The 55,737-nt window shown below is 65.6% G+C and carries 61 protein-coding genes and 3 pseudogenes (1 of these 64 only partly in view); 27 read left to right on the top strand and 37 right to left on the bottom strand.

What is annotated here, in order from left to right:
• The 7 genes from VGG53_RS14510 to VGG53_RS14480 form a co-directional block, all read left to right on the top strand.
• Positions 1-651: the 3' portion of an FAD-dependent oxidoreductase gene (locus tag VGG53_RS14510; RefSeq protein WP_331518754.1), read on the top strand. Its footprint begins 1,026 nt before the window's first position; only the last 651 of its 1,677 coding nucleotides appear in the window; the start codon falls outside the window, past its left edge; it ends in the stop codon at positions 649-651.
• 4 nt (positions 652-655) lie between these two features.
• Positions 656-2,167 carry an ATP-binding protein gene (locus tag VGG53_RS14505; RefSeq protein ID WP_331518753.1) on the top strand — a complete coding sequence of 504 codons (1,512 nt, stop codon included), beginning with the start codon at positions 656-658 and terminating at the stop codon, positions 2,165-2,167.
• A gap of 64 nt (positions 2,168-2,231) precedes the next feature.
• On the top strand, positions 2,232-3,083 hold the full coding sequence (locus VGG53_RS14500) for an LLM class F420-dependent oxidoreductase (protein WP_331518752.1): 852 nt from the start codon (positions 2,232-2,234) through the stop codon (positions 3,081-3,083).
• Positions 3,084-3,103: 20 nt separating this feature from the next.
• The gene (locus VGG53_RS14495; protein ID WP_331518751.1) at positions 3,104-3,967 is read left to right on the top strand and encodes an LLM class F420-dependent oxidoreductase; all 864 of its coding nucleotides are present in this window, start codon (positions 3,104-3,106) and stop codon (positions 3,965-3,967) included.
• Positions 3,968-3,988: 21 nt separating this feature from the next.
• Positions 3,989-4,984 carry a dTDP-glucose 4,6-dehydratase gene (gene rfbB / locus VGG53_RS14490; RefSeq protein ID WP_331518750.1) on the top strand — a complete coding sequence of 332 codons (996 nt, stop codon included), beginning with the start codon at positions 3,989-3,991 and terminating at the stop codon, positions 4,982-4,984.
• Position 4,985: 1 nt separating this feature from the next.
• Positions 4,986-5,588 carry a dTDP-4-dehydrorhamnose 3,5-epimerase gene (gene rfbC / locus VGG53_RS14485; protein ID WP_331518749.1) on the top strand — a complete coding sequence of 201 codons (603 nt, stop codon included), beginning with the start codon at positions 4,986-4,988 and terminating at the stop codon, positions 5,586-5,588.
• Between the two features lie 69 nt (positions 5,589-5,657).
• The gene (locus VGG53_RS14480) at positions 5,658-5,885 is read left to right on the top strand and encodes a deoxyribodipyrimidine photolyase (protein ID WP_331518748.1); all 228 of its coding nucleotides are present in this window, start codon (positions 5,658-5,660) and stop codon (positions 5,883-5,885) included.
• Positions 5,886-6,073: 188 nt separating this feature from the next.
• On the opposite strand, the gene VGG53_RS14470 is transcribed toward VGG53_RS14480, so the two are convergent.
• Both VGG53_RS14470 and VGG53_RS14465 read right to left on the bottom strand, forming a co-directional pair.
• A complete protein-coding gene (locus tag VGG53_RS14470; protein WP_331518747.1) occupies positions 6,074-6,610 on the bottom strand; it encodes a nitroreductase/quinone reductase family protein in 537 nt (178 codons plus the stop codon).
• A gap of 57 nt (positions 6,611-6,667) precedes the next feature.
• Positions 6,668-6,823: pseudogene (locus VGG53_RS14465) on the bottom strand (HNH endonuclease signature motif containing protein); the annotation flags it as partial.
• Positions 6,824-7,040: 217 nt separating this feature from the next.
• On the opposite strand from VGG53_RS14465, the gene VGG53_RS14460 reads away from it, so the two are divergent.
• Positions 7,041-7,826: an oxidoreductase gene (locus VGG53_RS14460; RefSeq protein WP_331518746.1), complete on the top strand. Its 786-nt coding sequence runs from the start codon at positions 7,041-7,043 to the stop codon at positions 7,824-7,826.
• On the opposite strand, the gene VGG53_RS14455 is transcribed toward VGG53_RS14460, so the two are convergent.
• The 5 genes and pseudogenes from VGG53_RS14455 to VGG53_RS14435 all read right to left on the bottom strand — a co-directional run bounded on the left by VGG53_RS14455 (position 7,790) and on the right by VGG53_RS14435 (position 11,062).
• Entirely contained in the window at positions 7,790-8,197 is a 408-nt protein-coding gene (locus VGG53_RS14455) for a hypothetical protein (protein WP_414688968.1), read from the bottom strand. The two genes, VGG53_RS14460 and VGG53_RS14455, sit on opposite strands and share 37 nt — an antisense overlap.
• A 17-nt stretch (positions 8,198-8,214) precedes the next feature.
• Complete coding sequence (locus VGG53_RS14450) at positions 8,215-9,144, bottom strand: metallophosphoesterase family protein (protein WP_331518798.1); 930 nt, start codon at positions 9,142-9,144, stop codon at positions 8,215-8,217.
• Positions 9,133-9,375: pseudogene (locus VGG53_RS14445) on the bottom strand (RNA polymerase sigma factor); the annotation flags it as partial. The gene VGG53_RS14450 and the pseudogene VGG53_RS14445, both read right to left, overlap by 12 nt.
• Positions 9,376-9,462: 87 nt before the next feature.
• Positions 9,463-10,707: a tetratricopeptide repeat protein gene (locus VGG53_RS14440; RefSeq protein WP_331518744.1), complete on the bottom strand. Its 1,245-nt coding sequence runs from the start codon at positions 10,705-10,707 to the stop codon at positions 9,463-9,465.
• Positions 10,708-10,762: 55 nt separating this feature from the next.
• Complete coding sequence (locus VGG53_RS14435; RefSeq protein WP_331518743.1) at positions 10,763-11,062, bottom strand: PE family protein; 300 nt, start codon at positions 11,060-11,062, stop codon at positions 10,763-10,765.
• A gap of 563 nt (positions 11,063-11,625) precedes the next feature.
• Here VGG53_RS14435 and VGG53_RS14430 point away from each other — a divergent pair.
• Genes VGG53_RS14430 through VGG53_RS14420 form a run of 3 tightly spaced genes read left to right on the top strand, consistent with a single transcriptional unit; the run spans position 11,626 to position 14,749 of the window.
• Positions 11,626-12,915, top strand: coding sequence for a PPE family protein (locus tag VGG53_RS14430; protein WP_414688969.1), 1,290 nt, complete (start codon positions 11,626-11,628; stop codon positions 12,913-12,915).
• Between the two features lie 12 nt (positions 12,916-12,927).
• On the top strand, positions 12,928-14,340 hold the full coding sequence (locus tag VGG53_RS14425) for a PPE family protein (RefSeq protein WP_331518741.1): 1,413 nt from the start codon (positions 12,928-12,930) through the stop codon (positions 14,338-14,340).
• A gap of 43 nt (positions 14,341-14,383) precedes the next feature.
• Entirely contained in the window at positions 14,384-14,749 is a 366-nt protein-coding gene (locus tag VGG53_RS14420) for a DUF732 domain-containing protein (protein WP_331518740.1), read from the top strand.
• Here VGG53_RS14420 and VGG53_RS14415 read toward each other — a convergent pair.
• Positions 14,746-15,570 (bottom strand): SAM-dependent methyltransferase, encoded by an 825-nt coding sequence (locus VGG53_RS14415; RefSeq protein ID WP_331518739.1) that lies wholly within the window; start codon positions 15,568-15,570, stop codon positions 14,746-14,748. The two genes, VGG53_RS14420 and VGG53_RS14415, sit on opposite strands and share 4 nt — an antisense overlap.
• A 213-nt stretch (positions 15,571-15,783) precedes the next feature.
• On the opposite strand from VGG53_RS14415, the gene VGG53_RS14410 reads away from it, so the two are divergent.
• From VGG53_RS14410 to mmsB, 3 genes are read left to right on the top strand one after another with little or no spacing between them, the layout of a single operon-like run.
• On the top strand, positions 15,784-17,304 hold the full coding sequence (locus VGG53_RS14410) for a CoA-acylating methylmalonate-semialdehyde dehydrogenase (protein ID WP_331518738.1): 1,521 nt from the start codon (positions 15,784-15,786) through the stop codon (positions 17,302-17,304).
• Positions 17,305-17,311: 7 nt separating this feature from the next.
• Entirely contained in the window at positions 17,312-18,487 is a 1,176-nt protein-coding gene (locus VGG53_RS14405) for an acyl-CoA dehydrogenase family protein (RefSeq protein WP_331518737.1), read from the top strand.
• A gap of 12 nt (positions 18,488-18,499) precedes the next feature.
• Positions 18,500-19,375, top strand: coding sequence for a 3-hydroxyisobutyrate dehydrogenase (mmsB, locus tag VGG53_RS14400; RefSeq protein ID WP_331518736.1), 876 nt, complete (start codon positions 18,500-18,502; stop codon positions 19,373-19,375).
• Here mmsB and VGG53_RS14395 read toward each other — a convergent pair.
• Positions 19,372-19,905, bottom strand: a complete 534-nt coding sequence (locus VGG53_RS14395) for a haloacid dehalogenase (RefSeq protein WP_331518735.1) — start codon at positions 19,903-19,905, stop codon at positions 19,372-19,374. The genes mmsB and VGG53_RS14395 overlap by 4 nt on opposite strands.
• Positions 19,906-20,025: 120 nt before the next feature.
• On the opposite strand from VGG53_RS14395, the gene VGG53_RS14390 reads away from it, so the two are divergent.
• Positions 20,026-20,676, top strand: coding sequence for a response regulator transcription factor (locus VGG53_RS14390; RefSeq protein WP_331518734.1), 651 nt, complete (start codon positions 20,026-20,028; stop codon positions 20,674-20,676).
• Entirely contained in the window at positions 20,673-21,908 is a 1,236-nt protein-coding gene (locus VGG53_RS14385) for a GAF domain-containing sensor histidine kinase (protein WP_331518733.1), read from the top strand. Before VGG53_RS14390 ends, VGG53_RS14385 begins: the two co-directional genes overlap by 4 nt.
• Positions 21,909-21,974: 66 nt before the next feature.
• On the opposite strand, the gene VGG53_RS14380 is transcribed toward VGG53_RS14385, so the two are convergent.
• The 5 genes from VGG53_RS14380 to VGG53_RS14360 are packed head-to-tail and all read right to left on the bottom strand — an operon-like array spanning position 21,975 to position 27,001.
• The gene (locus VGG53_RS14380; RefSeq protein WP_331518732.1) at positions 21,975-22,493 is read right to left on the bottom strand and encodes a MarR family transcriptional regulator; all 519 of its coding nucleotides are present in this window, start codon (positions 22,491-22,493) and stop codon (positions 21,975-21,977) included.
• Between the two features lie 46 nt (positions 22,494-22,539).
• Complete coding sequence (locus VGG53_RS14375; protein WP_331518731.1) at positions 22,540-23,583, bottom strand: aminotransferase class I/II-fold pyridoxal phosphate-dependent enzyme; 1,044 nt, start codon at positions 23,581-23,583, stop codon at positions 22,540-22,542.
• Entirely contained in the window at positions 23,583-24,614 is a 1,032-nt protein-coding gene (locus VGG53_RS14370; protein ID WP_331518730.1) for a 3-oxoacyl-ACP synthase III family protein, read from the bottom strand. Before VGG53_RS14370 ends, VGG53_RS14375 begins: the two co-directional genes overlap by 1 nt.
• Before the next feature lie 7 nt (positions 24,615-24,621).
• A complete protein-coding gene (locus VGG53_RS14365) occupies positions 24,622-25,287 on the bottom strand; it encodes an SRPBCC family protein (protein WP_331518729.1) in 666 nt (221 codons plus the stop codon).
• Complete coding sequence (locus VGG53_RS14360; RefSeq protein WP_331518728.1) at positions 25,268-27,001, bottom strand: thiamine pyrophosphate-binding protein; 1,734 nt, start codon at positions 26,999-27,001, stop codon at positions 25,268-25,270. The genes VGG53_RS14365 and VGG53_RS14360 overlap by 20 nt, the downstream gene beginning before the upstream one ends.
• Before the next feature lie 141 nt (positions 27,002-27,142).
• Between VGG53_RS14360 and VGG53_RS14355 the strand changes: the two genes are divergently transcribed.
• Positions 27,143-28,315 (top strand): NAD(P)/FAD-dependent oxidoreductase, encoded by a 1,173-nt coding sequence (locus tag VGG53_RS14355; RefSeq protein WP_331518727.1) that lies wholly within the window; start codon positions 27,143-27,145, stop codon positions 28,313-28,315.
• Positions 28,273-29,613, top strand: coding sequence for an FAD-binding oxidoreductase (locus VGG53_RS14350; RefSeq protein ID WP_331518726.1), 1,341 nt, complete (start codon positions 28,273-28,275; stop codon positions 29,611-29,613). Before VGG53_RS14355 ends, VGG53_RS14350 begins: the two co-directional genes overlap by 43 nt.
• A 26-nt stretch (positions 29,614-29,639) precedes the next feature.
• On the opposite strand, the gene VGG53_RS14345 is transcribed toward VGG53_RS14350, so the two are convergent.
• From VGG53_RS14345 to secY, 7 genes are all read right to left on the bottom strand, one after another.
• Positions 29,640-30,380: a zf-HC2 domain-containing protein gene (locus VGG53_RS14345; protein WP_331518725.1), complete on the bottom strand. Its 741-nt coding sequence runs from the start codon at positions 30,378-30,380 to the stop codon at positions 29,640-29,642.
• Between the two features lie 70 nt (positions 30,381-30,450).
• On the bottom strand, positions 30,451-30,984 hold the full coding sequence (locus VGG53_RS14340) for a sigma-70 family RNA polymerase sigma factor (protein ID WP_331518724.1): 534 nt from the start codon (positions 30,982-30,984) through the stop codon (positions 30,451-30,453).
• A gap of 76 nt (positions 30,985-31,060) precedes the next feature.
• Entirely contained in the window at positions 31,061-32,710 is a 1,650-nt protein-coding gene (locus VGG53_RS14335; RefSeq protein WP_331518723.1) for a carotenoid oxygenase family protein, read from the bottom strand.
• Positions 32,707-33,243: a sigma-70 family RNA polymerase sigma factor gene (locus tag VGG53_RS14330; protein ID WP_331518797.1), complete on the bottom strand. Its 537-nt coding sequence runs from the start codon at positions 33,241-33,243 to the stop codon at positions 32,707-32,709. Before VGG53_RS14330 ends, VGG53_RS14335 begins: the two co-directional genes overlap by 4 nt.
• 63 nt (positions 33,244-33,306) lie before the next feature.
• Entirely contained in the window at positions 33,307-34,107 is an 801-nt protein-coding gene (map, locus tag VGG53_RS14325; protein WP_331518722.1) for a type I methionyl aminopeptidase, read from the bottom strand.
• A 2-nt stretch (positions 34,108-34,109) separates the two neighbouring features.
• On the bottom strand, positions 34,110-34,655 hold the full coding sequence (locus tag VGG53_RS14320) for an adenylate kinase (RefSeq protein WP_331518721.1): 546 nt from the start codon (positions 34,653-34,655) through the stop codon (positions 34,110-34,112).
• Positions 34,652-35,977, bottom strand: coding sequence for a preprotein translocase subunit SecY (gene secY, locus VGG53_RS14315; protein WP_331518720.1), 1,326 nt, complete (start codon positions 35,975-35,977; stop codon positions 34,652-34,654). Before secY ends, VGG53_RS14320 begins: the two co-directional genes overlap by 4 nt.
• A 319-nt stretch (positions 35,978-36,296) precedes the next feature.
• On the opposite strand from secY, the gene VGG53_RS14310 reads away from it, so the two are divergent.
• A complete protein-coding gene (locus tag VGG53_RS14310; RefSeq protein WP_331518719.1) occupies positions 36,297-37,235 on the top strand; it encodes a class I SAM-dependent methyltransferase in 939 nt (312 codons plus the stop codon).
• Positions 37,232-38,152 (top strand): class I SAM-dependent methyltransferase, encoded by a 921-nt coding sequence (locus VGG53_RS14305; protein ID WP_331518718.1) that lies wholly within the window; start codon positions 37,232-37,234, stop codon positions 38,150-38,152. The genes VGG53_RS14310 and VGG53_RS14305 overlap by 4 nt, the downstream gene beginning before the upstream one ends.
• Here the strand turns inward: VGG53_RS14305 and VGG53_RS14300 are convergent.
• The gene (locus VGG53_RS14300; RefSeq protein ID WP_331518717.1) at positions 38,144-39,466 is read right to left on the bottom strand and encodes a xylulokinase; all 1,323 of its coding nucleotides are present in this window, start codon (positions 39,464-39,466) and stop codon (positions 38,144-38,146) included. The genes VGG53_RS14305 and VGG53_RS14300 overlap by 9 nt on opposite strands.
• Positions 39,467-39,487: 21 nt before the next feature.
• On the opposite strand from VGG53_RS14300, the gene VGG53_RS14295 reads away from it, so the two are divergent.
• Complete coding sequence (locus VGG53_RS14295) at positions 39,488-40,468, top strand: NAD(P)-dependent oxidoreductase (RefSeq protein ID WP_331518716.1); 981 nt, start codon at positions 39,488-39,490, stop codon at positions 40,466-40,468.
• Positions 40,465-41,121 carry an L-fuculose-phosphate aldolase gene (locus VGG53_RS14290; protein ID WP_331518715.1) on the top strand — a complete coding sequence of 219 codons (657 nt, stop codon included), beginning with the start codon at positions 40,465-40,467 and terminating at the stop codon, positions 41,119-41,121. The genes VGG53_RS14295 and VGG53_RS14290 overlap by 4 nt, the downstream gene beginning before the upstream one ends.
• Before the next feature lie 120 nt (positions 41,122-41,241).
• Here VGG53_RS14290 and VGG53_RS14285 read toward each other — a convergent pair whose 3' ends face one another.
• Both VGG53_RS14285 and VGG53_RS14280 read right to left on the bottom strand, forming a co-directional pair.
• Positions 41,242-42,456, bottom strand: coding sequence for a zinc-binding dehydrogenase (locus tag VGG53_RS14285; RefSeq protein WP_331518714.1), 1,215 nt, complete (start codon positions 42,454-42,456; stop codon positions 41,242-41,244).
• The gene (locus VGG53_RS14280; RefSeq protein WP_331518713.1) at positions 42,453-43,229 is read right to left on the bottom strand and encodes an SDR family oxidoreductase; all 777 of its coding nucleotides are present in this window, start codon (positions 43,227-43,229) and stop codon (positions 42,453-42,455) included. The genes VGG53_RS14285 and VGG53_RS14280 overlap by 4 nt, the downstream gene beginning before the upstream one ends.
• A 133-nt stretch (positions 43,230-43,362) precedes the next feature.
• On the opposite strand from VGG53_RS14280, the gene VGG53_RS14275 reads away from it, so the two are divergent.
• Genes VGG53_RS14275 through VGG53_RS14265 form a run of 3 tightly spaced genes read left to right on the top strand, consistent with a single transcriptional unit; the run spans position 43,363 to position 46,122 of the window.
• A complete protein-coding gene (locus VGG53_RS14275; protein WP_331518712.1) occupies positions 43,363-44,301 on the top strand; it encodes a class I SAM-dependent methyltransferase in 939 nt (312 codons plus the stop codon).
• A 10-nt stretch (positions 44,302-44,311) separates the two neighbouring features.
• A complete protein-coding gene (locus VGG53_RS14270; protein ID WP_331518711.1) occupies positions 44,312-45,211 on the top strand; it encodes a class I SAM-dependent methyltransferase in 900 nt (299 codons plus the stop codon).
• Complete coding sequence (locus VGG53_RS14265) at positions 45,208-46,122, top strand: class I SAM-dependent methyltransferase (RefSeq protein ID WP_331518710.1); 915 nt, start codon at positions 45,208-45,210, stop codon at positions 46,120-46,122. The genes VGG53_RS14270 and VGG53_RS14265 overlap by 4 nt, the downstream gene beginning before the upstream one ends.
• Here the strand turns inward: VGG53_RS14265 and sppA are convergent.
• Entirely contained in the window at positions 46,119-47,906 is a 1,788-nt protein-coding gene (gene sppA / locus VGG53_RS14260) for a signal peptide peptidase SppA (RefSeq protein WP_331518709.1), read from the bottom strand. The two genes, VGG53_RS14265 and sppA, sit on opposite strands and share 4 nt — an antisense overlap.
• Before the next feature lie 53 nt (positions 47,907-47,959).
• On the opposite strand from sppA, the gene VGG53_RS14255 reads away from it, so the two are divergent.
• Positions 47,960-48,886, top strand: a complete 927-nt coding sequence (locus VGG53_RS14255) for an LLM class flavin-dependent oxidoreductase (protein ID WP_331518708.1) — start codon at positions 47,960-47,962, stop codon at positions 48,884-48,886.
• A gap of 75 nt (positions 48,887-48,961) precedes the next feature.
• Positions 48,962-50,194, top strand: a complete 1,233-nt coding sequence (locus VGG53_RS14250) for a serine hydrolase domain-containing protein (protein WP_331518707.1) — start codon at positions 48,962-48,964, stop codon at positions 50,192-50,194.
• An 11-nt stretch (positions 50,195-50,205) separates the two neighbouring features.
• Here the strand turns inward: VGG53_RS14250 and rplO are convergent, their stop codons facing one another.
• The 12 genes and pseudogenes from rplO to VGG53_RS14190 all read right to left on the bottom strand — a co-directional run.
• Positions 50,206-50,646 (bottom strand): 50S ribosomal protein L15, encoded by a 441-nt coding sequence (gene rplO / locus VGG53_RS14245; protein ID WP_331518706.1) that lies wholly within the window; start codon positions 50,644-50,646, stop codon positions 50,206-50,208.
• Positions 50,643-50,870, bottom strand: a complete 228-nt coding sequence (gene rpmD / locus VGG53_RS14240; protein WP_331518705.1) for a 50S ribosomal protein L30 — start codon at positions 50,868-50,870, stop codon at positions 50,643-50,645. The genes rplO and rpmD overlap by 4 nt, the downstream gene beginning before the upstream one ends.
• A gap of 2 nt (positions 50,871-50,872) precedes the next feature.
• Complete coding sequence (gene rpsE, locus VGG53_RS14235; RefSeq protein ID WP_331518704.1) at positions 50,873-51,580, bottom strand: 30S ribosomal protein S5; 708 nt, start codon at positions 51,578-51,580, stop codon at positions 50,873-50,875.
• 31 nt (positions 51,581-51,611) lie between these two features.
• Positions 51,612-51,980, bottom strand: a complete 369-nt coding sequence (rplR, locus tag VGG53_RS14230; protein ID WP_331518796.1) for a 50S ribosomal protein L18 — start codon at positions 51,978-51,980, stop codon at positions 51,612-51,614.
• 41 nt (positions 51,981-52,021) lie between these two features.
• The gene (gene rplF, locus VGG53_RS14225; RefSeq protein WP_331518703.1) at positions 52,022-52,561 is read right to left on the bottom strand and encodes a 50S ribosomal protein L6; all 540 of its coding nucleotides are present in this window, start codon (positions 52,559-52,561) and stop codon (positions 52,022-52,024) included.
• A gap of 12 nt (positions 52,562-52,573) precedes the next feature.
• Positions 52,574-52,972, bottom strand: coding sequence for a 30S ribosomal protein S8 (gene rpsH / locus VGG53_RS14220; RefSeq protein ID WP_331518702.1), 399 nt, complete (start codon positions 52,970-52,972; stop codon positions 52,574-52,576).
• A gap of 158 nt (positions 52,973-53,130) precedes the next feature.
• Positions 53,131-53,316, bottom strand: coding sequence for a type Z 30S ribosomal protein S14 (locus tag VGG53_RS14215; RefSeq protein ID WP_331518701.1), 186 nt, complete (start codon positions 53,314-53,316; stop codon positions 53,131-53,133).
• A gap of 4 nt (positions 53,317-53,320) precedes the next feature.
• Complete coding sequence (gene rplE / locus VGG53_RS14210; protein ID WP_331518700.1) at positions 53,321-53,893, bottom strand: 50S ribosomal protein L5; 573 nt, start codon at positions 53,891-53,893, stop codon at positions 53,321-53,323.
• A 4-nt stretch (positions 53,894-53,897) separates the two neighbouring features.
• Positions 53,898-54,215 carry a 50S ribosomal protein L24 gene (rplX, locus tag VGG53_RS14205; protein WP_331518699.1) on the bottom strand — a complete coding sequence of 106 codons (318 nt, stop codon included), beginning with the start codon at positions 54,213-54,215 and terminating at the stop codon, positions 53,898-53,900.
• Complete coding sequence (rplN, locus tag VGG53_RS14200; protein WP_331518698.1) at positions 54,216-54,584, bottom strand: 50S ribosomal protein L14; 369 nt, start codon at positions 54,582-54,584, stop codon at positions 54,216-54,218.
• A 191-nt stretch (positions 54,585-54,775) separates the two neighbouring features.
• The gene (locus VGG53_RS14195; RefSeq protein ID WP_331518697.1) at positions 54,776-55,363 is read right to left on the bottom strand and encodes a DinB family protein; all 588 of its coding nucleotides are present in this window, start codon (positions 55,361-55,363) and stop codon (positions 54,776-54,778) included.
• A gap of 27 nt (positions 55,364-55,390) precedes the next feature.
• Positions 55,391-55,737: pseudogene (locus VGG53_RS14190) on the bottom strand (hypothetical protein); the annotation flags it as partial.

Below are 55,737 nucleotides of genomic sequence, written 5' to 3'. Positions count from 1 at the left end.
CTGGCCACCGGTGTCGCCTACCGGAATCTGGAAGCCGAGGGATGCGCCGAGCTGGCCGGCGCCGGCGTCCACTACGGCGCCGCGGTCTCCGTCGCATCCGAGTGCGCGGACGAAGAGGTCTATGTGGTCGGCGGGGCCAACTCGGCAGGGCAGGCCGCAATGTATCTATCCCGCAAGGCGAAATCGGTGACGATCGTCGTGCGCGCCCCGTCGTTGGAGGCGTCGATGTCCTACTACTTGATCCAGCAGATCGAGGCGACGCCCAACATCACCGTGCGCACCTGCACCGAAGTGCAGAAGGTCAGCGGGGACGGTCATTTGGAAAAGCTGAGCCTGATCAACAACCGGACCCAGGAGATCGAGGATGTCACCTGCGCGCGGCTGTTCATCTTCATCGGCGCCGCACCACGCACCGACTGGCTCGACGGGCTGCTCGCGCGCGACGACCACGGCTTCATCCTCACCGGACCGGACCTGCGGAATGTCTGCGGATGGACACTGGAGCGTCCGCCGCACCACTTGGAGACCAGCGTGCCGGGCGTGTTCGTCGCCGGCGATGTGCGCTCCCAATCCGCCAAACGGGTCGCGGCCGCGGTCGGTGAAGGATCGATGGCTGTGATGCTGGTCCACCGCTACCTGGCGGAGTCATAGCATCATGAGCGACAAGCTGCCCTGCGACGCCGACGAGCTGCGCACCCTGTTCCTGTTCGAGCACCTGAGCGAGGAGCAGCTCGCGACGTTGTGCGCCGACGGGCACATCCAGCACTACGACCCGCAACCGATCTGCGTCGAGGGTGAGCCTGCAACCTGCTTCTACGTTCTCATCGAGGGCGAGCTGGCGATGTCCAAGCTCTCCGGTGGACAAGACATCGAAACCAACCGGACATCTCATCGCGGCGTGTATTGCGGTGCGTGGCAAGCTTTTACCGGTGAGAAGCAGCAGCTTTACACCACGTCGGTGCATGTGACCAAACCATCGCGGTTCTTCGTGATGGACGCCCCGGCCTTCGCCCGGTTCATGCAAGATCAGTTCCCTATGGCGGTCCATCTGCTCGACGGTATCGCGGTCGGCACCGAACGGACCCGTCGGCTCATCGACAACCGCGAGAAACTGCTTGCGCTGGGCCAACTTTCGGCTGGACTCACGCATCAGCTGAACAACCCCGCCGCGGCCATCGCCCGAGCCGCCCAGGAGTTGCGCGGCCGGATCTCGCGCATGCGCGCGAAACTGGCGATGCTGGCCGACGGCACCGTGAGCCCGGAGACGCTGAATGCCCTTGTCCTACTGCAAGACGCCGTCGCCGAGCAGGTCGCCAAGTCCGCGTCCCAGCATCTCAGCCCGATCGAAACCTCGGATCGCGAAGACGCCGTGGGCGATTGGCTCGACGACCATGGCATCGATGGCGGCTGGGAAATTGCGCCGACATTCGTCGAAGGTGGCGTCGACACCGATTGGCTGGAGCGCATCGCTGCGACTGCCGAAGAACTGGAAGTATCGACCTCGCTGGGGCAGGCGATCCAATGGATCAGCTACACCATTGAGAGCGAGCTGCTGATGAACCAGATTTCAGAAGCTAGCCAACGTATTTCAGCTCTGGTAGCGGACGCCAAGCAGTACTCGCAGATGGATCGCGCGCCCTTCCAGGTGGCCGACGTGCACGATCTGCTGAAGAGCACGCTGACCATGTTCGCCGACCGGCTGGGCAAAGACAGCGTCCGGCACATCGCGGTGGCCAAGGAGTTCGATCGCTCCCTCCCGCAAATCCCTTGCTATCCAGGTGATCTCAACCAGGTGTGGACGAACATCATCGACAATGCGATCGCGGCGATGGGCCCTGCGGGCGGTACGCTGACGATCCGCACTTGCCGCGAGGCCAACGAGATGCTGCGTGTCGAGATCTGCGACACCGGCCCGGGAATACCCGAGGACGTGCTCGAGCGCATCTTCGAGCCGTTCTTCACCACCAAACCGGTGGGCGAAGGCACCGGGCTCGGGCTGGATCTGGCATGGAGGATCATCGTCAACACGCACCACGGCGATCTGCGGGTGGAGTCCGTGCCCGGCGACACCCGGTTCATCGTGCTGCTGCCGCTGGAGATGCCGCCCGCCGTCGACGTCGCGCTGCCGGAAGACGGTGAGGCAGCCGAGGACAGAGCCCTGCCGTAACCCCGTCGGGCCGGCCGGCGAGCACTCCGGAATAGAGCCGACCGGGCGGTAGGTTGGAGCAACCATGACCGATTCTGCTGCGAGTAAGCCCGATCTTGGCCGGTTCGGATCGTTCGGACGCGGCGTCACACCTGCACAAGCCAAAGACATCGAAGCCTTGGGCTACGGGGCTGTCTGGGTCGGCGGTTCACCGCCCGCAGAGTTGGAATGGGTGGAACCCATTCTCGAAGCGACGACGACGCTGCAGGTAGCCACCGGCATCGTCAACATCTGGTCGGCGGCGGCCAAACCGGTGGCCGAGTCGTTTCATCGCATCGACCAGGCCTACCCCGGCCGCTTCCTGCTGGGCATCGGCGTCGGGCATCCCGAGGCGATCACCGCATACCGCAAGCCCTACGACGCACTGGCGGAATACCTCGACCAGCTCGACGAGTACGGCGTCCCGGCCGATCGACGGGTGGTCGCAGCCCTGGGCCCACGGGTGCTCAAGCTATCGGCAGAGCGCAGCGCCGGCGCGCACCCGTACCTGACCACTCCGGAGCACACCGCGCAGGCGCGCGAGCTGATCGGCCCGTCGGCGTTCTTGGCACCCGAACACAAGGCGGTGCTGACCACCGACGCGGAGAAGGCCCGCGCGGTCGGTCGCAGGGCGCTCGACATTTATTTCAACCTGGCCAATTACCGCAACAGCTGGAAACGGCTGGGGTTCTCCGACGACGAGGTCAGCCGGCCGGGCAGCGACCGCCTGGTCGACGCGGTGGTGGCCTATGGGACACCGCAGGCGATCGCGGCGCGGCTGAAAGAACACCTCGACGCCGGTGCCGACCACGTCCCTGTGCAGATCCTGACCAAAGATGAAAACCTGGTGTCGGCGCTGGCCGAACTGGCCGAGCCGCTTGGACTGAATCCGGCGTGACGGACCAAAGGGGGACCTAGATGACCGAGGGCGTTTCGCTCAAACTCGACTTGGGTCGATACGGCGTCTGGCTTCCCAGTCGAAGTATCAGCCCGGGCCTCGCCCGGCAGATCGAATCGCTGGGTTATGACGCCGCCTGGATTGGCGGATCCCCCGACGCCGACTTGAAGTGGGTCGAACCGGCCCTGGCGGAGACGTCGTCGCTGCAGCTGGCGACCGGGATCGTCAATATCTGGTCGTCGCCGGCCGCCGACGTGGCCGAGTCCTATCTTCGCATCGAAAATGCTTACCCGGGACGGTTTTTGCTGGGCATTGGCGTGGGCCATCCCGAGCACACCGACGTGTACCAGAAGCCCTACGACGCACTCGTCGACTACCTCGACACGCTCGACGGAGCATCGGTGCCGACCAGCCGGCGGGTGCTCGCGGCGCTGGGACCCAAAGTGCTGGCCCTCTCGGCGGAGCGCAGCGCCGGCGCCCACCCGTACTTGATCCCGCCAGAACACACCGCGCATGCCCGCGAACTGGTCGGCAACACGGTGTTTCTGGCCCCCGAACACAAGGTCGTGCTGACCGCCAATGCCAACGAAGCCCGCGAAATCGGCCGCCGAACCGTCGACCACTACCTTGGTCTGAGCAACTACGTGAACAACTGGCGCCGGCTCGGGTTCACCGATGCCGACGTGCGTAAACCCGGCAGCGACAAGCTGATTGACGCCGTCGTCGCCCACGGCACACCGCAGCAGATCGCGGCGCGCCTCAACGAGCATCTGGAGGCCGGCGCCGACCACGTGGCGATCCAGGTGCTGGGCGGACCCGACGGCAAGCTGGTGGGTGCACTGGAAGAGCTGGCCGGAGCACTGGGGTTGAGCCCGCCGAGCTGACCGCCGGGCTAGGGTTTTCCTATGCGGCTGCTGGTCACCGGCGGCGCCGGGTTCATCGGCGCCAATTTCGTGCACGCCACCGTGCGCGACCATCCGGACGACGCGGTGACGGTTCTGGACGCCATGACCTATGCGGGCAGCCGCGAGTCGCTGGCTCCCGTCGACGATGACATCAGGCTGGTGCAGGGCGACATCACCGATGCGGAACTGGTTGCCACACTCGTCGCCGAGTCGGATGCGGTGGTGCACTTCGCAGCCGAAACTCATGTCGACAACGCGCTGGCCGACCCGGCGCCGTTCCTGCAAGCCAATGTAATCGGGACGTTCACCGTTCTCGAAGCGGTACGCCGGCACGACGTACGGCTGCATCACGTTTCGACCGACGAGGTCTATGGCGATCTCGTGCTCGGCGATGCGCAGCGGTTCACCGAAGCCACGCCGTACAACCCGTCGAGCCCCTACTCGTCGACCAAGGCCGCCTCCGACATGCTGGTCCGAGCGTGGGTGCGCTCCTACGGTGTGCGCGCGACGATCTCGAATTGTTCCAACAACTATGGGCCGTACCAGCATGTGGAGAAGTTCATTCCGCGGCAGATCACCAACGTTTTGACCGGGCGTCGGCCGAAGCTGTACGGCGCGGGCGCCAACGTGCGGGACTGGATCCATGTCGACGATCACAACGACGCGGTTCGCCTTGTTCTCGAGGGCGGCCAGTCCGGGCGAACCTACCTGATCGGCGCCGACGGCGAACGCGACAACCTCTCGGTGCTGCGGATTTTGCTCGGGTTGATGGGACGCGATCCCGACGACTTCGACTACGTTGCTGACCGAGTCGGCCACGACCTTCGGTACGCTATCGATCCGTCTCAGCTGAGCAACGAATTAGGCTGGGCACCAAAGCATACCGATTTCACCGAGGGTTTGCGGCTTACCATCGACTGGTACCGCGACAACGAATCCTGGTGGCGGCCACTCAAAGATGCCGTCGAGGCTCGCTACGAACAGCGGGGGCAGTGAGATGCAGGCCCGTGAACTCGACATTGCCGGCGCCTGGGAGATTACGCCTGAGCTGCATCCCGATTCGCGCGGATTGTTCTTCGAATGGCTCACCCACCGTGGATTGTTGGAATTCGCGGGCCATCGGCTGGAGGTGCAGCAGGCCAACTGTTCGGTGTCGGCTGCCGGCGTGCTGCGCGGATTGCATTTCGCCCAGCTGCCGCCGAGCCAGGCCAAATATGTGACCTGCCTTTCCGGCTCGGTGTTCGATGTCGTTGTCGACATCCGGGTTGGCTCGCCGACGTTCGGCCGCTGGGACGCGGTGGTGCTGGATGACCGCAGCCACAAGTCGGTCTACCTCTCCGAGGGCCTGGCGCACGGGTTCGTTGCGCTGCAAGATAATTCGACGGTGATGTATCTGTGCTCGGCCGAATACAATCCGGAACGCGAACACACCATCGCTGCCACGGATCCGGCGTTGGCGATCGCCTGGCCGAGTGGACACGGGCTGGTGATGTCCGACCGCGATGCCGCGGCGCCCACCTTGGACGAAGTGCGCGCCGCCGGCCTGTTGCCGACATGGGAAGCAGCTCAAGCGTTCATCCGGGCGCTGAAAGACGATTAGAACCGGCTCGTTCGGGTATTCCGTGCCGGGGTACATCAAGGCGACCCTTGTGGTGCTGAGGAGGTCATCATGCTTCATCAACTGTTGCTGGCCGGCTACAGCCAACCGGAGGCCGCCGGATTCATTCTGCGTGGCATCAAAGGCATTTTCGTCGCCATCGGCAGCGTCATTGCGGCGATCGTCTGCGGCGTCATCGCAGCCATCAAGGGCCGCAACCCATTTGGTTGGGGCATCCTCGGACTGTTTTTCAGCATCCTGACGCTGATCGTGGTGATTGTGATCCCGTCCAAGAAGTAGGTGCCCTGTTCGCCGTCGCTTCTGTCCAAAACCGTTGAGCTGCCGCGCGGTCCAAATCAGCGTGTCGTCGGGCAGCTGTTGATCGCGCCAGCCCCAAAACGTTTTGATCAAATGGTGTTTTCGGCTGGCCGAAGGACACTTCAGTAACTGGGTTGATCGCGAAGGCGGCAGTCGAGGGGCGGCCGCGATCAATGACCTTTCGGCGTCAGGCGTAGAACCGGGATGTTGCGAATGCCGTTGGTGTTCGCGGCGTACGAGGTGTAGTTGGAGGCGTAACGCTCAATCAGTGCGAACAACCGATCATGGTCCGCACCTTCGGTCGGACGGGCTGTAAAGCTACCTGTCCTGTCGCTGCGACCGTCGGCGAATAGCTGGCACTCTGGGTTCTTAAGCAGGTTGTGGTACCAGCTTGGATGTTTAGCCTGTCCGTAGTTCGAGGCGACCAGAATGACGTCGTCGCCATCTGTGAAGTAGGACAGCGGCACATCCCGCTCCACTCCCGACCTGGCCCCAGTTGTGCGCAGCAATACGAGCGGGATCGTGCCCTTCGCAAGATGCACGCGCCCGCCAGTAAGGTGCATCAAACGCGCGTCGAGCGGGGCCATGAACGTGCGGTGAAAGGCGGAGCCGCTCGTAGTCGCGAGAATGCGCGCCACCTCGCGCCGCATCACGGTCGGCTTACTTGTCGGGTTCACCCGTGGAATGCCGTTCAACAGGTCAGTCATGATTGGTGATGCTAGCCCCGGTGCGTCGCCCGGCGAGGTCCTATTTCGCTACTGCAGGCGGCACAGGCATTTGAGGTTGGAGGCGTGCGTGGGTCCGCCGTGGCCGTACGGGATCGTGTGGTCAAGATCGGAGCCCACCGCGGGCTTATCGCAGCCCGGAAACCGGCAGCTCAGATCGCCGCATCGGACGAAATCCGCCAGCGCCTGCGAGGGCGCGGCCGCCCGGCCGTCGAGGCTGGATTCTTCGGCGACCACGGGTCCGACATTGATTCTGACAAGGCGACCGCGCGCCCCACACCGCGCAAGCGCCGCAGCCAAGGCTCGAATCCCACACCGCACAAGCGTCGCCGTACAACACTTAGGGCGACAGCGGTCATCCCGGTGTCCGGCGTAGTAGCGCCGTGCGCGCGGTGCGGATGAAGGAGCGCAAGTGGATCTGCATCTATCCGGGAAGACTGCCGTCGTCACTGGGGCTAGCCGGGGCATCGGTCTCGCGGTCACCAAGGCCCTCGTCGACGCGGGCGCGCATGTGGTGGCCGGTTCACGGACCCCTGGCAAGCAACTGCCCCTGCTTGAAGAGCGGGGGCAGTTGTCGTTCGTGTCCGTGGACCTGACCCACCCCGGTGCCGCGGAAGAATTGATCGCGGCGGCAAACTACCGCGGCGGGATCGACGTTTTGATCAACAACGTCGGCGGTGCCACGGTCCGCCCGGGTGGACTCGTCAGCATTTCCGACGACGAGTGGCGGGCGTCCTGGGATCTGAATGTGATGGGCGTCGTGCGACCGACCCGCGCGGCGCTGCCGGAGATCGAGCGGCGCGGCGGCGGTTCCATCGTCATCGTCAGTTCGATCAGCGCCTACGCACCCGGTCCGGATACCTACGACTACTGCGCCGCCAAGGCTGCCGTCGCCAACTTTGCTAAGGCATTGTCAAAGGAACTGGCGCCGAAGAACATTCGGGTAAATTCGGTCAGTCCGGGTCCGGTGTCGACCGAGCGGTGGATGAAACAGGGCGGACTGGCCGACGAGTTCGCCGCGGCTCGCGATCAGACGGCCGACGAGGTCAGGGCGGAACTCGCAAGCTCCTCGCCGACCGGGCGGTTCAGCACTCCTGAAGAAGTCGCCGACCTCGTTGCCTTCCTGGCCAGCGACCGCGCCGGAAATATCACCGGATCTGACTACCGCATCGACGGCGGATACGTCACCACCGTCTGATCACGGCTCACACCCGATGCCACTACCTTGCCGGCGCGCCGTCCCTCGACCACATACACCGCCCACAGCCCGACCGCCAGCAGTTCGGCAACCACGCTGATCGCCGCGTGCGGCGACGGCTGCCATCCGCGCTCGGAGAACCCGAAGAAGCCCCCGGTGCGCGACAACGCGAACGCGATGAGCGCGCCACCGGACACCATGGCCGCGGCCCAGCCAAGCCACGATGGGCCGCCGATCACGATCAGCAGGGACAGCGCGAACGCGAGGCCGGCCTGCACTACGAAGGCGGTGCCAATCGTCGGAATGTGCTGATAGCCATGAATATAGAGATAGGCATGACTGACTCCACTGACGGCCACTGCCAGAGCCATAGCTATCCTGGTCAAAATCATTGCAGCGCCTGTTCTTTCAATGCAAGAGCATTCCGGCCCTTGGTGTAGCTGACCGCACGGATGCCCAGCGCATCATGTAATTTGCCAGCCGGCAGGGTGACCGGCTTGGGCGCCGGACCATCGCCGGGATGCGGCAGCGGGTAGGCGGTTGTCGTTCCGCTGTGGAACGTCACGTTGCCTTCGGTCTTGGAAAACACTTGATGCACATGGCCGTTGAGGCAGGTTACCGATGAGAATCTGCGCAGATAGCTCAGTGCCTGGGCCGCATCGTCGGTGCCCCAGCCCCAATCCGTATACATGGCGAACAGCGGGATATGGCTGAACACGATGATCGGCGTGTCGCTGCGCAACGTCGCAACGTCCTTGGCGACGAACTCGAGCTGGTCGACACCAAGGTGCCCAAGTTTTTTCATGTCCAGTGTGTTCACCAGCGCGATCACATGCACCCCGGCAATGTCGAAGCTGTACCAACCGTCGCCACGGGTTCCGGCGCCGAACGCGCTTCGGTACTTCTGGCCCGCGTCGTCGACCGAGTCATGCTCGCCGGGCACGGTGAAGACGTGCGGTGTGCGCAGCCCGGTCATCATTTGGCTGACCTGATCGAACTGACCGGGGGTGGACAGATGAGTCAGGTCGCCGGTGTGAATGACGAAGTCCGGGGTGTAGCCCAAGTCGTTGATCCGATCTATCGCTTCGCTGAACGAAGCTGCGACATTCGGATTGGCTTTACCCATGAACCCGATGTGGCTGTCGCTGACTTGAGCAAACCTCAGCGCGGGCCGGCCCTGAATGCGGGCAGCGTCTGCGGCGCCGGCGGCGTGCGAGACGACTTCGCCGCCGACCACCGCCAGGCCGACGGCCGCACCGAACCATGCGCTGTGCCGGATCAACTGGCGCCGGCTCATCGTGTGCGGAGCGTCCGTCATTCGATAGCCGCGAACCTCACCGACCGTGGCCGTCAATCGCAGCGGCCGCAGCGCGGCCAGGAAGACCTCGGCGGTGAGATCTTCGGCGTCGGCGCGGTTGCCGACTCGCGCGTAGATGGTGCGATAAACCCAGGTGGCGTTGTCTTGGTAGACCGCCTCCCAGTCCGGGTAACCGCCGCCCGGCAGCACCCGCAGGTGCCGCTGGGCGGCGGAATCGCCGTGTGCCGTCACATATCGCCTGCCTGTCGAGAGCGTGGCTGCACCGAGAATTTTGCCTGTCTGTGCTTTATAGCGTCTCGGGTTACACGGTCGCCCGCCTTACCCCTTGCTGTGTCGAAACAAGAAGGTCAGACTGCGTCGCCGGTTAGCGAATCCGGGTGCGAAGGTGAATCCGTCGGTTCGATGAAACAGGTGTCCTTCGAATAGGACTGCCCGGTTCGCGCGATGCGGAATGACCTGCGATTCAGCGTTGTGTTCCGCGAGGAACTGCCGAACCCTGTCCCCGCCCGAGTTGTAGGTGTCAAAGCTCCAATCATTCGGCGCCGTCTTGTCCCACACGACGAGGCCGCCCGTGTCCGGGTCAAGATTGGCCGAGTCGGGAGTGATCCACAAGTTCAACGAGAAATCGGCATCGTCACCGTGAATATCAGTGCCCGGCAGGTTGGAGTCGTAGACGAATCCCCACCACTGCGCCAGTTGATATCCATCGAAAGCTTGGCCCAGTGCTGCCAGAAGCTCTTCGGCGATAGCGAACAGCGAGACGCTGGCGAATCCGTCTTGAGGAAAAGCACCGACATAGCCGAACTTATACGGGTGTCGCCAGACCGTGGACTCCAGACAGAATTTGCGCACTTGTTCTAACGCGGCCGGAGCGAGGAAGTCATCGATGACTTGTACCTTCTGCCCGGTCGAGAGGCCATGTTGAATCGGTTCGTAGTCCACGCCCGCATTCAAGTATTGCGGCAGCCTCTCCTCGGCAACCCTTACATACGGCGGGTCGGCCAGAATCCGACTGCTCTTCCCCGGAACAGACACCCATGGGGCTTCGCCGTTTGCCTTGTCGATCACGTCTGTGAGGCCGCGACGTAGACCGTGAAGTTGGTCGGTCAAAACTCCGGCGGACGCTTGCTTATCGCGATTGGCGACGGCCACGATGTGGTCGAGTTGTTCAATGTTGTGCAAGGCGAAATGTACTGGAATCGAGTACTGATCGGGCGGTATCGGACGCTGTTCGCGACAGAGGTCGGCAAGAGCGATGTAATCCGACAACGCGGAATCGTAGTGCCCCAGAGCCAAATTCACCTTCGCGCGTAGATCTCTGGCCGGCGCAGAGGATGGGTCCTTTTCCACCGCGGTCGAGGCGTAGCGAAGTGCTCGGTCATGCTCTCCGAGTTCCAGATACGAAGTGGTGAGCAGGTATAACGCCTCAAGGGTGGGATTCTGCTCGACGGCCTGCTCGAGGATCTCCGCCGCTAAGGCGAAACTGCCGGCCTGCATCAGACGTTCGGCTTGGCGAGGGGCGGTCGACGCGTGCGGAACAGATTCCGACACTGATCTTCCCATCACAAAAGCCGTCGGCCGGGTGCCATCGGGTCCCCTGCCGACAGAGAGTCGTTAGTTAGCCTGCGGCGGCAGCGTTTGCCGCTTCGGTGGCCGCGTACGACCCGGCGCTGGTCCCCAATGTGTTCACGAACTGTTCGTGGATCGCCGCGGCCTGCGCCGCGACGGCCTGGTACAGCTGCGCGTGGGCGGCGAACTGCGCAGCGGTCAGCGCCGACACTTCGTCGGCCGCCGCGGGAACCACTCCGGTTGTCGGTGCGGCCGCGGCGGCGTTCTGGGCGCTGAACGACGAGCCGATCCCACCCAGGGCCGTTGCCGCCGAGTTCAGTGCCTCGGGCTGTGTGGTGACGAATGACATGTGTATGTCTCCTCAAGTGCAAACATCGCTTCTTGAGAAGACTGTAGGCCTGTCTGGCCCCGAAGCAGGTATATGGACGCTCGCGCCCGCCTCAATCGGCTCGGCAGCGTTCGGCCAACAGCGGCCGCAAAACCCGCTGTGGCGTGCTGAAACGCCCGGAAACCCTTGACGGCGAACAAAACCCCGGCATCCGAGATCCGAGTTTTTGATTACCAGATTTTTATTCGCCGACACCGGTCGTTCACTGGCCGCGTGGGACTGATGGGCCGCCCGGGGAGCCGGGGTTTCACCAGTTCACACGCGGCTTTTGCACCTCGCTCAACAAGCCTTCGAACGGCGGTCATGACTGCCGGCGTCCGGCGACGAGGTGTAACTCCTCGACGTAGGCCAGCGCCAGAATCGACGGCGCTGGCTAGCCTTCCAACAACGGAAAAATCCAGCCAACTACCAGGCAATTAGTCCCTAATTGCCAGGGTTGACGGACGCTTCCGACAGCTTTTGCGGCCCAGTGCGACGACGCGCGGGGTGCCGCGGACCACACAGCTCAAGCGAGGGAAGCGATGTTGGATTTCGGAGCGCTGCCGCCGGAGATCAATTCCGGCAGGATTTATTCGGGGCCGGGCTCGGCACCGCTGCTGGCCGCTGCGACCGCGTGGGACGCTCTGGCGAGCGAACTGCAAACCACCGCAGCGTCTTACACATCGACGATTACCGAGTTGACCAGCTCGGGCTGGCAAGGGCCCTCCTCGGTGGCCGCAGCCGATGCGGCGGCGCCCTACACAGCGTGGCTGAGCGGCACCGCTACCCAGGCCGAGCAGACGGCAGCCCAAGCCCAGGCGGCTGCGGCCGCCTACGAGGCGGCCTTTGCTGCCAGCGTGCCGCCGCCGGTGATCGCCGCCAACCGCGCCCTGTTGGCCGCGCTGGTCGCGACCAACTTTCTGGGTCAAAACACGCCGGCGATCGCGGCCAATGAGGCCACCTACGCCGAGTTCTGGGCTCAGGACGCGGTCGCGATGTACGGCTACGCCGGCGCCGCCACAACCGCGAGTCAGCTCACCCCATTCACCGCAGCGCCGGCGACCACCAATGACAGCGGGCAGGCCACCCAGTCAGCGGCTGCCGCGAACTCGGCAGCGGACGCGACCGGGACCGGTCTGGAGTCGTGGCTGACACAGCTGGATACCGAACTGACCCAGTGGGGCACCCAGCTCACCAGCCTCAACAGCGAATTCTCGTCCCTCTTCCCGCCCGCGGCGGGACTCACGGGCCTGCCGACCTCGGTGACGAACGGCATCACGCTTTTTGAGAAAGCGATCACCACCTTCACCAGCACCGTCAGCACCTTCGGCTCCGGACCGTGGAGTCCGCTCGGGATCGGGGCCTTGTTCAAGAACTGGTGGCAGGTCAGCATCAGCATCCCGTCCTTGGGTACCGGCATCCAGGGCATCGGTCCGCTGCTCAGCCCGAAGCCCATCGTCGGGGCGTTGTCGCCGCTGCTGCACAGCGGGTTGCTCAGCGGCTCCTACGCGTCCGACGTGTCGGCGGTAGCCGGCCGAGCGGGCAGCATCGGTGCGCTCTCCGTCCCGCAGAACTGGGCGTCGGCGGTCCCAGCCGTTCGCACGGTTGCGGCCGAAATGGACGCGACCGCGGTCGACGCCGCTCCCGAGATGGCTGCGATCGGCCAGAACGGAATGTTCGGCGAGACGGCGCTGTCGAGCTTGGCCGGCCGCGCTCTCGGCGGGACCGCGACACGCGCGGTCGCGGGACAGGCCTACCGCGTGCCCGGGGCTGTGGCGACCGATGAGATCGCCACCACCGCCACCATCATCGTGATCCCGCCCAGCGCGGAATAAGGAAGGCTGGCAATGGTTTTCGATTTCGCAGCGCAACCACCGGAGGTCATCTCCGCCAAGATCTACTCGGGCCCGGGCACGGGTTCTCTGCAGGCCGCCGCCACAGCTTGGGAGGGTTTGGCCGGCGAGTTGCAATCAACCGCCTCCAACTATCAGTCGATTATTTCCGGGCTGGTCAGCGGGGACTGGCAAGGTCCGTCGTCGGAAGCCGCTGCGGCGGCGGCGGCACCATACGTGTCGTGGCTATCGACAACCGCGGCACAGGCCGAGCAAACCGCCGGCCAGGCCCGGGCTGCGGCCAGTGCCTACGAGACTGCGTTGGCAGCCACCGTCCCGCCAGCGGACGTCGCGGCAAACCGCAGCCAACTGCTATCCCTGCTGCAGGGCAACATCCTTGGGCAGAACAACGAGGCGATCGCGGCCACCGAAGCCGAGTACGCCCAGTTCTGGGCGCAAGACGTCGGCGCCTTATTCGGCTACGCAGGCTCGTCGTCGGCGGCGACCAGTGGGCTGGGCTCGTTCACCGAGGCACCGCAGACCACCAACGACAGCGGTCAGGCCGCCCAAGCGGCCGCAACCACGGCCGCGGGCACCACGTCCGGGTCCTCCAGTCTCGAAACGGTCATCGAACAAATCGAGGCCGACGCCAGCCAGTTTCTGACCGACGTCGGCCAGTTCAACACCGACTACACCAGCTTCTTCACCGACGCGATCAACTCCCTGCCGGGCGGTTCCTATCTGACCACGACGTGGACGAACCTGTCCTCCATGATTTCAGGAGTGGGCAGCCAGGCCACCTGGACCAACGTCGGCAATAGCTCGACCAGCTTGGGCATTTCACAGTGGAAGAACTTCTTCATCTATCAGCCCTGGAGCCACGGGGTACCTCTGGGATCGCTGAACGGCGGCCTGTCGTCGCCGGGGCATGGTGCCGCCGGCTTGGGTGCGCGGGCGGCGTCGGCGGCTCTGGGTAGCGCGCAGGCGGTCGGCAAATTGTCGGTGCCGCCCAGCTGGGCCGGTGCCACCCCAGCGATCAGGCTTACCGCTACGGCGTTGCCGGACACCACTTTCGCCGCGACGGCAGCTCCCGCGACCGATATCCCGTTGAGCCTGCTCAACCAGGGCACGATGGGCAGCTTGACCGGTGGCGCGCTGGGCAGCCCCGCGTCCCGCGTCGTCAGCTCAACCGGTGTGCGGGCCCGCGTGACGGCACCCGAGCGCACGAAGGGCCCGGTCAAGCTCGACAAGGTCATCGCGCAATTGCAGCAGCAGCCTGATGCGGTTCAGCACTGGACCGTCGATGAGTCCGGGCTCGACGATCTGGTCGCAAGGCTGTCGAACAAACCAGGCATCCATGCCGTGCATTTGAGCGCCGACGACAAGGTGCCGGCCGCGGCCGCGAAGCCCGCAGCCGAGACGGGATAGCGCGACAAGCGAATTCGGAAGAACAACCATCGAAGGAGGATCAATGAAACCGCTGTTAGCCCTGATCGGCATCACGATGGGGATCGTCTTCGCAGTGCCGGCGCACGCCGAACCTGGCATCGACGAGTCACCCACCAGTGACAACAATGAGGCCTTCCTTGCTGACCTACATAAAGTGGGCATCGGCTTCGGCGACCCGGGCCAGGCGATCAGCGCCGGCCAAGCGGTCTGCGCACATATCCACAACGGCATGTCCGGCCTGCACCTGATCAAGCACCTGCAGGAGAACAACCCCGCACTCACCGAGAACGGCGCCGCCCAGTTCGCGACGATCTCGGCGAAGGCGTACTGCCCGCGGCAACTCGACGAAGCCGAAGAACCCGGACAGAAAAAGGGCGGCAAGAGTTAGGTCTTGACCGCCTCGACGAAGTAGCCGCGCGGCGCTCCGGGCACATCGGCGGGAATCGCCGGGTGCTCCCAACGCTTCCACGCGTTGCCGGGTACGGCCATATCGGTGACCGTCGCGGCCCAGCCGCGGCCTTCGACGAGGGCGGCCGGCGTGTCGCTGCCGAAAACCCATGGCGCGCCCAGCTTTTGCATGAACTCCATCGTCGCCTGCAAGAACGGTGCTTCCAACAACGTCTTGCCGATGACGTCGTACAGCAGCACCGATCCGGGCGCCGATAACGCGTCCACGCGGGCGAACAGCCGGTCAACCTCCGGTGCGCCAATGTACTGCAGCAGCCCCTCGATCAACCAGACCGTCCGTGCCGATGAGTTGAATCCCTGCGACCGAAGCACTTTCGGCCAGTCATTGGCGAGGTCGACGCCAACCGGCACACGTCGGCAGCGCGGCTCTTCCCCGGCGAGTCGCTCGTCCTTGATCACCATCACGTGCGGCTGGTCGACCTCGTAAACGGTTGCGCCGTCGCGCCACGGCAGCCGGTAGGAGCGGGCATCCATACCAGCGGCCAAGATCACTGCCTGTGACACACCGGCGGCATGCACTCGCAGCAGCGCCTCGTCGAAAAGCCTTGTCCGGACGATGATCGGCGCCGACGGTTGCCCCGTCTTCGAGCTGGATTCTGCCAGCAATCGCCGGCCCTCGTCGTCGGCCAGCCGTTCGGCGAAGGGATCGCGGAAAAGGGCGTCGTCGCGCGTGGATTCCTCGGCCCGCATCGCCGCGACGAGCAGACCCGTGGCCGCTACTGCGTGTTTGGTGCTATCCATCGCCCCATCATGACCGAGCGGTTGCCGGCGGTCTTGGATATTTGTGCCGCACCCGCGCGGCGATGGGAACATGGCTGGGCAACAGAATCCGCTGTTCGGCGTACTGCGTCGGCGTCATGCCGGTGAAAGACCGGCGCCATTTGCACAACGCCACACCAGTTACTAGGATGTCCTAGTAAACCCACTGCTCCTTTTCTATGTCCGAGGACAGCCATGACCACGCAGATTCCGCATTTCATCGACGGACGCCGCAGCAACCTCTCATCGACCCGGACCGCCGACGTGCTCAACCCCAGCACGGGCGAGGTGCAGGCACAGGTCCTGCTGGCATCCGCCGCCGACGTCGACGCCGCGGTCAACGCCGCGAAGGAGGCGCAGAAAGGGTGGGCGGCGTTCAACCCGCAGCGCCGGGCCCGGGTGATGATGAAGTTCGTCGAACTCGTCAACGCCAACCTGGAAGAATTAGCTGAACTCCTCTCGCTGGAACACGGAAAGACCGTCCCCGACTCCAAGGGCGACATCCAACGCGGCATCGAGGTCATCGAGTTCGCCATCGGCATTCCGCACCTGCTCAAGGGCGAGTTCACCGAGGGCGCCGGCACGGGCATTGACGTCTATTCCATCCGCCAACCGCTCGGTGTGGTCGCAGGCATCACGCCATTCAACTTCCCGGCGATGATCCCACTGTGGAAAGCGGGCCCCGCGCTGGCATGCGGAAACGCCTTCATTCTCAAGCCTTCTGAGCGCGACCCGTCGGTGCCACTGCGGCTGGCCGAGCTGTTTCTCGAGGCCGGCCTGCCCCCGGGGGTGTTCCAGGTGGTCCAAGGCGACAAGGAAGCCGTCGACGCCATCCTGCACCACCCCGACATCCAGGCCGTTGGTTTCGTCGGCAGCTCGGACATCGCGCAGTACATCTACGAGACCGCAGCGGCCAACGGCAAGCGGTCGCAATGTTTCGGTGGGGCCAAGAACCACATGATCGTGCTGCCCGACGCGGACCTGGACCAGGCCGTCGACGCGCTGATCGGTGCGGGTTACGGCAGCGCCGGCGAGCGGTGCATGGCGATCAGTGTCGCGGTGCCCGTCGGCGAAGAAACAGCGCGACGGCTTCGTCACAGGCTTGTTGAGCGGATCAACCAGTTGCGCGTCGGGCACAGCCTGGACCCGAAGGCCGACTACGGTCCGTTGGTCACCGAGGCCGCACTCAAGCGGGTGCGCGACTACATCGGCCAGGGCGTGGAGGCGGGCGCCGACCTGGTGGTCGACGGCCGTGAGCGCACCGCCGATGAGCTGACCTTCGATGAAACCAGCCTGGAGAACGGCTTCTTCATCGGGCCCACACTGTTCGACCACGTCACCACGGACATGTCGATCTACACCGACGAGATCTTCGGCCCGGTGCTGTGCATCGTCCGTGCCGAAAACTACGAAGAGGCAGTCGCGCTTCCTTCCGAACACGAATACGGCAACGGTGTCGCGATTTTCACCCGCGACGGCGACGCTGCCCGCGACTTCGTCTCCCGCGTGCAGGTGGGCATGGTCGGCGTCAACGTGCCGATCCCGGTGCCGGTGGCCTACCACAGTTTCGGCGGCTGGAAGCGGTCCGGCTTCGGCGACCTCAACCAGCACGGACCCGCGTCGATCCAGTTCTACACCAAGGTCAAGACGGTGACGCAGCGGTGGCCGTCGGGCATCAAAGACGGTGCCGAATTCGTCCTTCCGACCATGAAGTAGCTTGTCGATGCAACTTTTTGGTCTGGACGACGAGGAACGGGTCATCACCGAGACGGCGGCCGCGTTCGCCGACAAACGCCTCGCTCCGTACGCGCTGGAATGGGATGCCACGCATCACTTCCCGGTCGACGAGCTGCGTGAAGCGGCCCAGCTCGGCATGGCGGCGATCTATTGTCGCGACGACGTGGGTGGCAGCGCGCTACGGCGGCTGGACGGGGTGCGGATCTTCGAGCAACTGGCCATGGCCGACCCGACGACCGCGGCGTTTTTATCCATCCACAATATGTGCGCCTGGATGATCGACGCCTTCGGCACGTCCGAGCAACGCAAGGACTGGGTGCCGCGGCTGGCTTCGATGGAGGTGATCGCCAGCTACTGCCTGACCGAACCGGGCGCCGGCTCGGACGCCGGCGCGCTGAGCACCCGCGCGGTCAAGCAGGACGGTGACTACGTGCTCGACGGTGTCAAGCAGTTCATCTCCGGGGCCGGCGCATCGGACCTGTACGTGGTGATGGCGAGAACCGGTGGCTCGGAAAAGCCCGGTCCACGGGGTATATCGGCGTTCATCGTCGAAAAAGGCAGCGCGGGACTGAGTTTCGGTGCCCATGAAGAGAAGATGGGCTGGAATGCACAGCCGACGGCGCAAGTGGTGCTCGACGGGGTGCGGGTGCCGGCCGACGCGATGCTCGGCGGGGTGGACGGCGAGGGTGGCGGGTTCGGTATCGCGATGAACGGCCTCAACGGTGGCCGGCTCAACATCGCGGCCTGCTCGCTGGGCGGAGCGCAGGCCGCCTACGACAAAGCCGCAACCTATGTCGCGCATCGCGAAGCGTTCGGGGCACCCCTGCTCGACGAACCCACCGTCCGGTTCACCCTGGCCGATATGGCCACCGCCCTGGAATCCTCGCGAATGTTGTTGTGGCGGGCGGCGGCCGCGCTGGACAGCGACGCCGACGACAAAGTCGCGCTGTGCGCGATGGCCAAACGCTATGTCACCGACACGTGTTTCGAGGTTGCGGACCAAGCTCTGCAGTTGCACGGCGGCTATGGCTATCTTCGGGAGTACGGTCTGGAGAAGATCGTGCGCGATCTGCGGGTGCACCGCATCCTGGAGGGAACCAACGAAATCATGCGGGTGGTCATCGGCCGAGCCGAGGCTGCCCGGGTGCGCGCCAGCGCCTAGGAGGGCCAGAAGTTGTCTACGGTCGCATTTTTGGGGTTGGGCCACATGGGCGGCCCCATGTCGAAGAACCTGGTCGATGCCGGCCATACCGTGCGGGGCTTCGACCCGGTGCCCGCGGCCGCCCAAGCCGCCGCCGGTCATGGCGTCGCGGTGTCCGACAGCGGACCGGCCGCCGCCGCCGAGGCGGACGTCGTCATCACGATGCTGCCGCACGGCGATGCGGTCAAACGCTGCTACGCCGAGCTCCTGCCTGCCGCACGGCAAGACGCGCTGTTCATCGACAGCTCAACCATTTCCGTTGACGATGCGCGAGAAGTCCACGCGTTGGCGGCTACGTACGGCGTGGGCCAGCTCGACGCGCCGGTCTCCGGTGGGGTCAACGGCGCTGTCGCCGGCACGCTGGCGTTCATGGTCGGCGGCGAATCGGAAGTAGTGCGCCGCGCGCATCCGATCCTGGAACCCATGGCGGGCAAGATCATTCACTGCGGCGCGGCCGGCGCAGGCCAAGCCGCCAAGGTGTGCAACAACATGGTGCTGGCGGTGCATCAGATCGCGATCGGCGAGGCGTTCGTGCTGGCCGAAAAGCTCGGGTTGTCGGCGCAATCGCTGTTCGACGTCATCACCGGCGCGACCGGAAACTGCTGGGCGGTGCACACCAACTGCCCGGTGCCGGGCCCGGTGCCGTCGTCGCCGGCCAACAACGACTTCAAAGCTGGCTTCGCCGCCGCGCTGATGAACAAGGATCTAGGTCTGGCGATGGATGCGGTCAACTCCACCGGTTCGGCCGCCCCATTGGGTAGCCACGCCGCCGATATCTACGCCAAATTCGCAGCGGCCAACGGCGACAAGGACTTCAGCGCAATCATCGAAACGCTGCGCCGCGCTTAGACCGGTTGCCGAATCCACCAGCGCCGGTGCGCTTGTTGACAACTGCCCGCCGAGAGCAGCTGGGGACCGTCGTAGCCGACGTGAGTGTCCACCACCACCGCAGGCAAACCCGCAGCAGCCGACGCGCGCACACCACGGCCCGAGCCCGCGATGGCCAGTGCACTGCGAGACGTTATTCCCATCTCCCACAACGCCAGCCGGTACAACTCGCCGCCGCGGGCAAGCCCGGTGTCAGGTTCGGGCAAGTCATCGATGGTCACGATCGTCTCCACGAGCCCGTCACCGACCACTTGTCGCACCAGGGTTTCCACCTGGTCCCGTGGCCGGCGACTCACGACGCTCACCCAGATACCCGCGACGAACAGACTCATCACCGAATCAATGAGGCCGGTCCTGGGGCCGTCGTGTTCGACATCTGGAAGCGCGGAGTCGGCATCGAAGATCACCGCGCGCAGAACATCCGCTTCCGTCCGTGACTCACGGTCCCACCAGAAACTCCGGGCTGGACAAGTCTGACCCTTGGCTCGCACGCCCACAGGGTGCCCGAATCGCCGCCGGCGAGCCTCCCCCATTCGGGGGATTGTCGTGACCAATTGCGTACCGACCCTATCCGGGTTCGCTGCGCAGGCCTGGGCCTTTAGGGTGTTGCCATGGCGGTACGTCTGGTGCTCGTCGATGACCACGAGATGGTCATCGAGGGACTCAAGGCGATGCTGGCCGCGTTCAAGGACCGGGTTCAGGTGGTCGGCCAGGCGGTGGGCGTCGAACGCGCCATCGAGGTCGTCGCCGATCTGCGACCCGACGTCGTGCTGTGCGATGTGCGCATGCAGGGCTCCAGCGGACTGGACCTGTGCAAGATGCTGCGCGAGCACGACCCCGACCGCAAGGTCGTGATGCTGTCGGTCTACGACGACGAGCAGTACCTGTTTCAGGCGCTGCGAGTGGGCGCCAGCGGATATCTGTTGAAAAGCATCAACAGTGACGAGTTGGTGCGGCAGCTGGAATTGGCGCATCAGGGCGACACCGTGATCGACCCGGGCATGGCGGCACGTGCGGCCGACACCGCGGCCCGCATGCAGCGTGACGAATTCTGGCCGGGCGCCCGGCAGGGGCTGACCCAACGCGAAAGCGAAATTCTGTCGTGCATGGTCAACGGGCTGTCCAACCGCGGGATCGCCAAGAAGCTGGTGATCGGCGAGGAGACGGTCAAAAGTCACCTGCGCGCCATATACCGCAAACTCGGGGTCAACGACCGCACCGGCGCGGTGGCCACCGCGTTGCGCGAGGGCATATACCAATGACCACACCGCAACCCGATAACACGGCTCGCAATTCGAATGCCGTCCGCGATCTCGTCGACACCGATCGCGAACTGGCGCTGCTGCGCGAGCTCATCCAGGCTGCCTCGAGCGGGCCCGGTGTGGAGCCACTGGCCGCCGCGGCAGCACGGATGATCACCGCGGCCACCGGAACCGATGTGTGTTTCGTGCACGTGCTCGACGACACCGACCGCTCGCTCACCCTCGCCGGTGCGACGCCGCCGTTCGACGGACAGGTAGGAAAGATACGCCTGCCGTTGGGATCCGGGATCTCCGGCTGGGTCGCCCGTCACCGTGAGGCAGTCGTCATCACCCACGACAAAGAAGCCGACCCCCGTTACCTGCCGATCGAGTCGCTGCGCGGACGCGATTTCACCTCGATGGTGTCGATGCCGATGGAAACCGATCCTGGCGGGCTGGTCGGCGTGCTCAACGTGCACACGGTCGCGCGCCGCGAATTCACCGACGGCGACGTCGAACTCCTGCGAGTCATCGGCCGGCTGATCGCCGGCGCAATGCACCAGGCGCGGTTACACCGGCAGCTGGTGGCCCGCGAGCGCGCCCACGAACTGTTCGTCGAGCAGGTGATCGAGGCCCAGGAGATCGAACGTCGCCGCGTCGCCGGCGATATCCACGACGGCATCTCGCAGCGCCTAATCACGCTGTCCTACCGGCTGGACGCGGCAGCGCGGGCCGTCGCCGTGGATCCGACCGAAGCATCCAGCCAACTCGCCGAGGCCCGCGAACTGGTCGGCTTGACGCTGGGCGAGGCGCGGGCGGCGATCGGCGGACTGCGCCCACCGGTGCTCGACGATCTGGGCCTAGCCGGCGGCCTGGCCAGCCTCGCCCGGTCGATCCCGCACTTGGGCGTGGAGCTCGAACTGGCCGATGTCCGACTGCCCGAGCACATCGAGATCGCGCTGTACCGGATTGCGCAAGAAGGTCTGCAAAACATCGTCAAGCACGCCAACGCCTCGATGGCACGCCTGCGCTTCGCGCTCGACGACGACACCGCTCGACTGGAAATCGTTGACAACGGAATAGGTTTCGACACTTTCGAGAACCCGCTGGGCAGCGATGAGATGGGCGGCTACGGGGTGCTGTCGATGGCCGAGCGTGCCGAGCTGGTCGGCGGGCGGCTGAACATTCGATCGCGGCCCGGCTCCGGGACCACGGTCACCGCGACGATTCCGGTGCCGTCGATGATCGACTAATAGCGCGAGCAGACGCAGAATCGCATTGCGCGGGCCTTCCGCGTGCGATTCTGCGACTGCTCGCGCTTAGAAGTCCCCGGCGTTGTGGCGCAATGTCTCGATCGACGACGCCAGCGCCTGCGACTCACCGTCGGACATCCCGATATCGCTGAACACCTGCTCGTTGAGCGTGACGGTGGCGTCCTCGACGGTCGAGCGGCCAAGGTCGGTGATCTGCACCAGCGTGGTTCGGCCGTCGGTCGGGTGTGGCACCCGTTGCACCAGCTTGTTCGCCTCCAGTCGGCGAATGGCGTGCGTGACGCTGGTGACGTGCACCTGAAGCCGGTCGGAGGCCTTGGTGATCGGCAGCGCGCCGCTTCGGCTGAACGCCAGCAAGCGCAGCAACTCGAACCGGGAAAAGCTCAAATCGTATGGGCGTAAGGCATTTTCAACGCGAGCAAGCAAAATCTGGTGGGCCCGCATCACCGAGGTCACCGCGACCATCCCCTCGGCGACATCGCCCCACCCGGCCCGTTCCCAATTGACCCGCGCGACAGCGATCGGATCGCGGTTGTCGGATTTGGCGCGGTCATTGGATGGGGCCACGCCCTTTCATACCGCAATCAGCCCGGCGATGCGGGCGTCCGCAGCACTACGCCAGCGACTTTTCCACCGCGGACAGCACCGCCAGCGTGGACGGCAGATCACCGACGGTGATTCGCGCGCCACCGTCCGGGTAACAGCGGGCCTGCAGGCCGACCTCGGCGAAGACCTCGCTCCAGGGCCGGCGCGCCATCGGCAGGTAGACGAAGTTGGCCTGGGAGTCCATGGTGTAGACACCCATCGCCATCAGGCGCAGACGCAAATGATTGCGCTCGGCGACGATCCGGCGGATGCGTTGCGCAAGCTGAGTTTCGGCGTCGTACGAGGCAGCGACCGCGGCCACGCTGAGGTTGCTCATGCCGAACGGCAACTGCATGGTCCACAACATGCCGGTCAACTCGGGTGCGGCGAACCCGTAGCCGATGCGCAACCCGGCAAGTCCGTAGGCTTTGGAGAAGGTGCGCAGTACAACAACATTCGGGAAGCGGCTAACCAGGTCGGGCCCGTCGATACGGTATCGGGAGGCGACAAACTCGATGTACGCCTCGTCGAGCAACACGATGGTGTCACTGGGGATCTGCCGCAAGAACCATTCAACAGACCGGGCCGGCTCCAATGTACCGGTCGGATTGTGCGGTCGGCACAACACCACCACGCGAGCGTCCGCCGCGGCCTCGGCCATTGCCGCCAAGTCCTGATAGCCGTACTTGTCGAGCGGGACGGTGACCGGGGTCAGCCCGGCCATCTGGGCGAAGATGGGGTAGCCGTCGAAAGTTGGTGTACTCAGCACGATCCGGTCACCGGGCCGGGTGATTGCATGCAGTACCTGCATCGCGACTCCCGATGCCCCCGATCCGAGCACGACTTGGTCGTCCTGCAGCCCCACCCGGTCGGCGATCATCCGGCGCAGCTGCCCGGGCAGAAACTCCGGATAACGATTGACCACGTCGAGGCATTGGGCGAGAGCCGAGCGCACCGCGGGCAGCGGCGGAAACGGGCTTTCGTTGAGCGACAAAGCCAGTGGGTCAACCGCCTGCGGGAGGGTGGAAAGGATCTCGGCGGTCACCGAGGTCCCGAGCGCGGGCTCGGCCATCAGTTGCGCCCTCCCCAGCGCACCGCTGCCGCCCCGGCGAAGTCACCGGCGTGCGCGAACGCGGCCATCATGATCATGTCGCCGGCCTCGACCCTGCCCTCGGAGATGGCACGATCCAGGTTGACCGGGATCCCGGCTCCGAACAGGTTGCCGCAATCGTCGAAGGTATCGAGGTGTCTGGATTCGGACACCTCCAAGGCTTCCCGCCAATTGCGCAGAAAGATCCGGTTGGGCTGGTTAGTGACAAGCAGATCAATGTCTTTGGAGTTCAGCCCGATTCGGTCACATACCGCCAACGCCACCTCGGGAACCTGACGATTGCCGCGCGCCAGCACCTTGGCGATCTTGGTCTCGGTGAAACCGATGCAGGCCTCCCCGGAGCCGGGCTGCCACCATTTGCGGGGCTGGTCCATGGCAATCGTCATATCTCCGGCGTATTCGCCGTAGGTACGACATTCGACGTCGAGGATGGGCGACTGGTCGGACAGCGTGACCAGTCCGACCGCGGCGCCGTCGCCGGGGATTGCGGACTGCGCTTTGCGGCGCACCCTGGGCTGGTCGAAGACCTGACCAGCCGCATTCTGCGCGACGGCGATCAGCGCGGTGTGCCCGTCGCCCGATGCCAGCAGTCGACGGGCCACGTTGAGCGCCAACACGAACGCCGCGCATCCGCCGTTGTGTAGATCCAGCACCCAGGGCGGCCGCATGCCCAACCGGTGAGCGATACCACCGCCGGCGCCGTAGAACGGCATGTCCGGCATCTGGGTGTGGGTGATCAAGACGTCGACATTTTCGATGACATCGCGTCCGTGCCGCTCGATCAGTCCTTGCGCTGCGCGTTCGACCATGTCGATCGCGGTCTCGTCAGGCCCGACGTGATGGCGGAACTTGGGCGCACGGAACATGACGCTGTCACGTAGCTCATCGGATCCGGCGAACTGCGCGTAGTAGTCCGCACCGATCGGCTCGCCGGGCAGATAGCTGGCAACGTCGATGAGACTGACGTTGGCCTGATCAAAAGGATGGCTCATGGCAGTCTCATCTCATCCATGCCGGGGTGATCGGCAGACTGTGGCGATGGCGGTATTCGGCGATGCTCTTGAGGTTGTTCAGCTCCAGCGCGTGACCAGGACCGAACAAGTCCCAGAAGTCGCCGACCCAGCCGGTACGCTCCTGCGGGGCGGTCTCAGGATAGGGGTTCTGTTCATAGAACGGATGACGGCAATTCGTCCACAGCACAACAGAACCCGGCTTGTCCAGCACCACCCGTGCGTCGAGGACACGCATCAGGTAGATCATCCACAGATGCCTGCCCTGGTCCCATGCGCAGTGATAGTCGACGGTGCGCGCTTGCGAGTTGACAACGGTACGGGTGTAGATCGTGGTGTTGGGCAACAAGCGGTCGTAGGCCAGCCAGAGTCCCGGTTCGTCGGACGGAGTAAAGCCACGCAGGGTGTAGGTCCACTCCTCCAGGCTTCGGGTGTCCGACAGATACTCGAACAATTCGTCAGGCGGGCAGTCCACGTAGTCGTTGACCGTGCAGTACTGCCCGAACACGTCGCTGTGCGGATATGACGAGCGCATCTGCGAGAAGAAGGTTCCGGCCGTCTCCTCCAGTGGCGTGGTCTCGATGCGGACCACGCCGTCGATCGGCTCGGCGGTGCCGGTGTGGGTGGCGATATCGTCAAGCGCTGGCAGCGACATGTGTGCGTTCCTCCTGTGTGAATGGAATATGTTGGTTGGCAGGGCGATTGGTTGATACAGCTTCGAGGAAGGGACCAAAGGGCGGAATTTCATCGGCGGCACATTCGACGCTGATCACCGACGGGCCATCGACATTCAGCGATGCACGCACTGCGGAGGCCAATCCCTTTGCATCGCAGACGTCGACCGATGACAGCTTGGGGAACATGGCGGCCAGGCCTGCCCCGAGGTGACTGGGCGAGAACCGGTTGTAGCTGTAGAAGTCGTTGTAGTAGAGCTGCTCTCGGGTCACGCACATGGCGTGGGCGTTGTTGTTGAGCAGCACGAAGGTCATCGGAAGCCGGTAATGCACCGCGGTGTGCACCTCCATGCCGTGCATGAAGAATGCGCCGTCGCCCGCGATCACCACCACTCGGCGGCCTCGAGTCTTTCTGCGGGCGAATGCCATTCCAATGCCGGCGCCGAAGCTGTAGCCCATGCCGCCCATCCCCAGGGCGACCGCGAACCGGCCCCTGCGCCGCACCGGCAGGTAGTGAATGGCCGCCGCGCCGGTGTTGCCGGCATCGACCACGATGTCCACTCCGGCCGGCAGCACGTGGTCCAGCTCGGCCATCGCATCGCGATAGCGCACGCCCTGGCCGTCGAACGCCGGCGGGCTGAGCTCGGTATGCCCGATCACGTCGGGCACCCGCACGCCGGTGGGCCGGCCCGCGCCGATGAGTGCGTCGGTCAGCATCCGCAACGATGCTCGCAGGTCGTCGGTGTGGACGTGGGTGCAGGCAAGGTAGGGCGGCGCCGATCCGATGGAGATCGTCGGCACGGCGGCCAGCGCGTCATCGAGACCAGAGCGTGCGGTCACCGATAGCCGGGTGCCCACCACCAGGCACAGCCCGCTGCCGGCCACCGCCTCGGCCACACCGGGGTGGCCCATGACACCGGTGACTCCCAACCACGACGACGCACCGAAACCCGGAGTTCCCGCGACGTCCTTCGCGTCCGGCACGCAGGCCACCCGTGCGCGCAGTAACCCGCGAAGCTCGGCGAGTTCGGCGCGCGCGCCGTCGCGGGCCACTTGCTCGCCGGCGATGATCGTGACCGGCCCGGTCACCTGACGCAGCGCGCGCACGATCGGCTGTGGATCACCCACCGCGCGTTGCCGGGCGACATCCGGCAAATATCCGTGATCGAGGGTGGACTGCTGAACGTCTTTGGGCAGCAGGAGCACTGCCGGGCCGCCGGTGTGCGCAGCGGCAATCGCCTCCGGTAACGCCGTCGCAATGTCGGCGGCACTGCGCACCCGCCTGCAGAACACCGATGTTTGCGCGAACAGCGCCTCGGCATTCAGTGAGCCGTTGCGCCCGCTGGTGTCCTGAAAGCTCCCCCGGCCATCCATTGCGGTCGCCGGTTGGCCAATCAGTGCCAACACTGGTATTCGACTGGTAAACGATTCACCAAGGGCAGGAACAAGATTCAACGCACCCCCACCGGAGGTCGCAGCGACCACGCCCAGTCCGGCGCCGCTGCGGCTGTATCCATCGGCCATCGTCCCGGCGGAAAACTCATGCTTGGCCAGCACGGCGGTGATGTCCGGCCGGAAATAGGCTGCGTCGTAAAGGTCCTCGATGTTGGCGCCGTCGACGCCGAAGATGTATTCGACTCCGGTCCTGGCGAGATGCTCGACGATGTGGTCGACCACCCGGTGCTTCTTCGACATACCAAAGACACGACACCGAGGCCGATCGGGTTCAACAGGATTTGCCAATGAACCACAGTGCGTCGCCCAGCGTGTTATGGGCGGGACCATCTACAGGGAGTTGTGCAACTCGTGTTCAATGACCGCCGGAGCAGACCTGACGTGGTTGTGGTCGGAGCCGGGCCTGCCGGTTTGGCCGTCGCACGCGAACTCGAACACCGCCACCGGATTTCAGCGCTGGTCGTCGAGAAGGCTGCCGCTCCGGCAATCTCGTGGCGCAATCGCTACGACAACTTCCGGCTGAACACCAACGGCTATCTGTCGCACCTTCCCGGACAACGAATTCCGCTGAGCGCCGGGCGTTGGCCGACCAAGGACGACATGGTCGGATATTTCGACCGCTACGTTCGGCGGCAGAACATCACCCTCGCGGTGGGCTGTGAGGTCAATCACATCGACCGCGCCACCGGGGGCTGGCGGGTGGACACCACGCAAGGTGACATCCGAACGCCCGCGGTCGTGCTGGCCACCGGCCGGTATCGCACGCCCGCCGTCCCGCCATGGCCCGGACTCGACCAATTCACCGGGGAGCTGGTGCATTCCGCCGACTTCCGCAACGCCTCGCCGTTCCGCGGCCGCGACGTCCTCGTTGTCGGAGCGGGTAATTCGGCGGCGGACATCGCCGTACAGCTGGCCGGCAACGGCGCCCGCAAGGTCTGGCTGGCGGTGCGCACACCGCCACATCTGGTGCGCCGTGCCATCGGGCCGATCCCGTCGGACGTCTTCCTCGAGTTGTTCGCACGGATCCCGGCGCGCCTGGTCGATCCGGTCATTGCGCGGCTCAATCGTCTGCTGCTGGGCGACCTGTCGATTTACGGCTTCGGTCGGCCGCCGCTCGGGCTGAAGGCGACCGTGGAACAACGGGGCCGAATCCCCACGCTGGCCGACGAGCTCGTCAGTGTGGTGCGGGCGGGCCGGATAGACGTGGTGGCCGCGGTCGCGGCCCTCGAGCCCGACCGGGTGATCCTGGCCGACGGCACCAGTATCACCCCCGAGGTGATCATCGCCGCCACCGGCTTCGACACCGATCTGGGCGGTCTCGTCGGCCATCTCGGTGTGCTCGACGAGCACGGCGAGCCGCACGGCGGTTTCGCATCGGACCTGGGTGACGGGATGTTCGCGATCGGTTACGGCATTCCACCCAACGGCCCGCTGCGCGCGATCCGGCTGGCAGCGACACCGCTGGCCGGTCAGATCGCGCACTACCTGGCGGCCACAACAAAGGGGAATCAATGGCGCTACTCACCGCAAAGCGGTTCTTCCACCGCGGTGTAGCCGGATACGAGCCGGCGCGCCGCGAGACGGTGTGGAACAGCATTGTCCCGCAGCGCTTTCCAGACGTCATCGTACAAGCGTGCGACACCGACGACGTCATCACCGCGATCCGCTACGCCCGCGCCCAGGGCTACCAAGTCGGCGTCCGCTCGGGCGGACACAGTTGGAACGCCAGTCATCTTCGCGACGGCGGAGTGCTGCTGGACGTGAGCCGCCTCGATCACTGCCGGATCGACACCGACGCGATGATCGCCCGGGTCGGGCCGGGCGTGGTCGCCAGCGTCTTCGCGACCGACCTCGACGCACAGGGCCTCTTCTTCCCGGCGGGCCACTGCGAAGGCATTCGCCTCGGCGGGTATCTGCTGCAGGGTGGATACGGCTGGAACAGCAAGGTCGTCGGGCCGGCATGCGAAAGCGTGCTCGGACTGGAGGTCGTGACCGCCGACGGCGACAAGCTCTACTGCGACCCGCAGCATCACCCCGACCTGTACTGGGCCGCCCGCGGCAGCGGGCCCGGATTCTTCGGCGTGGTCACATCATTCACGCTGCGATTGCACCGGCGCCCGGCCGTCTTGGGCACTTGTCTGTACCTGTACCCGATCGAGGTCGCCGACGAGGTATTCAGCTGGGGCCGCTCGATCAGCGGCGAAATCGACGATCGGGTTGAACTGCAAGTCCTCACCTCGCGCAACGCTCCGGAGGTCGGGCCCGACGAGCCGACCATCGCTATCGCATCACCGGTGTTCGCCGATTCCGACGATGAGGCCGCGAAAGCTCTTGCGATCCTTGGCACCTGCCCGGTGATCGACCGGGCAACCGCGAACCTGCCGTATATGCCGACGAACCTGGCCAACTGGTATGCGGCAGTCATGGCGAAATACCCTCAGGGCCACCGGTACATCGTCGACAACATGTTCACCTGCGCCTCTGCCGACGAACTGCTGCCGGGAATCCGCACGATCATCGAGACGTTGCCGCCGCACCCATCGCACTTCGTCTTCGCCGGCTGGAAGCCGTCGGCGGATCGCACCGAGATGGTCTATGGCGTGGAAGACGAGATCTATCTGGGCCTCTACACCGCTTGGCACGATGCCGCCGACGACGAACGCTACGGCGACTGGGCCCCGTCCAACATGGCGGCGATGTCGCATCTGGCGACCGGCATTTCGCTGGCCGACGAGAATCTCGCCCGACGTCCCGCGGAGTTCATCACCGAACCGAACATGGCGCGCCTGGATCAGGTGCGCACCGCCTACGACCCGGACGGCATGTTTCACAGCTGGATGGCGCGATATTAATTAATTCGCCTGCACTACACGGTATTTCACAGCGAACGCTGCAGCAGCACGTGTCCGTTGTCTGCGGCAACGATTTGCACCGCGGCGATCTGCTCGACCGGCGTCGAGATGCTGCCGGCCGGGTTCGCCGTGTGACCCGGGTCGGCGACCCAGGTGGCCAGCTGAGTGTGGGTGCCGTCGCGGTTCACCACGACCATTGCCAGCCTGTCGTGGTGGGCATTCAGCGGGGCCAGGCAGACACAGTTGAGATCGATGTAGGTGCCCCAGTGCTGGCTGCTCAGCGATACCGTCGAGGCCAGCGCGGTCGTTCCAACCTGAGCCATCGGCAGCGCAGACACAGTGGCCTGCGGGGGCGACGAGGCCGGGTGGTAGCCCGCGATGCCGACGAACAGACCGATCGCCAGCAGCACAGCCGCAGCGGCCCCCGACGTCCACGTCACCATCCGAACGCGGCGCCGACGACGGCCCACCTCGGACAGCAATGACGGCAGCAGATTGGGCACCATTTCCCGGGGCTCTGCGCTGTCGGCATTGATCGCGGCGACTGTGTCGCCGTCGAGCTTGGAGAGCAGGGCGGGCATGCCACTGAGTTCGCTCACAGCCTGGCTGCACAACGGACAGCCGCTCAGGTGTGCCTCGAACTCCCGCCGATCGGCGGGCGACAACGACCCCAATACGTAGGCGGCGTCCCACGTCGCATAGTCGTGGCTGTCGCCGGCGGACAGGTCATTGTCCCCGGGCGGGCCGAAACCTCGGATCACCCTCATCGTGTTCCCCCAATTACTGCCATGAACAGGCATTCGTAGCCGATGGCCGCCCGGATGGCCGGAAAATTCATCATCGGGTCACCCCCATCTCTTGCAGAGACAGTCGCAGGGCCCGCACCGCGTAGTGTAGCCGCGACTTGACAGTCCCCTCGGCGATGTCAAGATCAGCGGCGATCTGGGCAGTGGTCCATCCCCGGTAGTAGGACCGCTCGACAACGGCTCGGTGGTCGGCCGACATCTGGGCCATGGCATCAGCGATCAGCAGCCGGTCCAGTGCCGAGTCGACCTCGTCGGGAGTGGACTGCTCTGATGCTCCCGAATCGTCGAGCGAGCCAACGATATTGCGGAACTTCGGGCTGCGGCGTTCGTCGATGATCATGTTGCGAGCGACGGTGAAAAGCCATGCACGCGACGAGCGCTCGGCGTCACCGATCACCTCGGGATGCTGCCATGCCCGCAAAAGCGTCTCCTGAACCACGTCTTCGGCCCGACTGGCATCACCGGTCAACCGCAACGCATAACGCCACAACGGCGCGGCGTGCTCGTCGTAGAGCGCCTTCATCAACGCGGCTTCGTCGTTAGACGCACCGCTGAGTCGACTCACTCGATCACCTCCTTGACAGTGATACGAGCTGCGCGCCTTTCCAGTTCATTGTGGCGATTGGGCACCGCGGTCTGGCTCAGTCGGAGATCCAGTTGCCATGGAAGCCGTGTGGCACACGGCGCGGCATCCGGATCCGGGCCACCGGCTCACCCGCGAAGTCTGCGGCGTCGATCACTACGAGATCGCTGCTGTCGGTGGCCGGGTCGTACACGTAGGTCAAATACCAACCGGCCAGTTCGTCGGGCCGTCCGGCCGCGGGCGCGAACACCGCCTCGCCCGGCGCACCGGGCCTGCCGTACGCGCCGAACCGATGCTCGATCGCGGTATCACGTTGCAGGTCATATTGGATGAGCGCGCCGCTGCCGACCGCCACAGAGTAGCGGGCCGAGGTGCCGGCGAGCCGATCGTCGACGCGCGGGAATTCCACACCACGGTCGTCGAGTTGGCGCTCCTCGACCACCCCGGTGTCCAGGTTGATGGTCCACCGCCACAACGTCGCGTCGGTCCCGAATTCACTGTTGTCCCGCCACATTTCGTCGTACCGAAGCACCTCGAGCACAATGGTGTTCCCACCGGGCGACGCCACATCGTAGGCATTGGCGACGTGAAAGACGTAGCACGGATCGATGTCGAACCACCGCAACTGGCCATAGGGATCGTCACGGCGCAGCACGCCGAGGCGGGCCGGGTACTGGTCATCCCAGCGGTACGGTAGGTCCCGCTCGAATGATCCGGTGAGCGCAACGCCCAGATTGAACAGCAGCGGCAAATCAAGAAACACCACATATTCGGCGGTCAGCGCGAAGTCGTGCATCAACGTCAGCGCGGGCACGTCGATGGGACGGCTGATTGTCAGCCGGCCGTCGGCATCGGCGCGGTGATAGCTGACGTGCGGCTCGAAGATGTTGCCGGACCCGAAGAAATGTAATTCCCCGGTGGTCGGGCAGATCTTCGGATGCGCCGTCATCGAGTCGGCCAGCTTGCCGCCGAAGTCGTAGGCGCCCAGCGTTTTCAAGTCATTGCTGATCTCATAGGGCAGCGAGAATTCCATCAGGGCGAGCGTCTTGCCGGCGTGCCGGACGACATGCGTATTCGCGATGCTGGAGTGCAGGTTGCGGCTGCCGTCGTCGCCGTAGAGCGGGACGGGATTCTCGAAGCTCTCGGTGCGCACCCAGCGGTTGCGGTACCAGGCGGCTCGACCGTTTTCCAATCGGATTCCGTGCACCATGCCGTCGCCGACACACCAATGTCCGGCCCCCGAACGGGGATTGGGGCCGTTGCGCAGGTACCAGCCGTTCAACTCGGCGGGAATGCGGCCTTCTACCGGCAGATCGAATGCCGTCAGCTCGTCGTGGACGGGGGCATAGTTGCCGGTGCGGAAGACCGGGAAGACCGTCTCCGCCTGCACAGTCGTCGCCGCCACCAACGCCGGTTGCAGCTTCGTCAAATCCGCGGCCGCGGCTGACCGCTGATCGGCCTTCGCCAACAGCGAGGGCAGCAGGTCCGGGCATGGCGGCGCCGCGGCCTGCCCGTCGTCGACCAACGACAGCATCGGCGCGATGGCGACCAGCTCGGCTACGGCTTCCCGGCACGAGACGCAACCGGTCAGGTGCGCCTCGAATTCGCGCCGGTCGGCATCCGACAGCGCACCCAACACGTAAGCGGCGTCCCACGTCTCATGCTCGTGGGCGCCCTGCGGCGTGTTCCCGTTCCGATATTCCGTCATTGCGTCACACCCATCTCCACCAGCGCCTGGCGAAGTGCTCGCAGCGCGTAATGCAGCCGCGACTTCACCGTGCCCTCGGCGATCCCAAGATCGGCGGCGATCTGGGCGGTCGTCCAGCCCTGGTAGTAGGACCGGCCGACCACCGCCCGGTGATCTTCGGACAGTTGCGCCATCGCATCGCAAATCAATGCCCGGTTCAACGTCCCGGTTGCCTCATCGGACCACTCCGTGGGCCCAGACGGCTCCGGCGGGCCCGAGCCGTCCGTCGGGATCACCTCATGACGGAAGCGGGCGCTGCGTCGGTCGTCGATGACCAGGTTTCTGGCAACCGTGTAAAGCCAGCCGCGGGGGGACTGCCCGTTGTCGAGGACGTGCGGGTGTTGCCATGCCCGCAGCAAGGTCTCCTGCACCACGTCCTCGGCATGGGCATGATCACCGGTCAACCGCCACGCATAGCGCCACAAAGCCGCGGCGTGTTGATCGCACAGCCGCTGCAGACCGCTCGCATCCGCGCCGCTGTCCGGTATGTCCATCACCAGCCTCTCGGTGATGACACGGTCCAGACGCCCGTTCGGTTCACTCCCGTCCGGACGACGTCAACCGAGGGTCAAGATGCGGGGACCGTCTTCGGTGACAGCGACGGTGTGTTCCCAGTGTGCGGCACGCGAACCATCAGCGGTAGTGACCGTCCACTGATCGTCGAGCACCACCGTTTTTCGCGCTCCCAGCGTCAGCATCGGCTCGATCGCCAACACCGATCCGGCGGCCAGCAGCGGGCCGCGGCCGGGCACTCCTTCGTTCGGCAGAAACGGATCCATGTGCATCTGCCTGCCGATGCCGTGTCCGCCGTAGCCCTCGACGATGCCGAACTTCCGCCCGTAACGGGCCTCGGCCGCGTGCGTGCCGGTTTCGATGGCGTGCGACACGTCCGTCAGGCGATTGCCGGGAACCATCGCCGCGATCCCGGCCTCCATGGACTCCTTGGTCGCCTGCGAGAGCAGTTCGTCCGCGGGGATGAGTTGGCCGACGCCGAACGTGATCGCGGCGTCGCCGTGCCAGCCGTCCAGGATTGCCCCGCAATCGATGGAGACCAGGTCTCCGGCGGCGAGTTCCTCATCGGCAGACGGGATGCCGTGCACGACGCGGTCGTTCACCGATGAGCAGATGGACGCCGGATAGCCGTGGTAGCCGAGAAAAGACGGCGTCGCACCGGCGTCGCGAATCACCGATTCGGCGATCTGGTCGAGGCTATGCGTGGTGACGCCAGGACCCGCGGCCTCGCGCACCGCCCGCAAGGCGGCGGCGACCACGGCCCCGGCAGCGGCCATTGCGTCGAGTTCAGCGGCGCTGCGCTGCGGCACCACCTTGCGACTGCGCAGGCCGGCCAGGCCGATCACCGTTATTTCCCGAGGGCCCGCAACGCGCGAGCGAACACCTCGTCGACGGAGCCGATGGCATCGACGGTCTTCAGCTCGCTGCTGTAGTACTCGATCAGCGGTGCGGTCTCGTCGCGGTAGATCTTCATCCGGTTGAGAATCACGTCGTCGGTGTCATCGGCGCGGCCGCGCGATTTGAGCCGTTCCAGCAACACCTCTTCGGAGACCCGGAACTCCAGCACCGCATCGAGGCTGGTCCCGCGGCGCTCGAGCATGTCGTGCAGCGCCTTGGCCTGCTGAACCGAGCGCGGGTAGCCGTCCAGGATGAAACCGTCGCCTACGTCGGGCTCGCTCAGCCGGTCGTCGACGAGTTCGTTGGTGAGTTCAGACGGGACCAGGTCCCCGGCGTCCAAGTAGCGCTTGGCTTCCAGCCCCAGCTTGGTGCTGTTGTTGATGTTCTGCCGGAACAGCTCACCGGTGGACAGGTGCGGTATCTCGAGTTTCTCGGCCAGCCTCTCGGCCTGGGTACCCTTGCCCGCTCCCGGCGGCCCAAGCAACACCACTCTCACTTGAGGAACCCTTCGTAGTTGCGCTGCATGAGCTGACTTTCGATCTGCTTCACCGTATCCAACGCGACACCGATTGCGATCAGCACCGCAGTACCACCGAACGGTAGGTTCTGCACCGTCCCGGTGCTACCGATGTTCAGGAAGAGATTGGGCAGCACCGCGATGACACCGAGGTAGATCGAACCCGGCAGCGTGATCCTGCTCAGCACGTATCGCAGATAATCGGCGGTCGGCTTTCCCGGCCGGATGCCGGGAATGAAGCCACCGAACTTCTTCATCTCGTCGGCACGCTCGTCGGGGTTGAACGTGATCGACACGTAGAAGTACGTGAAGAAGATGATCAGCGAGAAATAGATGCCGATGTAGACCGGGCTCGAGGGGTTCGACAAGTAATTGCTGACGAATTTGTCCCACCAGCTGTTGCCCAGGCCGCCGCTGCCGCTGCGGATCAACTGGGTGATCAGGTGCGGAATGTAGATCAGCGAGGACGCGAAGATCACCGGGATAACACCAGCCTGGTTGACCTTCAGCGGCAGATACGTCGAGGTGCCGCCGTACATGCGGCGGCCCACCATGCGCTTGGCGTACTGCACCGGGATGCGGCGCTGGCCCTGCTCGACGAACACCACGCCGACGACGATGATCAGTGCGGCCACGCAGACCGTGGTGAACACCACCCCGCCACGGCTGTCCAGAATGCTCTTGCCTTCACCCGGGATTCGGGCGGCGATACCCGCGAAGATCAGCAGCGACATGCCATTGCCGATGCCGCGCTCGGTGACCAACTCGCCCATCCACATCACCAGCGCCGCGCCCGCGGTCATCACCAGCACGATGACGACCAGGCCGAAGATGCTCTGGTCGGCGATGATGTCGAGGTTGCAGCCCTGCAGCAGCCCGCCGTTGGCGGCCAGCGCCACGATGCTGGTGGCCTGCAAAATGGCCAGCGCAATCGCCAGATAACGCGTGTACTGAGTCATCTTGGCCTGGCCGGACTGGCCTTCTTTTCGCAGCTCTTCGAACCGCGGAATCACCACGGTGAGCAGTTGCACGATGATGCTCGCGGTGATGTAGGGCATCACCCCGACCGCGAACACGGTCAGCTGCAGCAGCGCACCACCGGAGAACAAGTTGATCAATGAATAGATCTGCGCCGACTCCCCGCCGCTGATCTGCACGAGACACTTCTGCACATTGGGGTAGTTGACGCCGGGCGACGGCACCGTCGCGCCCAACCGATACAGCATCACGATGCCGAGCGTGACCAGGATCTTCCGCCTCAGGTCGACTGTTCGCAGCGATGAGATGAAAGCCGAAAGCACTCTTCCTCCTGCGCAGCCGAGCTCTGGTCGCGGCGTGCCTACACTGCTGGTGAAACCAGCATGGATGTTCCCTGAACTGTCCTGCATGGTCCTGCGTCGCGCGCCGAGCACATGCAGGCCAGGACGTGTCCACGCGCGCGTCAGACAGTCTACGAGACTAACAGCGCATGGAGCGCCATCCCGCAAACGGGTGGCTGCACGCAGAAACCAGACGCCCGGCAGACAGGGGGTACTCAGCGACGAAGCGTAAGGTTTCATTGGCTCTTTACCTTGGCTAAATATCAAGTGACTACAGCTGGGTGTTGACGAAAGGGTGACCATGACGCGCAGCGATACCGACAGTTGGGACCTGGCCTCGAGCGTGGGCGCCACCGCGACGATGGTCGCGGCGGCCCGGGCGCTGGCCACCGAGGACACCGACCCGATCATCAACGACCCGTTCGCCGCCCCGCTGGTACGGGCGGTGGGCATCGACTTCTTCACCCGGGTGGTCGACGGGGACGTCGACCCGGGAGACGCCGGCGACAACGGCAACGTGGAATTGCAGGCGGAAACCGACTCGCTGGCGGTGCGCACCCGGTTTTTCGACGAGTTCTTCTTGGGCGCGGCCGCCGCGGGCATCGGTCAGGCCGTGATCCTGGCCGCCGGACTGGACGCCAGGGCCTACCGGCTGAACTGGCCGGCCGGCAGCGTGGTCTACGAAGTCGATCAGCCCAAGGTCGTCGCGTTCAAGACCGAGACCATGGCGCGGCTGGGCGCCGAACCGACGGCGCAGCGCCGCACGGTCAGCATCGACCTGCGCGAGGATTGGCCGGCCGCGTTGCGCGACAGCGGGTTTGATGACACCAAGCCGTCAGCCTGGAGCGCCGAGGGACTGTTGATGTACCTGCCGCCGGAGGCTCAGGATCGGCTCTTCGACCACATCGCCGCGCTCAGCGCACCGGGCAGCCGGCTGGCCACCGAATACCACCCGGACACCGGTCCGACGTTCGCCGAGCGTGGCCAGGCGATGAACGACCGCTGGGCCAACCTCGGCTGCGACGTCGACTTGTCGGGGCTGTTCTACGAGGGCCAGCGCAGCAACGTCGCGGACTATCTCACCGATCGGGGCTGGGACGTGGCCGCCCGCAATCGCCGGGACCTTTTCGGTGAATACGGCCGCGTCTTCCCCGGCGACGACGCGCTGGCCGGCTTCCGCAACATCGTCTCCGTCGTCGCAACACGCGGCTGGCTCGCAAAAGGAGGGGTCAGGACATGACCGCAGGTGACACCGCACGATACGACGGGGACAGCTGGGATTTGGCGTCCAGTGTGGGCGCCACCGCCACCGCGGTGGCGGCTCGTCGCGCGATGGCCTCGAAAGGGCCCAATCCCCTGATCGACGACCCCTTCGCCGAGCCACTGGTCAACGCGGTCGGCGTCGAGGCCTTCATCAAGATGATGAACGGCGATCTCGACCTCGCCGACGACGATCCGGCGTTCACCCCGCAGCGGCTGGCCGAGGGAATGGCGGTCCGGACCCGGTTCTTCGACAACTTCTTCACCGACGCCGCCGCGGCGGGGGTGCGCCAAGGCGTCATCCTGGCGGCCGGGCTCGACACCCGCGCCTACCGGCTGCCGTGGCCGTCCGGAACCCTGGTCTATGAAATCGACCAGCCACAGGTCATCGAATTCAAAACCCGCACACTGGCCGACCTGGGTGCGGTCCCGACCGCGGACCGCAAGGCGGTCGCCGTCGACCTGCGCGACGACTGGGTGGGCGCCTTGCAAGACATCGGGTTCAACTCCCAACGCCCGACCGCGTGGATCGCCGAGGGACTGTTGGGTTACTTGCCGCCGGATGCGCAGGATCGGCTGTTCGACACGATCACCACGCTCAGTTTCAGCGGCAGCAGAATCGGCACCGGCTACGTCCCCGACATCCGTGATCGAATCGCCAAGCGGGGCAAGGAGATCAGCGAACGCTGGCGTCGCCTCGGGTTGAACATGAACTGGGCCGAGCTGGTCTACGACGGCGAGCGCAACGACGTCGTGGAGTACCTGGCCGCCCGCGGCTGGCAGACGACCGTGCACACGACGCCGGAGCTCTACGCCGAGAACGGTTTCGAATTTCCCGACGCTCCCTCGATGGTCGCGTTCGGGGACATCAGATACGTCTCGGCGGAGCTACCGTAACGACGCCAGCTCCAGGAACCGGTGGTAACGCTCTCCCACCGGGCCGGCCCAGGCCGGGCTCGGCTCGACCACCCGCTCGACGGCGGCCCATCGGGCGGCGTCGCTGATCGCCGACTCCGCACCCACCGCCATCCGGCCCAGGAACGCCGCACCCAATGCCGCCCCTTCGGCGACCCCGGACACCTGCACCGGCCGCCCGGTGGCGTCGGCGACGGCCTGCATCCAGGGCTGCACCCGGGTACCGCCACCACCGGCCACGATCCGCGACACGTCCGCTCCGCTCAGCTCGATGATCTGACGGACGACGAACCCGGACGCCTCGTAGGCGGCCCGCCGCAGCGCTGCCGCGTCGTGGCTGAGGTCCAAGCCGTCGAGCATTCCGCGACGGTCGGGGTCATGCAGCGGCGTGCGCTCGCCGCGAAGATACGGCGACCACACCGGCACCCGGCACGGATCGGTTGACTCCGGGTCCCCCGGCCCAAGGACACCATCGACCCATCCGAGAAAGAGCCCGCCGGCGTTGCTCGCCCCACCGATCTGGCTCTTACCAGTCATCGTCGGGATGGTCCACAGGCCCGGCACCTGCCGCGCCTCGGGGACGGTCACCCACACGATCAGCGTGGTGCCGCACAGCACCAGCACGTCTCCGACTTCGTCGGCGCCGGAAACCATCTGCTCGCACAGCGCGTCAATGGCCCCGACCGCGAGCACCGCGTCGCCGACCCGCCCGACCGCGGCGCCCGGAGCTTCGACCCGAGGCATCCGATCGACCGTCGCACCGCGCTGCGCACACTCCTGCGCGTTCCAACCGGTGCCGTCGAACAGCGGTAGCCCGGTATAGGCGGTCGGAAAGTCGACCACCGCCTCCCCCGCCAGCGCATAGTTGGCCACCGCCGGAGCCGGCCAATATCCCGCCGCGTCCGGCGCGTGCGCGGCAGTCCAGCGCAGGAATTCGGCGGCCTCGCCCATCGGGAACGGTCCCCCGGTGTCGGCGTTGGCAACCCGGCCCCGGCTGTCCCCGTAAAGCAGCCCCGGCGTGATCGGATGGCCGGCGGCATCGACGGCGGTCAGCGAGGGGACCATCGCGGAAACGGCGACCGCCCGCGCGTCCGGGCGCGCCAGTTGCTTCAGCGCCGCCAATGGACCCCGTCGCCATGCCTCGTCGGCGTTGTGCTCCAGCCGATCCGGCGCCGGCACCCGCAGCTCGTGCGGAATCCGTGCCCGCGCGACCACCCGGCCATCCTCATCGGCGGCGACCGCTTTGACGGCGGTAGTGCCGATGTCGATGCCGATTGTGACCTCTTTGCGTGACACCGGCGTCACCGTACGCCAGCATTGGCAGTCGTGACGCGTGCTTTGGTGACGGCCCCGCTGCGTGGCGAGGGCTTCGAAAAGTTGCGGCAGTTAGTCGATGTCGTCTACGACCCGTGGATCGATCAGGCTCCGCTGCGCATCTACTCCGGCGAGCAGCTGGCCGAGCGAATCTCCGCCGAGGGCGCCGATATCGTTGTGGTAGAGAGTGATTCGGTCAGCGGACCGGTGTTCGAGTTGGGCTTGCGGGCTATCGCATCCACCCGCGGGGATCCCAACAACGTCGACGTCGCGGGCGCGACCGCGGCCGGAATTCCGGTGCTGAACACACCGGGACGCAACGCGGATGCGGTCGCCGAGATGACGGTGGCCCTGCTGTTCGCCGCTACCCGTCAGCTGCTTGCCGCCGACGCCGACGTGCGGGCCGGCGAGGTGTTCCGCGGCGGCAGCATTCCGTATCAGCGCTTCCGCGCGTGGGAGGTCGCCGGCCGAACAGCCGGGCTGATCGGCCTCGGCGCCGTGGGGCGGGCGGTCCAGTGGCGGTTGGCCGGACTCGGCATGCGGGTCATCGCCCACGACCCGTACAACGAGGAGGCCCGGCACAGCCTGGACGAGCTGCTCGCCGAGGCCGACATCGTCTCGGTGCACGCACCGGTGACCGCGGACATCGCCGGGCTGATCGGCGCCGCGCAGTTCGCGGCCATGCGCGACGGTGTGGTGTTCCTCAACAGCGCACGGGCGCAGTTGCACGACACCGATGCGCTTGTCGATGCGCTGCGCAACGGCAAGGTTGCCGCCGCCGGCCTGGACCACTTCGTCGGGGAATGGCTGCCGACCGACCACCCGCTGATCGCGATGCCCAATGTGGTGCTCACACCCCACATCGGCGGAGCGACGTGGAACACTGAGGCGCGCCAGGCTCAGATGGTCGCCGACGACCTGGAAGCGCTGCTGTGCGGCAGAACGCCGGCCCATATCGTCAACCCGGAGGTGCTGACCTCATGAGATTCGTCGACAACACAGAAACGGCGGTGCTGGCAGCGGCCAAGGACATGCTGCGCCGGGGCCTGGTCGAGGGCACCGCGGGCAACATCTCGGCCCGACGCGAAGACGGCAACCTGGTGATCACCCCCTCCTCGGTCGACTATTCCGACATGACGCTCGACGACCTGGTGGTGGTCGATGCGGACGGTGCCGTGCTGCAGGCCGCCGACGGCCGATCACCGTCGACCGAGATGAAGCTGCACCTGGCCTGCTACCAGGCGTTCGACGACATCGGCAGCGTCATCCACTCTCACCCGGTGTGGGCCACCATGTTCGCGATCGCGCATCAGCCGATCCCGGCCTGCATCGACGAATTCGCCATCTACTGCGGCGGCGACATCCGCTGCAGCGACTACGCGGCATCGGGCACACCCGAGGTCGGAAGCAACGCGGTGAAAGCACTGGAAGGCCGCGCCGCGGCGCTGATCGCCAACCACGGGCTGGTCGCAGTCGGTCCGCGGCCGGACAAGGTCCTGCACGTCACCGCGCTGGTCGAGCGGACCGCTCAAATCGTCTGGGGGGCACGAGCTCTCGGCGGGCCCGTCCCGATTCCAGAGGATGTCAACGCCAACTTCGCCGGCGTGTACGGGTACCTGCGCGCTAACCCGATGTAGCGAGCGTGAAGATCTGGCGTCGAGCGTGAGCATACGGCGGGTTTTCGCCGACCTAGCCGCCCTGACCGCACACTGAAAACCCTGAGTTCACACTCGATTTCGGGGTGTCGAGAGTACATCTCAGCGCTGGTCGAAGGCCACCTTGACGGCACCGCTGTCGCCCTGGTTCGCGATGGCCAGCAAGGCGTCGCGCCACTGATCGAGCCCGAACGTGTGAGTCAGCATGGGCCGCAGATCAATTCGGCCGTCGACCACCAGGTCGAGGTAGTGCGCGATCGCGTGCCTGCGGTGCCCGTCGACTTCCTCGACGCCGAACGCATTGCTGCCGACCCAGCTGATCTCCTTGAAATATAGCGGACTCCACTCCCATCGGCCCGGAGCGTGCACGCCCGCTTTGACCAGGGTCCCCCGGGCAGCCAAGACGCGCACGCCGACTTCGAACGTCTCCGGTTTTCCGACGGTGTCGTAGACGACGTCGACGGCGCCCGGGTAGGCCATCGGCAACCCTTGCAGCGGTTGCCACAGCCGGCCGCCGCCCCAGGCCACCAGCTGCTCGATGACTGCCAGCCGGGGCTCGTGCGCCAGCACCAGGACAGCACCGAACCGGCGAGCCAGCTCGGCCTGGGCGTCGAACCGGGCCACCACCGCAATGGCGACGTCCGGATACAGCGTCCGCAGTATGGCCACCGCGCCCAGCCCCAACGCGCCGGCGCCGTAAACCAATACCCGGCCCGATCGCGGCGGCGGGTGGCGGGTGATGGCATGCAGCGACACCGAAAACGGATCGGCGAACACCGCCAGCTCGTCGGGCACCGAATCGGGCACCGCGAACACCATGCTGTCGTGGGCGGGCATCAACTCGGCGTAACCACCGGTCACGTCGGCCGACACACCGGTGTGTATCCCCGGTTTGATGTCGCCGTCGCAGAAGCTCCAGCACAGGCTGTAGTCACCGGTTTGGCACGCCGGGCACGGCGGTTCGATGCCACGCGGCCCGCAGGACAGCCACGGGTTGAGCACGACCCGCTGGCCCACCTCCAGGCCGTGCGCCTTCGGCCCCAACTGGACCACGTCGGCGACCACTTCGTGGCCCATCACTTGCGGAAACGAGCAGAAGGCCGCCATCGCGTTGTCCGCGTCGCCCTCGCCGAAGTCCAGCAAGATCTGCTTGGAGTCTGAGCCGCAGATACCGGTCAGCCGAGGTCGGGTGATCACCCAATCATCGTGCAGCAGTTGAGGATCCGGTATTTGTCGCAGTCCGACCGGGCTGTGGGTCAGTGCGTCGACGGGCCCGTCCGACGGCTGCGGCGGCACGCCGAACACCAGCGCTTTCATCGGGGTGCCATGCCGGCCGCTCCGGCGATGTACGCGTCGATGTCGGCGTTTTTGGCATCGACGACCGCTTTCATGTCCGGCAGGTAATGCTCGAAACGGTCGACGCCCAGGGCCGTGATGATCCCGTCGGCCACCTCTTCGGCCGGCACCTTGGGCCCTTGGTAGAGCGGTTCCTCACTGCCGGGCTGATCCCAGATCTCGGTGTCGACGGGTCCGGGTTCGATCAGCTTGACGCAGACACCGGTGCCGTGCAGGTCGACGGCCATTGACTCGCTCCACCCGCACATTGCGAATTTGCTTGCACAGTATGCCGTTTCGTGGACGATGCCCAGTCGCCCACCGACACTGGACACGTTGACGATGACACCCTGTTGTCGCGCCAGCATCCGGGGCAGGATCGCCAGCGTCAGTCGCATCGGGGCGAAGAAGTTGATCCGCATGACGGCCTCGACGTCGGCGGGATCCAGCGCATCGACCGCGCGACGTTTCGGCACCGCGGCGTTGTTGACCAGCACGTCGATCCCGCCCAAGCCGTCCCAGGCGTGCAAGCCCAGCTCGGCGACCGTGGCGGTGTCGGCCAGATCGGCCACCCACATCGTCGAATCCGGCGAGGTCTGGCGGCAGTCGGCCAAGACCTGTGCCAGCCGCTCCGCCCGGCGGGCAACCAACCCGACCATCGCCCCGTGGCCGGCCAGCCGCCGGGCCAGTGCGGCTCCGATGCCCGACGACGCCCCGGTGATCAGCACCCGCTTGCCCGCCGCCGCGTACGCCATGGCCAAAGCGTTGCGCGAATGAGGCCACCCGACATGGGTTTCGGCAATTTACCTGCATAAACACTCAATCACCGGCATGGTACGCTCGTTATATTGGCTAAGTAATAGATCAGCTGTACGCAGAGAGGTAGCAATGCCACGCACCGATGACGACACCTGGAACCTCGCATCGAGCGTCGGCGCCACCGCAACGATGGTCGCCGCAGCCCGCGCCATGGCCAGCAGAGTCGACCGCCCACTGATCAACGACCCGTATGCCGAACCGCTGGTTCGTGCCGTGGGACTAGATCTGTTTACCAAGCTGGCCACCGGCGAACTGGACCCCGCCGATCTCGAGGACGACAGCGACGGCGCTCCGGCGGGCGTCCAGCGGATGACCGACAACATGGCGGTCCGCACCAAATTCTTCGACGAGTTCTTCCTCGACGCGACCAAGGCGGGCATCAAGCAGGCGGTGATCCTGGCGTCCGGGCTGGATGCCCGCGCCTACCGGTTGGCCTGGCCCGACGGCACCACGGTGTACGAAATCGACCAGCCTGACGTCATCGAATTCAAGTCCCGCACGCTGGCCGAGCTGGGCGCCCAGCCCACCGCCTTCCGGCGCGCGGTCGCCATCGATCTGCGCGACGACTGGCCGGCCGCCCTGCACGCGGCCGGGTTCGACCCCGATCAACCCAGCGCGTGGAGCGCCGAGGGTCTGCTGGGCTACCTGCCGCCCGACGCGCAGGATCGCTTGCTGGACGCCATCACCGCGCTCAGCGCGCCGGACAGCCGCATCGCCACGGAGAGCGGACCCACCCGCGAACCCGGGCACGAGCAGCGGGTCAAGGAACGCATGCGGACCGTCTCGCAGCGCTGGCGAAAGCACGGGCTGGATCTCGACATGACCGAGCTGGTCTACTTCGGCGACCGCAACGAGGCCGCGGTCTACCTGTCCGATCACGGATGGCAGATGGGCGGCAGTACCATCCGAGAGTTGTTCGCGGCCAACGGACTTCCGCCGATCGTCGAGGACGACTTGCCGTTCGCCGACCGTCTCTACGTCAGCGGCACGCTGACCGACAAGAAATAGGAGTCATCCGATGCCACGTACCCACGACGACAGCTGGGACCTGGCCTCCAGCGTGGGAGCGACCGCAACCATGGTGGCGACCACCCGCGCATTGGCCTCACGTGGCCCCAAGCCGCTGCTCGACGATCCCTTCGCCGAGCCGCTGGTGCGCGCGGTGGGTCTCGCGCCGTTCATCCGCATCCTCGACGGGGAACTCAGCCTCGAGGACGACCCGCTGCTCAATCGCAAGACGCGCACCGAGCAAATGGCCGTGCGCACGCGGTTTTTCGACGACTTCTTCACCGGCGCCACCGCAGCGGGCGTGCGTCAGGCGGTGATCCTGGCGTCGGGTCTGGACACCCGGGCCTACCGACTGCGGTGGCCGGACGAGGTGGTTGTCTACGAGATCGACCAGCCCCAGGTGATCGAATTCAAGACGAGCACGCTGGCTGACCTCGGCGCAGCACCGACAACGGAGCTGCGTACCGTCGCCGTCGATCTGCGCGACGATTGGCCGAGCGCTTTGCGCGCCAAGGGTTTCGACGTTGAGCAGCCGACTGCGTGGAGCGCCGAAGGACTGCTGCCGTACCTGCCGGCCGATGCCCAGGACCGACTGTTCGACAACATCACCGCGCTCAGCGCGCCGGGCAGCCGGCTGGCCACCGAGCATGTCCCCGACCCCAATGCCTTCACCGACGAACGCATCCAACAGATCAGCGAACGCTGGCGCAGCTTCGGATTCGATCTCAACGCGGCCGACCTGTTCTATGTGGGCGAGCGCAGTATCGTCGTCGACTACCTCACCAACCACGGCTGGCAGGTCGATGCGCATCCCGCCAAAGATCTCTTTGCCCGCAACGGCTTTCAGTTCCCGGAGGAAGAGATGTCTCTGTTTGGGGAGATGAGCTACGTCGCCGCGACGCTGAAATGACACGAGCCGATGACGACAGCTGGGATCTGGCTTCCAGCGTGGGCGCCACCGCGACGTTGGTCGCGGCGGGTCGCGCGATGGCGACCAAGGACCCCCGGGGACTGATCAACGACCCGTTCGCCGACCCACTGGTCCGGGCCGTCGGGCTGGATTTCTTTGTGAAAACGATCGACGGGGAACTCGACCTGTCGCTGATGCCGAACTCGTCGCCGGAGCGAACGCAGGCAATCATCAACGGAATGGGCGTGCGCACCAAGTACTTCGACGATTACCTGCTGGCCGCCATGCAAGCCGGCGTGCGGCAAGTGGTGATCCTGGCGTCGGGGCTGGACTCACGTGCCTACCGGTTGCCCTGGCCTGACGGCACCACGGTGTACGAGATCGATCAGCCCCAGGTGATCGAGTTCAAAACGCGCACACTGGCTGACCTCGGCGCCCAGCCCACCACGAACAGACGCACTGTCCCGATCGACTTGCGTGCCGACTGGCCGGCCGCCTTGCGAGCCGCCGGCCTGGACACCGGCGCACCGACGGCCTGGCTGGCTGAGGGCCTGCTGATCTATCTGCCGTCTGAAGCCCAGGATCGGTTGTTCGACAACATCACCGCGCTGAGCGTCCCGGGCAGCGCGATCGCCACCGAATACGTACCCGGCTTGAAGGATATCGACTTCGAACGAGTCCGCGAGCAGACCGCCCAGCTTCGCGAGCACGGTCTCGACATCGACATGCCGTCGCTGGTCTACGCCGGCGAGCGCACCCACGTGATCGATTACCTGCGCGGCAAAGGCTGGAACGTTGTGGGTACCGGGCGGGCGGAGCTGTTCTTCAGCAACGGGCTGCAGATCCCGACTCCCGACAACGACGAGCCGCTGGGCGAGATCATCTACGTCAGCGGGCCGCTCGGAGGTTAGAAGCGGGACTCCCCCATCCACAGCACGCTGGCACCGGTAAGCGATCGCTCGGCCTGTTCGATGATCCCGATCACCGACTGAGTGATCAACGCCCCCAGGGCATCCGGCAAAGAAGCGGCTGCCGGTTGCGACGATGGTCGTGGTCGCAGGAACTCCCACAGCGACGAGCCCGGATAGCCGATCAAACGGACCTTGTCGTCTTCGTCCAAACCGGCCAGCACCTTGGCCCGGCGCACCGCGGTGCGCAGCCCGCCGAGTTCGTCGACCAGACCATATTCGAGGGCATCCGCACCGGTCCACACCCGGCCCCGGGCCACCGCCTCGACCGCCTCGACGCTGAGGTGCCGCCCATCGGCGACCCGCTGTACGAAGTCGGTGTAGAAAAGGTCCGCCTCGGCCTCGACCTGAGCATGCTGCTCGGATGTGAACGGCGCATTGATCGACCAGGCGTCGGCATTAGCGTTGGTACGCACCGCATCTGACCCGACGCCGAGCCGGTCTTTCAAGCCACGGGCGACAAGTTTGCCGGTTATCACGCCGATCGAACCGGTGATGGTGCCCGGATTGGCCACAATCGCGTTGGCGCCCATCGAGACGTAGTAGCCGCCGGAAGCCGCGACCGCACCCATCGACGCCACCACCGGCTTACCGTGCCGGCGGGCCTTGTTGACCTCGCGCCAAATAGTTTCCGACGCGGTAACCGACCCGCCCGGTGAGTCGACCCGCAGCACGATCGCCGACACCGAGTCGTCAGCGGCTGCCTCTCGCAGAGCCGCCGCGATGGTGTCACCGCCGGCGTTCGACGAGCCGAACGGCACCCGCGAGCCGCCACGGCCGCTGACGATCGGACCGGCGACGGTGACCACCGCGATGGTTCCCTTCGGTCCACGCCCGGGTATCGACGGCCGCGGACCCCCGGGCCCGGTGGCCCGGGCGTAACGGTTCACATACAACCGGGACGGAGCGCCGTCATCGTCGGCGTCACCGGTCTCCGGTGAAATACCTTTTGCGCCAACCAGTTCCGCTATCCGCGCATAAGCCTCGTCGCGGAAGCCGATCCGATCGATCAACCCGGAGTCGACGGCGGTGTCGCGCAGCAGCGGCGCATGGTCGGCCAGCCCGTCGAGGGTGTCAAGGCCGACTCTGCGCGACTCGGCGATCGCCTGCCACACCTGAGCGCGCAGGCTGTCCAGCAGCCGGGTGTCGGCTTCCCGATGCGCATCGGTGTAGCGGTCCTGCGTGAAAAGGTTTGCCGCCGACTTGTATTCGCCGCGCGCGACGAACTGCGCTTCGATACCGGCCTTGTCCAAGGCGTCGCGCAAAAACAGGGCGTTGGTGGCGAAGCCGATCAGCCCGACGGTGCCCGACGGCTGCATCCACACCTCGCCGAACGCCGACGCCAGGTAGTACGACAGCGTCCCCGGATATGTCTCGGCCCACGCCAGCGACGGTTTGACCGCGGTGAACGCCGCGATGGCTTGCCGCAGCTCCTGCACCGGCCCGGCCGCGGCGGCGGGCAACTGCACCCGGGCGATCAGGCCGGCGACCCGGGGATCCTCAGCGGCCCGGTGCAGTGCGGACACCGCCTCACGCAGCACCAACGGCCGGCCGGCGCCGGTGATGATCGCCAGCGGATCCAGTCCGCCGGCTTCCGGCGGCGCGACCCGCAGGTCCAGTTCGAGCACACAGCCGTTTGGGACACCGTGATGGCGGGCGGTGTCCACCCGGCGAGCCAGCGCGCGCACGTCGTCGATACCCGGCGGATCAGGCAGGAAAGCAAACATCTGCCAAGCCTACCGAGGGGCGCGCCAGCCGGGCCGGGCCGTAGGTTGGTGGGGTGAAGTTCTCGATCTCGATTCACCAGTTCGATGCGTCCGGTTTCGATGCGGCCGGCCTGCGCGACTACCTGACCCGGGCCGAGGAACTCGGCTTCGAGGGCGGCTGGGTGCTCGAGCAGATCATCGGCGAGGCCCCGCTGCTGGCACCGCTGGAGCTGCTGGCCTGGGCCGCCGCCTGCACCGAACGACTGCGGCTGGGGGTGGCCGTGCTGGTCTCGTCGTTGCACGACCCGCTGCAGCTGGCCTCGTCGGTGACCGCGGTCGACCGGCTCAGCCACGGCCGGCTGGACGTCGGCGTGGCACCCGGTGGCGGATTCCGCAAGTTCGCCGCGTTCGGGGTGGACAAGGCGACCTACATCAGCAGCTTCACCGAGGGACTGGAGCTGATGAAGGCGGCGTGGTCCGACGAGCCCCGGGTGACGTTCGACGGGCGGTTCCGTCAGGTCGACGAGCTGGCGATCCAGCCCAAACCCGTGCAGCGCCCGCATCCCCCGATCTGGTTCGGCGGCCAAGCTCCCAAGGCGCTGGCCCGCGCGGTGCGACACGGTGACGCGTTCCTCGGCGCGGGTTCGTCGACGACCGCGAAGTTCGCCGAGGCGGTGACCATCGTGCGTCGCGAAATCGCGGACCAAGGCAAGGATCCCGCGACGTTTGCGATCGGCAAGCGGGTCTATCTGATGGTCGACGACGACCGGGCAAAAGCTCGCGAACGCGTGCTCGACGGGCTGCACCGCATCTACGGCGCCATGCCCGGTGTCGACGAGGTGCCGGTGTCGGGCACGGTCGACGACGTCGTCGCCGGATTGCGCGACGTCATCGACGCGGGCGCCGAGACGATCCTGCTGAACCCGGTCGGCCGCGATGTCGCCGAGGATCGCGAGCAGATGGAACGCCTTGCCGCGGAAGTGATTCCGCAGCTAGGCTGAGCCATTTGACGTGCTTGTCGAACCGAGTTCGTCTAACGCCCCTTTCTAACCGGCCGGTTGCGGTATAACCACTCAATGGTTCTCAAAGTCACCGTGTCGCCGGACCTAATCGACGGGGACGTCGGCGAGGGTTATGGCAAGGTCGCCGACGCATTTCGGGCCAACTTCATCTCCGGTCACGACGTCGGCGCCGCGGTCGCGGTGTATCACAACGGCGTCAAGGTAGTCGACCTGTGGGGCGGCTACCGCAATGGCGTGACCAAAGCACCGTGGCAGCGCGACACCATGGTCAACATGTTCTCGACGACCAAAGGTATTGCGGGCCTTGCTGTTGCGGTAGCTGTGTCGCGCGGATTGTTTGGCTACGACGACAAAGTCGTCGACCATTGGCCGGAGTTCGCGCAGGCCGGCAAGGGCGATGTGACGGTCCGGCAACTGCTGGGACATCAGGCCGGATTGTGTGTGCTGAAACCGGCTCCGACCGTGCAGGATGTCGCCGACCCGGCAAAGCTGTCGGCGATGCTCGCGGTCCAGAAACCGGCGTGGCCGCCGGGTACCCGGCACGGATACCACGCGATCTCGCTGGGCTGGTACGAATCCGAGCTCATCCGTCGCACCGACCCGGCCGGCCGTACACTGGGCCGCTTCTTCGCCGATGAGATCGCCGGGCCAATGGGGTTGGACCTGCACATCGGGCTCCCGGATTCGGTGCCGCGCGACCGGATAGCGCATCTGCACCACTGGTCCCGCGCGGAATCCCTACTGCACCTCAATGCCTTGCCGCCCGCGCTCGTCGCCACGTCGCTCAACCCGATCGGGCTGCTCACCCGCGCCGGCCAACTTCCTCGCAACGTGAACCCCTGGGCCGGCGACTATAACCGAGACGACGTGAGGGCCATCGAAATCCCGTCGGCCAACGGGATCGGAACAGCCCGCGCCATCGCGCAGATCTACGGCGCTGCTGCGACTGGGGATGCTGCGCTGCGTCTGACGCCGAGCGTGCGCGACGAGCTGATGGCCGAGCCGACCGCGCCGGACCACGGATTGCGGGACCGGGTACTGCACGTCGACGTGGCCTATTCGCTGGGGCTGTCGAAGCCGGTGCCGTTGTGTGTGTTCGGATCGTCCGACAAAGCCTTCGGCACACCGGGTTTCGGTGGCTCGTTTGGCTTCGCCGACCCCGACACCGGAGTCGGCTTCGGCTATGTGATGAACCGGTTGGGTTTTCACCTGGTCAGCGACCCGCGTGAACTGGCCCTACGTCAAGCCTTGTTCCGCGACGTGCTGGGCGCACGACCGCAGAAGTAGCAGGCCCCGGCTCAGAGTTCGGTCGTTGAGCCGCCCGCAGCGGTGATCTTCTCCCGCGCGCTGCCGCTGAACTTGTGGGCTGTGACGTCGACCTTGACGGCCAGCTTGCCGTCGCCGAGGACCTTGACGAGCGTGTTCTTGCGAACCGCGCCCTTGGCCACCAGCTCGTCGACGCCGACCGAACCGCCCTGGGGGAACAGCCGATTGATGTCGCCGACGTTGACGACCTCATATTCGGTGCGGAAGCGGTTGCGGAAGCCCTTCAGCTTGGGCAGCCGCATGTGAATCGGCATCTGACCACCCTCGAAGGTGACCGGCACGTTCTTACGGGCTTTGGTGCCCTTGGTGCCGCGTCCGGCGGTCTTGCCCTTGGAGCCCTCACCGCGACCGACGCGGGTGCGCTTGGTTTTCGACCCGGGCGCCGGGCGCAGGTCATGAAGTTTGATGGTCACTTGCTACCTCCACTGGCAGTGTCGACCGGCTCGACCTCGACGAGGTGTCGCACGGCGGCGACCAGCCCGCGGGTCTGAGCATTGTCTTCGCGGACCACGGACTGACGGATCTTCCGAAGTCCCAGTGTGCGAAGGCTTTCCCGCTGCTTCCAGCGGGCGCCGATGGTGCTGCGCACCTGGGTGATCTTCAGCTGCGAGGCTGGTGTTGCTTTTCCTGCGGCCATGGTTATGCCGTTCCTTCACGAGCGGTGTTCGCAGTGTTTCCAGCGGCGGCCAGCGCCGCGCTTTCGCGGCGGGCGCGCAGCATGCCGGCCGGAGCGACGTCCTCCAGCGGCAGTCCACGTCGCGCGGCCACCTCTTCGGGGCGCTGCAGCAGCTTGAGCGCGGCAACCGTCGCATGCACGACGTTGATCGCGTTGTCGCTGCCGAGCGATTTGGACAGAATGTCGCGCACGCCGGCACATTCCAGCACCGCACGAGCCGCACCACCGGCGATCACACCGGTACCGGGGCTCGCCGGACGCAGCAACACCACGCCGGCAGCGGCTTCGCCCTGCACCGGGTGGACGATGGTCCCACCGATCATAGGAACGCGGAAGAAACCCTTACGAGCTTCCTCGACGCCCTTGGCGATCGCGGCCGGAACTTCCTTGGCCTTGCCGTAGCCGACCCCGACCATTCCGTTGCCGTCGCCGACGATGACCAGCGCGGTGAAGCTGAACCGCCGACCACCCTTGACCACCTTGGAGACTCGGTTGATGGTGACAACCCGCTCCAGGTAGTTGCTCTTGTCCCCGTCGCGGTCGCGACCGCCACGGCCACCACCGTCCCGGCGGCCACGGCCCTCGCGCGAGTCGCGGCCATCGGAACGATGGTCACGACCTTCCGCGGGCCCGGACGTCTGGCCGGCCGTTCCAGCCGGTTGCTCCGCCATTATGCGGTCCTTCCAAAGTCGTTGCTTACCATCAGAACTTCAACCCACCCTCACGGGCAGCGTCGGCCAGTGCCGCGATCCGCCCGCCGTAGGTGTAGCCGCCACGGTCGAACACCACCGCGTCGACTCCGGCGGCTTTGGCCCGTTCGGCGATCAACTGACCAACCCGCACGCTGTGGGCCTTCTTGTCGCCGTCCACGCCGCGCACATCCGCCTCGATCGACGACGCGGCGGCCAAGGTTGTGCCGGTGAGGTCGTCGACCAACTGCACGTGGATGTGCCGCGACGAGCGGTGCACCACCAGGCGCGGACGCTCCGCCGTGCCCGAGATCTTCTTACGCAGCCGCGCGTGGCGACGCAGCCGCTGCCTCCGCCGAATGGCGGATGCGCTCTGCCCCAACGGCTTTTGCGCGGTGCTGCCAGCTTGTGATTGCGCCATGACTACTTACCTGTCTTTCCGACCTTGCGGCGGATCTGCTCGCCTTCGTAGCGAACGCCCTTGCCCTTATAGGGGTCGCTCTTGCGGAGACGGCGGATGTTGGCCGCGATCTGGCCGACCTTTTGCTTGTCGATACCCGAGATCGAGAACTTGGTGGGGGTCTCGACCGCGAACGTCACGCCGTCGGGCGCCGTGATCAGCACCGGGTGGCTGTAACCCAGAGCGAACTCGAGGTTGCTGCCCTTGGCCTGCACGCGATAGCCGACGCCGAAGATCTCCATCTTGATGGTGTAGCCCTGCGTCACACCCGTCACCAGGTTGGACACCAGAGTTCGCGACAGCCCGTGCAGCGAACGGTTGTGCCGCTCGTCGTCGGGACGGGTGACTACGATCGCGCCATCGTCGTTGCGCGCCACGGTGATCGGTTCGGCGACCTTCAAGTCCAGGGTGCCCTTGGGTCCCTTGACCGAGACCTGCTGGCCATCGATGGACACCTCGACCCCGGATGGAATCTGGATGGGCTGCTTACCAATACGCGACATGTCAGTCCCCTCTCACCACACGTACGCGAGGACTTCGCCGCCCACGCCCTGTCTGGCTGCCTGACGGTCAGTGAGCAGGCCCGAAGAGGTCGAGATGATCGCCACGCCCAAGCCGCCGAGCACTCGCGGCAGGTTGGTCGACTTGGCGTACACCCGCAATCCCGGCTTGGACACCCGGCGCAGGCCGGCGATGCTGCGCTCCCGGCTCGGCCCGTACTTGAGCTGAACGGTCAGCGCCTTACCGACGCGCGCATCCTCGGTCTGGTAGTCGGTGATGTAACCCTCCCGCTTGAGGATCTCGGCGATGTTGGCCTTGAGCTTCGAATGCGGCAGCGTCACCTCATCGTGGTACGCCGAATTGGCGTTGCGCAGACGCGTCAAAAAGTCTGCGATCGGATCCGTCATCGTCATCGAGCGCTACTCCTCTTCATCGCTGCGCTCTGCATCGTCGTTAGCGCGGTCATGACAGCGGTGTCGCCTTCCTCGCAGTGGTTCCCGGTCCGGGCCTACTGCGCACCTGTTCTCTGAGTTGGTCTGGTGGTTGCAAAACTGTCTCGTGGTTAGCCGGGTTACCAGCTGCTCTTCTGCACGCCGGGCAGCTCGCCCGCGTGCGCCATCTCGCGCAGGCAGATCCTGCACAGCCCGAACTTGCGGTAAACCGCGTGCGGGCGGCCGCACTTGTTGCAGCGGGTGTAGGCGCGCACCGCGAACTTGGGCTTACGCCTACTTTTGTTGATCAGTGCCTTCTTCGCCATCTGGTCAGTTCTCCTTGAACGGAAAGCCGAGGCCGCGCAACAGCGCTCGTCCTTCGTCGTCGTTCGTCGCCGAGGTGACGACGGTGATGTCCATGCCGCGGGGCCGGTCGATCTTGTCCACGTCGATCTCGTGGAACACCGATTGCTCATTCAGCCCGAAGGTGTAGTTGCCCGAACCGTCGAACTGCTTGGGCGACAGCCCGCGGAAGTCCCGAATACGCGGCAACGCGATCGAGGTGAGCCGGTCGAGGAACTCCCACATCCGGTCGCCGCGCAGGGTCACCCGCGCCCCGATCGGCATGCCCTCGCGCAACTTGAACTGTGCGATCGACTTGCGCGCCTTGCGGATTTCCGGCCGTTGCCCGGTGATCAACGCCAGGTCTTGGACAGCGCCGTTGATCAGCTTGGCGTCACGGGCGGCGTCGCCGACGCCCATGTTCACCACGACCTTCACCACGCTCGGGATCTGCATGACGTTGGCGTAGCCGAATTGCTTGTTGAGCGTGTCGCGGATCTCGTCGCGGTAGCGCGCCTTCAGCCTGGGCTGAACCTTCGCCGGGTTTTCTGTCGTAGTCATGCCCTCAGATGTCCTTGCCGTTGCGCTTGGAGATGCGAACCCGCTTGCCGGACTCCTCGTCGACGCGGTAGCCGACCCGAGCGGGCTTGCCGTCGGAGTCGACCACCATCACGTTGGAGACGTGGATGGCGGCTTCCTGCGTGACGATCCCGCCCGACTGTGCGCCGCGCTGGTTGGTCGAGATCGCCGTGTGCTTCTTGATCCGGTTGACGCCCTCGACGAGCACTTTGTTGCGGGCCGGGTACGCCTGAATCACTTTGCCTTTGGCGCCCTTGTCCTTGCCCGAGATGACCAGGACGGTGTCACCCTTGTGCACCTTCATCTACAACACCTCCGGGGCCAGCGAGACGATTTTCATGAAGCGCTTCTCCCGCAGCTCGCGGCCGACCGGCCCAAAGATGCGGGTTCCACGCGGGTCGTTGTCGGGCTTGATGATCACGGCCGCGTTCTCGTCGAACTTGATGTAGCTGCCGTCGGCGCGGCGGCGCTCCTTGACGGTGCGAACGATGACGGCTTTGACGACCTCACCCTTCTTGACGTTGCCACCGGGGATGGCGTCTTTGACCGTCGCCACGATGACGTCGCCAATGCCGGCGTAACGCCTACCCGAGCCACCGAGCACTCGGATGCACAAGATCTCCTTGGCGCCGGTGTTGTCGGCCACCTTCAGCCGCGATTCCTGCTGAATCACTCGATCTCCTGACCTGGTTCACATAAGCCCGCCCACGCGTGGACCGGCTGGAGGACGCTGGAGTGCATAGTCCACCCGACCTGCCGTGCATGGTCTTTGTCGTCGAAAGGCACGCGGGGCTGACGGTAATTCTCGTAGATGCCAGCCGAGGTCTGCCCACGGCAACCCCTAGAGTCTAGGTGACGACCTGCTCAGAGCCAAATTCCTGGTCGGCGGCCACTTATGCCGCCGACTCTGCGGATGTCGGCGAGGTGGTGGACACCCTCGTGCATCGCCTGACGGACTAGCCAACGCGCTGTGCGCTGCTCTCCCGGCAAGCGGGTCGCGACCTGGTCCCAGTCCCGTTCTCCCGTCCGGGCGACTTGCTCACGAAAACCCGCTGCAGCCGCAGCGAGTTCATTCAAGGTGGCCCCCAAGTCGCAATCGTTGTAGCGGAACCGACGCGCGCGGAGATCGTTGAACATCGGCTCCATTGCAGGCCGATCCTCGGTGCGAACGCGGTGCAGCCGGACGGTGAAGACGATGTAGACATCGCGAAGATGGCAAAGGTACTCGGCGACTGACCAGACTTGCTGGTCTCGTCGCACCCGATGCGCTTCAGCCGCGATGGCAGATACCGCCTCCCGGACCGCGCTAGGCAGGTCGACAATGACGCTCACGGCGTCTTCGATCGATATCTCTGAATAGGCCAGCGCACAGTCGAGGCAGGTGTGGTCTTCGGCGGCCAGCGGCGGAAGCTGCTCACAGTCCGCGTGATTGTCCGAACGCGATGCGGCCACGAGCATATTCTCCGACACGTCCAAGCATCAGAATGGCGCCGGGTCGTCGTCGGCGTCGGGTGGGGCTGGTCCGAAGTAGCTCGGGCGGCTGGCCCGGCGGTTGGTGCGGGCGTTGCGGTTTTGTCGTCGTTCGGTGCTGATGCGCTGGGCGCGGTCTTGGGCTCGGGTGCGGCGGCGCCGGGGCATCATGGCGGTACGGTCCCCGCAGTAGTCAGTGGGCCGGTTGGGTTCGATCGCCGGCAGGTCGCCGGTGGGTAGGCACAGGCTGGGAAACAGCAGCGCGCTGCCCGGGGTGGTGACGTAGGTCTTTCCCGCGGGCGAGCTCAGAATGACTGTGCCGTCGGGCAATTGCCGATCTGTCCAGCCCCAGAAGG

Origin of the sequence: Mycobacterium sp. (genome assembly GCF_036490025.1) — a bacterium.
Lineage (GTDB): Bacteria > Actinomycetota > Actinomycetes > Mycobacteriales > Mycobacteriaceae > Mycobacterium.
Note: the sequence above shows the minus strand (reverse complement) of the source record. Positions and strands in the feature narration are given on the sequence as shown.

Excerpts from the sequence above, each read along its gene's own strand:
- VGG53_RS14345 (WP_331518725.1), bottom strand. The coding sequence starts at position 30,380 with ATGAGGGTGATCCGAGGTTTCGGCCCGCCCGGGGACAATGACCTGTCC.
- rfbC (WP_331518749.1), top strand. The coding sequence starts at position 4,986 with ATGCAGGCCCGTGAACTCGACATTGCCGGCGCCTGGGAGATTACGCCT.
- VGG53_RS14500 (WP_331518752.1), top strand. The coding sequence starts at position 2,232 with ATGACCGATTCTGCTGCGAGTAAGCCCGATCTTGGCCGGTTCGGATCG.
- VGG53_RS14305 (WP_331518718.1), top strand. The coding sequence starts at position 37,232 with ATGACCGCAGGTGACACCGCACGATACGACGGGGACAGCTGGGATTTG.
- VGG53_RS14415 (WP_331518739.1), bottom strand. The coding sequence starts at position 15,570 with ATGGATAGCACCAAACACGCAGTAGCGGCCACGGGTCTGCTCGTCGCG.
- VGG53_RS14370 (WP_331518730.1), bottom strand. The coding sequence starts at position 24,614 with ATGAGCCATCCTTTTGATCAGGCCAACGTCAGTCTCATCGACGTTGCC.
- VGG53_RS14420 (WP_331518740.1), top strand. The coding sequence starts at position 14,384 with ATGAAACCGCTGTTAGCCCTGATCGGCATCACGATGGGGATCGTCTTC.
- VGG53_RS14310 (WP_331518719.1), top strand. The coding sequence starts at position 36,297 with ATGACGCGCAGCGATACCGACAGTTGGGACCTGGCCTCGAGCGTGGGC.
- sppA (WP_331518709.1), bottom strand. The coding sequence starts at position 47,906 with ATGTTTGCTTTCCTGCCTGATCCGCCGGGTATCGACGACGTGCGCGCG.
- VGG53_RS14440 (WP_331518744.1), bottom strand. The coding sequence starts at position 10,707 with ATGGGAAGATCAGTGTCGGAATCTGTTCCGCACGCGTCGACCGCCCCT.
- VGG53_RS14335 (WP_331518723.1), bottom strand. The coding sequence starts at position 32,710 with ATGACGGAATATCGGAACGGGAACACGCCGCAGGGCGCCCACGAGCAT.
- VGG53_RS14270 (WP_331518711.1), top strand. The coding sequence starts at position 44,312 with ATGCCACGTACCCACGACGACAGCTGGGACCTGGCCTCCAGCGTGGGA.
- VGG53_RS14360 (WP_331518728.1), bottom strand. The coding sequence starts at position 27,001 with ATGTCGAAGAAGCACCGGGTGGTCGACCACATCGTCGAGCATCTCGCC.
- VGG53_RS14280 (WP_331518713.1), bottom strand. The coding sequence starts at position 43,229 with ATGGCGTACGCGGCGGCGGGCAAGCGGGTGCTGATCACCGGGGCGTCG.
- VGG53_RS14455 (WP_414688968.1), bottom strand. The coding sequence starts at position 8,197 with ATGGCTCTGGCAGTGGCCGTCAGTGGAGTCAGTCATGCCTATCTCTAT.
- VGG53_RS14290 (WP_331518715.1), top strand. The coding sequence starts at position 40,465 with ATGAGATTCGTCGACAACACAGAAACGGCGGTGCTGGCAGCGGCCAAG.
- VGG53_RS14215 (WP_331518701.1), bottom strand. The coding sequence starts at position 53,316 with ATGGCGAAGAAGGCACTGATCAACAAAAGTAGGCGTAAGCCCAAGTTC.
- VGG53_RS14350 (WP_331518726.1), top strand. The coding sequence starts at position 28,273 with ATGGCGCTACTCACCGCAAAGCGGTTCTTCCACCGCGGTGTAGCCGGA.
- rplE (WP_331518700.1), bottom strand. The coding sequence starts at position 53,893 with ATGACTACGACAGAAAACCCGGCGAAGGTTCAGCCCAGGCTGAAGGCG.
- VGG53_RS14375 (WP_331518731.1), bottom strand. The coding sequence starts at position 23,583 with ATGGCCGAGCCCGCGCTCGGGACCTCGGTGACCGCCGAGATCCTTTCC.
- VGG53_RS14480 (WP_331518748.1), top strand. The coding sequence starts at position 5,658 with ATGCTTCATCAACTGTTGCTGGCCGGCTACAGCCAACCGGAGGCCGCC.
- VGG53_RS14390 (WP_331518734.1), top strand. The coding sequence starts at position 20,026 with ATGGCGGTACGTCTGGTGCTCGTCGATGACCACGAGATGGTCATCGAG.
- VGG53_RS14425 (WP_331518741.1), top strand. The coding sequence starts at position 12,928 with ATGGTTTTCGATTTCGCAGCGCAACCACCGGAGGTCATCTCCGCCAAG.
- VGG53_RS14450 (WP_331518798.1), bottom strand. The coding sequence starts at position 9,144 with ATGACGGACGCTCCGCACACGATGAGCCGGCGCCAGTTGATCCGGCAC.
- rpsE (WP_331518704.1), bottom strand. The coding sequence starts at position 51,580 with ATGGCGGAGCAACCGGCTGGAACGGCCGGCCAGACGTCCGGGCCCGCG.
- VGG53_RS14470 (WP_331518747.1), bottom strand. The coding sequence starts at position 6,610 with ATGACTGACCTGTTGAACGGCATTCCACGGGTGAACCCGACAAGTAAG.
- VGG53_RS14385 (WP_331518733.1), top strand. The coding sequence starts at position 20,673 with ATGACCACACCGCAACCCGATAACACGGCTCGCAATTCGAATGCCGTC.
- VGG53_RS14435 (WP_331518743.1), bottom strand. The coding sequence starts at position 11,062 with ATGTCATTCGTCACCACACAGCCCGAGGCACTGAACTCGGCGGCAACG.
- VGG53_RS14405 (WP_331518737.1), top strand. The coding sequence starts at position 17,312 with ATGCAACTTTTTGGTCTGGACGACGAGGAACGGGTCATCACCGAGACG.
- VGG53_RS14410 (WP_331518738.1), top strand. The coding sequence starts at position 15,784 with ATGACCACGCAGATTCCGCATTTCATCGACGGACGCCGCAGCAACCTC.
- VGG53_RS14505 (WP_331518753.1), top strand. The coding sequence starts at position 656 with ATGAGCGACAAGCTGCCCTGCGACGCCGACGAGCTGCGCACCCTGTTC.
- VGG53_RS14285 (WP_331518714.1), bottom strand. The coding sequence starts at position 42,456 with ATGAAAGCGCTGGTGTTCGGCGTGCCGCCGCAGCCGTCGGACGGGCCC.
- VGG53_RS14330 (WP_331518797.1), bottom strand. The coding sequence starts at position 33,243 with ATGGACATACCGGACAGCGGCGCGGATGCGAGCGGTCTGCAGCGGCTG.
- rpmD (WP_331518705.1), bottom strand. The coding sequence starts at position 50,870 with ATGGCCGCAGGAAAAGCAACACCAGCCTCGCAGCTGAAGATCACCCAG.
- VGG53_RS14495 (WP_331518751.1), top strand. The coding sequence starts at position 3,104 with ATGACCGAGGGCGTTTCGCTCAAACTCGACTTGGGTCGATACGGCGTC.
- rpsH (WP_331518702.1), bottom strand. The coding sequence starts at position 52,972 with ATGACGATGACGGATCCGATCGCAGACTTTTTGACGCGTCTGCGCAAC.
- rplX (WP_331518699.1), bottom strand. The coding sequence starts at position 54,215 with ATGAAGGTGCACAAGGGTGACACCGTCCTGGTCATCTCGGGCAAGGAC.
- VGG53_RS14275 (WP_331518712.1), top strand. The coding sequence starts at position 43,363 with ATGCCACGCACCGATGACGACACCTGGAACCTCGCATCGAGCGTCGGC.
- VGG53_RS14250 (WP_331518707.1), top strand. The coding sequence starts at position 48,962 with ATGGTTCTCAAAGTCACCGTGTCGCCGGACCTAATCGACGGGGACGTC.
- rplF (WP_331518703.1), bottom strand. The coding sequence starts at position 52,561 with ATGTCGCGTATTGGTAAGCAGCCCATCCAGATTCCATCCGGGGTCGAG.
- VGG53_RS14265 (WP_331518710.1), top strand. The coding sequence starts at position 45,208 with ATGACACGAGCCGATGACGACAGCTGGGATCTGGCTTCCAGCGTGGGC.
- rfbB (WP_331518750.1), top strand. The coding sequence starts at position 3,989 with ATGCGGCTGCTGGTCACCGGCGGCGCCGGGTTCATCGGCGCCAATTTC.
- VGG53_RS14365 (WP_331518729.1), bottom strand. The coding sequence starts at position 25,287 with ATGTCGCTGCCAGCGCTTGACGATATCGCCACCCACACCGGCACCGCC.